This window comes from Achromobacter sp. UBA4530 (assembly GCF_002388205.1).
GTDB lineage: Bacteria > Pseudomonadota > Gammaproteobacteria > Burkholderiales > Burkholderiaceae_B > Achromobacter > Achromobacter animicus.
Genome location: NZ_DGMA01000007.1, coordinates 1 through 54,366 on the forward strand (window position 1 = coordinate 1; position 54,366 = coordinate 54,366).

A 54,366-nucleotide genomic window follows, 5' to 3' on the forward strand; every position below is an offset into this window, starting at 1 on the left:
CAGGTTGGGGCAGCGATCAGCCAGGCGGGCCAGGCTGTCGGCCGACAGACGCGACTGGGCGCGGTTGTAGACGATGACGCCGATGTTGACGGACTTGCAGACCTGCTCGACGTGGGCGGCGATGCCGTCCTGCGAGGCTTCGGTCAGGTAGTGGGGCAGCAGCAGGACGCCCTTGGCGCCTTGGCGCTCGGCTTCTTGGGCGTAGGCGATGGCGGTGCGGGTGGGACCGCCGGCGCCGGCCAGGATCGGCACCTTGCCCTTGCAGGTCTGCACGGCGGTGCGAATGACGTCGGAGTATTCATCGGGGGCCAGCGAGAAGAACTCACCGGTGCCGCCGGCGGCGAACAGGGCGGTGGCGCCGTAGGGAGCCAGCCATTCCAGACGAGCCGCATAGCTCTTGGCGTTGAAATCGCCGTTCTGGTCGAAGTCGGTCACGGGGAAGGAAAGCAAACCTTCCGAAACAATGGCCTTGAGTTCTTGCGGAGTCGTCATGTTGCGCTCATCCCTAAATGGCCGTCGCAGGCGAAAGGTAGGTGCTTGCGAACGGGATGCGGTGGTAAAAGGTGAGTCATCGTACAACATCAATTTGCCGGATTCAAGGCGTGTCCCCATGTGGCGCAGCATTTACAAGGGGAAACCCGAAATTCCTTTCTAGAGCCTTTCAGCGATATTCTCTTGGTTGTACGATAACGTACGGTGCCCGCAGCGGGGCATCCATCAGGCTAAAGGATTCATCATGCAGGTTGCAGTCGAGCAGGCGCCCGTTCTCATCAAGATTCATCCCGACGACAACGTCGCCATCGTGGCCAACGATGGCGGATTGCCGTCGGGAACCGTTCTGCCCGATGGGCTTCAATTGGTCGACGCCGTGCCGCAAGGGCATAAGGTTGCCCTGACCGATCTGGCCGAGGGCGACGAGGTCCGGCGCTACAACGTGGTGGTCGGCTACGCCGCCAAGGCGCTGCCGCGCGGCAGTTGGATCAACGAGCGCGTCACCACGATGCCGACGGCCCGCACGCTGGAAGACCTGCCGGTCTCCACGCGGATTGCGCCGCTGCCGCCGCTCGAGGGCTACACCTTCCAGGGCTATCGCAACGCGGACGGCACCGTCGGCACGCGCAATATTCTTGCCATCAGCACCACGGTGCAGTGCGTGCAGGGCGTCGTCGAGCACGCGGTTGCGCGTATCCGCCGCGAACTGCTGCCGCTGTATCCGAACGTGGACGACGTGGTGGGCATCGAGCACACCTACGGCTGCGGCGTGGCCATTGACGCGCCCGGCGCGGCGATTCCCATCCGCACGCTGCACAACATTGCCCGCAACCCGAACTTCGGCGGCACGTCCATGGTCGTCAGCCTGGGCTGTGAAAAGTTGCAGCCGGACCGCCTCCTGGCGCCCACCGCCATTCCGATCCGCGCCGGCTCGGGCATGGGCGGCGACGGCGTGGACACCATCGTCCTGCAGGACGAAGAGAACATCGGCTTCGATTCGATGATCCAGCTCATCATGCGCACCGCCGAGCGCCACCTGCAGAAACTCAACGCCCGCCAGCGCGAAACCTGCCCGGTGTCGGACCTGACCGTCGGCGTGCAGTGCGGCGGCAGCGATGCGTTTTCCGGCGTGACGGCCAACCCTGCCGTGGGTTTTGCCACCGACCTGCTGGTGCGCGCCGGCGGCACGGTGATGTTCTCCGAAAACACCGAGGTGCGCGACGGCATCGACCAGTTGACCGCGCGCGCCGAAACGCCCGAAGTCGCGGACGCATTGATCCGCGAAATGGCCTGGTACGACGCGTACCTGCAGCGCGGCATGGCCGACCGCAGCGCCAACACCAGCCCCGGTAATAAGAAGGGCGGCCTGTCCAACATTGTCGAAAAGGCCATGGGCTCGATCGTCAAGTCGGGGTCCTCGCCGATCCATGGCGTGCTGTCGCCCGGCGACCGCCTGACACGCAAGGGCCTGATCTTTGCGGCCACGCCCGCCAGCGACTTCATCTGCGGCACGCTGCAGCTGGCTGCCGGCATGAACCTGCACATCTTCACCACCGGCCGCGGCACGCCCTACGGGCTGGCGCAGGTGCCGGTCATCAAGGTCGCCACGCGCTCGGCGCTGGCGCGCCGCTGGCACGACCTGATGGACGTGGATGCCGGCGTCATCGCCACCGGCCAGGCCTCGATCGAGGAAGTGGGCTGGCAGCTCTTTCAGATGATGCTGGACGTGGCCAGCGGCAAGAAGCAGACCTGTGCCGAAAAACTCAAGCTGCACAACGCCCTGGCGCTGTTCAACCCGGGCCCCGTGACCTGATCGGGACCCAACCCGTCCGTAGCGCCATCGCAGAAGAAAACCACCGAGAGGAGACAGCCGATGGAAATTGACCCGCAAGTCCAGGCCGGCCGGCGCCGGCTGCTGGGCGCCGCGCTTGCACTGGCCCCCGCCAGTCTGGTGCACGCGCAGTCTTTCAGCTTCACCCCGCAGCAGCGCTACCCGGACCCCTCGGTCCGGATCCTGGACCCGGAATTCGCCAAGTACCGCATCTACAGCAGCAGCGTGGAGCAGCTTGCGACCGGCTTCCGCTGGCTGGAAGGTCCGGTGTGGTTTGGCGACGGGCGCTATCTGCTCGCCTCGGACATTCCCAATAACCGCATCATCCGCTGGGACGAAGCCACGGGCGAAACCAGCGTGTTCCGCCATCCGTCCAACTTCAGCAACGGGCTCGCCCGGGATCGTCAGGGCCGCCTGCTGGCCTGCGAACACCTGACGCGCCGCGTCACGCGCACGGAATACGACGGCAGCATCACGGTGCTGGCGGACCGCTTTGACGGCAAGCCGTTCAATTCCCCCAACGACATCGTGTGCCAGCGCAATGGCGCCATCTGGTTCACCGATCCGCCCTTCGGCATCGGCGGGCACTGGGAAGGCGACAAGGCCACGCCCGAGCTGCCGCATTCCGTCTATCGCATCGATCCCGGCAACGGCCGTGTGACGCTGGCGCTTGCCGATCTGGCCGGTCCCAACGGCCTGTGCTTTTCGCCCGACGAGAAAGTGCTGTACATCGTCGAATCGCGTCACCAGCCCAATCGCGTGATCTGGGCCTTTGACGTGGGCGCGGACGGCGCGTTGTCCAACAAGCGCCTGCACGTTGACGCGCAAGGGCCCGGCGCCATCGACGGCATCAAGTGCGACGAGGCCGGCAACCTGTGGTGCGGCTGGGGCAGCAACGGCTCGCCCGACGCCAAAGCCGAGGACCTGGACGGCGTGATGGTGTTCAACCCCGCGGGCAAGGCCATCGGCCACATCCGCCTGCCGGAACGCTGCGCCAATCTTTGCTTTGGCGGCGCCAAGCGCAACCGCCTCTTCATGGCGAGCAGCCATTCGCTCTATGCCCTGTACGTGGAGACCCGCGGCGCGGCATAGGCACATCCCCACCGCGGCCTCACCAGGCCGCGGGACACTTCAACACACATACCAAACAGTGTGGAGACAGCATGAACCCGAGCAAGAGACAGTTCCTGGGCAGCGCCGCGGCGCTTTGCCTGACGCCCCTGGTGCCGGCATGGGCCCAATCGGCGGAATGGCCGACGCGGCCCGTGCGCATCGTCGTGCCTTACCCGCCCGGCGGCTCGTCGGACATCATCGCGCGCATCCTGGCGCCCCGGCTGGCAGAAGTGCTCAAGCAGACCGTGGTCGTCGAGAACAAGCCCGGCGCCAACGGCAACCTGGGCGCCGGTCTGGTGGTGCAGTCGGCTAACGAAGGCCACACGGTCCTCTTGTGCGACGTCGGCGCGCTGGCGATCAGCCCGTCCGTCTACACGAAGCTGACCTTTGATCCGTCCAAGGACCTGCGCGCCGTCGGTATGCTGGCGTATTCGCCGCACGTGCTGGCCGTGCACCCGGACGTGAAGGCCAAGACCGTGCAGGATTTGGTCGAGCTGTCCAAGAAAGAACGCATCAACTTCGCCGTCACCGCGATCGGCAGCGCGCCTCACCTGGCGGCCGTCGCGGTTCAGCAGGCCACGGGTGCGCAGTGGGAATACGTGCCGTACAAGGGCGGTTCGCAGGCGGTCACCGACACCATCGGCGGCCAGACGCAGATCATCATGAACGGGCTGCTGGCCACGCTGCCGCACATCAAGTCCGGCAAGCTGCGCGCGATCGCGATTTCCAAGAGCGAACGCATGAAGCTGGTGCCGGACATCCCCACCATCTCCGAGCAGGGCGTGAAGGGCTTTGAGTCCGGCACGTGGCAAGGCGTGATGGCCCCGTCCACCATGACCGACCCGGTGGCGGCCCGCCTGCAGATGCTGATGGCGCAGATCGTCACCCAGCCGGACGTCACGGCGCAGTTGAACGAGCAGGGCGCCGAGATCGTCACCAAGAGCCCGGCCGAACTTGCGCAGTTCTTCAGCAGCGAGCGCGCGCGCTGGGCCAAGGTCGTGGCCAGCACGGACATCCGCCTGGATTGAACGGCGCCGATCCCGCCTTGCGAGGGGCGGGGTTCGGGAGCACACTGGAATTGCGTCCAGGCTTCGGCCTGGACCGATTCCGTGGAGCTCGGTCCATGAAACCCTTGTTTGCCGCGGTGCTGGGGGCGTTGGGTGCGTTGTCGGCGCTGGCCGCTGCGCCTGCGCTGGCGCGCGATCCGCTTCCGACGGTGCCATCCCCGCCAACGTCGGCCCGCACCTTGCCGGATACGTGCCTGGGCACCGATTGCCCGCGCATCGTTGACCCGGGCAAGATCAATCGGGATTGCCTGGGCACCTCGTGTCCGGGGTCCCGCTATCCGTCGCCGGCGGCAACGCCCACGCGGCCGCAGGATCAGCCCGGGCTGAAGGCGCCCACTCGGACCTGGCTGCCGCCGATGCCGCCCCGGCCGGGTCAGACGCCGATAGGGCCGCTGACGCCCGCGCCCGCGTTGCCGCGATAGGCGCAGGGCTCGCGCATTATTCGTCGCCAGGCGGCATCACGAAACGGCATGGTGGACGCACGGCGCTCCAGGCCGCAGGTATGATGGCCTGCTTGCGCCTGTCAATCTCCGCGCCGGCCCACACGCGCCGCGCTTTCCGAAGACACCACACCCCATGAACGACCGCCTGCAGCAGACTCTGCGCCGCTTCGACGACTACAACGCCGCCGACCCCAACACGTTTACTTGGGAAGGCGAATCCTGTCCGCAGGAGCTGTTTCTTGCGCAAAAGCTGCACGAATGGGTCATGAAGCTGGCGCCCGATGCTTCCCAACCGTTGATCCTGGCGTCCCGGTGCCAGCACATCGGCCGCTGGGAGATCGCACGCGCCAGCTATCCCGAAGGCCGCATCGGCTACCTGACGTGGCGCAAGGCACTGGCACGGCATCACGCCGGCATCGCGCAGGAGATCATGAAGGAAGCAGGCTATCCGCAGGCAGATTGCGAGCGCGTGGCGGCGATCCTGATGAAGCAGGGCATCAAGCAGGATCCGGACGTGCAGGTCATGGAAAACGCGCTGTGCCTGGTGTTCCTGCAATACCAGTACGAAGCCTTTTACCCGGCGCACGAAGACAAGATCGTCGAGATCCTGCGCAAGTCGTTGCTGAAGATGGACGGCGCGGGGCATCAGCAGGCCATGACGCTGACCTATTCCGAGAAGGGCATGGGCTACATCAAGCAGGCGCTGGCGGCGCTGGAGTCGGCAGGCTAGATACAGCCGCATCAATGCAGAAAGGCCTGCGCCAGGCCGGGAAACATTGTCCCGNNCTGAATTGCTTTTGGCGGGCTTATTCGGACGCTTGGGGCGTGACGTCTGCCTGGGTGGCGTCAGTGGGCGTGACGTCTGCGGACGTCGCACCGGCGGCCTTCGTGTCGGCGGCTTTCACCTCTGCGGCTTTCACATCCACGGCTTTCACATCAGCGGACGGCACGTCGGCTGGTTGCGTGTCAGGGGCGGCGTCAGCAGCCGGCGCCGGGGTCTGCTCAGCAGCCGTCTGCGCCTTTTTCTCGGCCCGTGCGCGGGCGGCGTTGCGCGACGCGTTGCGAGATGCCATGCGCTTGGCGTGACGCGCTTCGTTGGCGGTCACGGCGCCGGCGGGTTCGCCGTTCAGGTCCACGCGCGGCGCGTCCTCGACCATGCTGGCCCAGTAGCGGCGGCCATCGCACCAGGTCTTGACGGCTTCCTTGATCTGCGCCTCGTCGAGCTGCAGTTGCTCGGCGTGTTGCACCAGGTCCGCCAGCACACCCAGCTTGAGGGGCAGCTTGGGCGCGGGGTTCTTGGGGAAAGCCTTGGGAAAGTGACGTTGCAGGCGCGAAATGGCGACGACCACGGGATCGACCGGCGTCTCGCGCTTTTCGGGACGCGGCGCACGCTGGCCCTTGTCGCCGCCTTGCGCGCGCTTTGCCTTGTCGCCGCCTTGCGGACGCGGACCCTTGCCGGCGCCTTGCGGGCGGCGCGGCTTGTCCGTGCCTTGCGGTCGCGATTCGTTCTTCGAGCCTGCCTTGTCAGGCGACTGCTTGATAAGCAATTCCCGGATCGCGGCTAATTGTTCTAGTCCCATGTGCTACACAAAAAAAAGGTTGAGGCGGCGAGCGTATCCGCTGCGCCGCCAGTTGTCGGCCTTTCAGCAGCCCTGAAAACTTCTACCCGGAGATGACCACGAGCAGCGCCAGCGACAGCAGGATGCCGAACGCGGCCAGGGCAAACGGCAGTAGTAGAACATACACGCCGCGTTCTTGCCCCCGTCCATGCGCCAAACCGGCCGCAATCGACATCCGGACCGGCGAAAAAATCCCCATCGACGTGCCCGAGACGTGCAGCAGCGCGGCGGCCGCGGGCACGTTCAGACCGGCCTGAAGGGCTAATGATAGCTGGGAAGACATGAACAGGCTGTTCGGCGCATTGCCGCTGTTGGCCAGAATGCCGAACGCGCCGGCCAGAAGCGGCGTGATCAGGATAGTCCAGTCGCGCAGGCTCGAGAATAATCCATCGGCATACGCCCGGGAAATGCCCGCGCCCGCCAGCACCTCGGCCATCATTGCAAACAGAAAGACGGACATGACGGCATGACGTCCTGTCATCCACGCGGCGCGTGCCTGAGTCCGCAGCGCGCCCGGGTGGCGTTGCCAGGCGGCCATGGCTACCGCGCCCGCGATCAGCCAGCTTCCGGCGTGCAGAAAAGGCATCCAGGCCGGCAGGTCCGCATAAGGCTTGAAATCGGCCACGCCGGCAAGGCCGCGATTCAGGCCGGGGACGAGCCGCGTAGCCACCAGCCAGGCGATGAGGGCGATGTAGGGCAGGGCGCGGCGTGCGGCGTCCAGCGCTTGCCCGCGATCGGGCTTGCGGTCCGCCAGGAAGCGCAGCACGATCAGCGGACCATAGGCTGTCAGCAGCGCCGTTTCCGGTCCCAGCAGTGCGGTCGCTGCCGTCAGCAAGGCCAGGCTCGCGGCCATCCAGCCCGCTTCACGCCCCAGTTCGGCCGCAGGCGCGGACAGCGCCGCGCGTGCGGCAGTGCGCCAGTACAACGCCAGCCACACCCACATCAGCAGCGCCACGGGCACCATGCTGTAAAGAGCAAGCTGCGTGGCCGGCACCCGCGCGTAGGCCGAGGCCAGCAACGTGCCGCTTCCCATCGCGCCCCACGGGATGAGTGTCTGGCTGAGCAGCGCGAACACCATGGTCTCGCGCGGCTTCAGGCCCAGCGGGCGGATCAGCATCACCGTTCCCAGCATGCCCACGCCGAAGCCCGTGGCGGACTCGGCAAACGGGCCGACCAGGAAACAGGCGAAGAAGAGCAGCCGGCGCCGTGCGAGGGGTTCGAGACGCATGGCGTCCGGCGGATTGCCTGCCGCGCCCTTGCTCATGCCGCCCTGCGCCGCCATCTGCCAGAACAGCAGGCCGCCGAGGATGTAGGGGGTGATGATCCAGCCGATCCAGAGTCCGCGTTCCAGGGCAACGGCCAGTTGCGCCAGCGCGAACGGCGCGGGCGCGGCGAGCAGGGCGATGGGCAGCGCCGCCAGCAGGCCCAGCGCGGCGGCGATGGTCGTGTTGACGCGCCCGCTCGCGATCGCGGCGATCACGGTCAGCGCCGGCAGGGACCACAGCAGGTACATCATGAAAGAAACATCCGCATCGCCCGGGTGAAGTCGCGGCGCAAAGCGTATCAGTCTATGGCCGCAGCGGGTAGCTGTGGCGATGGGCGGCGCGAACGTGGGCGACGAAGGCGGCGGGCGGGGCGCAGACAGGAACGCGGGCGTACAGGCAGACCCCAGACGCAAGAACGCCGGCTGGCGTTTGCACGCGAGCCGGCGTTCGGGGGTGACGGGTCAGGTCGGGATTGCGTTGTCTACTGGTTCGCGCCGCGGATGTTGCCGGCGATACCGCCGGCTGCACCGCCAATGGCGGCCCCGGTCCAGGCACTGCCCCCCGCGATGGCGGCAATGCCGGCGCCCGCCGCGGCGCCCATCAAGCCACCCGTGACGGTGCCTTGCTGTTCCTTGGTCATGTTGGTGCATGCGGCCAGCGATGCCATCGCAATGGCCAGGCCTATCGTGCGGATAGTCTTCATGGCGGCTCCTAGGGGGTGCGTTTCGTCTTGGTGGCAGGCACGACGATCTCAAACCAGATCGTCTCCATGACGGGGCGATCCAATTGGCCCGGATTGGCGGCATACCAGCGGTCGATGGTCTCGCGCACCGAGTCCAGCGTCTGGTTCTGAAGGCCCGCGGAGAACTTGGGCACCAGCGTCTGGGTATCCGGCACGGCCCGGCGTTGCTGATAGGCGCGTTCAACCTCAAGCGCATTGGCCACGCCCAGCAGATAGGCCTTCTTGAGGTTGGCGTCGGAATCGGTCCAGTGCTTGCCGGTGATGATCGGGGCGGGGTCCGAGGGGGCGGCCGTGACAGCCGACCCGACAAGCATCGAGAGGGCTACGGTCGCTGGGCCAAGCAGGTGTTTTACTCGCATCGCATCGCTCCTGTTGGGGGAACAAAAGATAGAAAACAACCTTCGCGCGCGATTCGGGCGGGGGGATCGAGATGACCGATCGAAAAGCGGTACCGATCAATTTATGCCTGAATGCGTGGTCATGCAAGACCGGATTACAGGACGGATCGGCCGCTTCGGAATGCTCAATAGGCGGCGGACGGGGCGGGCGCCGCGGCGTTCGGGTCCGCGCAAGAGAAGCTTGCCGCCAGCCGGCGGGCGCTATTTGCGTAAAGCAGCACGTCAACGCCTACCGCCACGAAGGTGCAGCCCAGTTCCAGGTAACGGCGCGCCAGCGCGGGGTCCGATGTCAGGGTGCCGGCTGCTTTGCCGTGTTCGATGATGACTTGCATGGCGCGCTCGATGGCGCTTTGCACGTCCGGATGCCCGGGCCGCCCCCGATACCCCATGGACGCGGCCAGATCGGCCGGCCCGATGAACACGCCATCCACGCCGGGCAACTCGCAGATCGCCTCCAGGTTCGACAGCGCCTGCACCGTTTCCGCCTGCACCAGCAGGCAGATCTCGTCGTCGGCGATTTCCAGGTAGTCCTGACGGGCGCTCCAGCGAGATGCGCGCCCCACGGCGCTGCCCACGCCGCGTATGCCTTGCGGCGGATAGCGGGTCGCGGCCACCAGGGCGCGGGCTTGATCGGCGGTGTCGACCATCGGCACCAGCAGGTTCTTCGCGCCGATGTCCAGCATCTGCTTGATGAGTGCGGTGTCTCCGGCCACCACGCGCACCACGGGCTGGGCGCGGTAGGGCGCGACGCTCTGCAGGGCGGCCAGGGTGCCGCGCAGGTCGTTCGGTGCGTGCTCGCCGTCGATCAGCAGCCAATCGAAGCCTGCCGTGGCGGAAACCTCGGCCAGATAGGGGTCGGCCATCGAGAGCCACAGGCCGACCTGGGCCTGGCGCGCGGCAAGGGCCGTCTTGAAAGGATTGTGTGCGGGCATGCGAGAAGGTTCCTGAAATGACGGGTCAGCTGACGATGCCCAGATGCCAGGGCACGAATTCATGGTTGCCCAGGCCCAGTGCTTCGCTCTTGGTCGGCGCGCCGGAGGCCGCGCGCAGGATATGGTCGAAGATGCGTTGTCCCATCTGTGCGATGTCTACCTCGCCATCGAGCACCGCGCCGCAATTGATGTCGATGTCTTCCACCAGGCGCGCATACATGCTGCTGTTGCTGGCAAGTTTGAGCGTGGGCGCGGGCTTGGAGCCGAACATCGACCCGCGGCCTGTCGTGAAGCAGATCAGGTTGGCGCCGCTGGCGATCTGGCCGGTGACGGCGACGGGGTCGTAGCCGGGCGAATCCATGAAAACCAGGCCTGCGCGGTCGATGGGCTCGGCATATTCATACACGGCCTGCAGCGGCGTCGTGCCGCCTTTCATGGCGGACCCCAGCGATTTCTCGAAAATGTTGGCCAGGCCGCCTTGCTGGTTGCCGTGGCCGACGACGCCGTTGAACTGCGCGTTGTGTCCGGCCGTGTACCTTTCCCACCAGGCCAGCCGGTCCAGCAGTTTCTGGCCCACTTCCGGCGTGACGGCGCGGCGGGTCAGCAGGTATTCCACCCCGTGGATCTCCGGGGTTTCGGACAGGATCGCCGTGCCGCCGTGCCGCACCAGGATGTCCATGGCTGCACCCAGCGCAGGATTGGCCGTGATGGCGGAGTAGCCGTCCGATCCGCCGCATTCCAGACCGATCTTGAGGTGGCTTGCCGGCACGGGGCTGCGGCGCGCGGCATCGGCCAGCGGCAGCATCTCGTTGATGGCCCGGATGCCGGCCTCGATCGTGGCCCGGGTGCCGCCCGTGTCCTGCATCACGAGCGTACGCACCCGCGCGTCCCCGGCCAGATCCTGCGATTCGATCAGCGCCGACACCTGATTGCGTTCGCAGCCCAGCCCTACGATCAGCACGCCGGCCAGGTTCGGGTGCCGCGCGTAGCCGGCCAGCGTGCGTCGCAGGACGTCGAAATGCTCGCTGGGCGACGACATGCCGCAACCGCTCGTCTGCGCGAACGCCACTACGCCGTCCACGTTGGGAAACGCGGCAAGGCGTTCGGGCGTGAAGTGCTGCGCGATGTGGTGGATGACCGTCGCGGAACAGTTCACCGACGCGAGGATGCCGATGAAATTGCGCGTGCCCACCCGGCCATCCCCCCGAACGTAGCCCTGAAACGTCGCGCGTTCGGCCTCGGGCAGGATGTCGACCGGCCGCACATCGCGGCAGAAGCCCGGATCCCGCTCGAAGTCCGCGAGCGCAAGATTGTGTGCATGCACGTGCTCGCCGGCTTCGATATCGCGCGCGGCCACGCCGATGATCGCGTCGTACTTGCGCACGGGCGTGCCTGCCGGAATCCGGCAGGCCGCAATCTTGTGGCCGCCCGGCACCTGCGCGCGTACCCGCAGGCCCAGCGCCGGGATAGGCATGCCCAAGGCCAGGGCCTCCCGGGCGACCAGCACATTGTCGTTGGCGTGCAGCCGGATCAAGGGATTGGAAGTCACCGGGGATCAGCCTTTCTGCAGCATTTCTTTCAGTTTCAGGCGCGCGATCAGCGCGGTCTCCTGCGCATAGACCGACGCCACATAAGCCTGGTAATCCGGCCCGTCCAGGTACATCACCGGCGCATCGATGCGGTCGGCCACCTGCTTGAAGGCGTCGCTCCTGACCGCAGTGCGGAAGGCCTCGCGCAGCTTGCGCTCGACGGCGGGGTCCAGGCCCTTGGGCGCGCCGATGCCGTTGGGGGCCTCGACCACGACGTCGTAGCCCAGTTCTTTCAGGGTGGGCGCCTCCTTGAAACGCGAGGCGCGCGACTCGCCCCAGGTCGCCAGAAGCCGCAGCTTGCCTGCCTCGACATGCGGCGCCCACGAGCTTGAATCCGCCAGCAGATCGATCTGCCCGCCCAGCACATCCTGCAGGGCGGCCGCGCCGCCCTTGTAGGCAATCGCATTGAAACGCACGCCGGCCGTCATGGCGAACTCTTCCATGCCCACATGCGTCGCGCCGCCGATGCCGGCGTGGCCGTATGTCAGCTTGCCGGGATTGGCCTTTGCGTAAGCCACGACCTCCTGCAACGTCTTGAACGGCGAGCTGGCAAGCACTGCGATGCCGAAGGTCTGGCCCGACGTACGGGCCAAATAAGTCAGTTCGCTGCGCGGATCGAGCTGCAACAGTCCCAATTGCGAGAAACGCGCCACCGAAATGGGAATCTGGCCGATGGTGTAGCCGTCGGGCTGCGCCTGCGACAGCGACTTCGTGCCGATCATGCCCGAGGCGCCCGCGCGGTTCTCAACCACGATGGACTGGCCCAGCACGCCCGACGCCACCTGGCAGAGCGCGCGCATGGACTGGTCCGCGGTGCCGCCAACGGGCCAGGGGCAGATGAAGGTGATGGGGCGCTGCGGATAGTCCGCGGCGCGTGCCAGGCCGGGGGCCAGCAGGCCGGCCGCGCCGGCGCCAGCCATGGCGCCCAGACAGGCGGCGCCCGCCAGGAACCTGCGCCGGCCCCGGTCAGGGGTGGGGATGTGCCTCATGGTTTGTCTCCGATGTGATTATTTTTGTGAGCACCCTCAAGGCTACAAGGCCGCCCGGATCTATTCTCGTGAGCTTATATATAACTATCCAATAGAATTGCCGCATCGAAAGATAACAAGTCTGATATGTAAGGATGTTGGCATGGCGCACCTGGACCGCGTGTTCCGCTCAAACCTGAAGCTGCGTCACCTCCAATTGGTGGTGGCGCTGGACGAGTTCCGGCATTTGGGGCGCACGGCCGAGTTCATGGCGGTCAGCCAGCCGGCGGTGTCGCGCATGCTGTCGGAGGTGGAGTCCATGCTGGGTCTCGCGCTGTTTGCGCGGTCCGTGCGCGGCACGGAGCCCACCGACGCGGGCGCTGCAGTGGTGCGCTTTGCGCGCGGCGTGTTGGCGCAGTACGAGCGCACGCGTGATGAGATCGACGCCGCCGCAAGCGGCGCGGCCGGCAAGACGCGGGTGGGGGCGATGGCGGTCGCGCTGCCGGTGCTGCTGGCGCGGGCCGTGCATGCCTTGAAGCTGCGGTCGGCGCGCGCAACCGTCCTGATCGAAGAGGGCGACCTGACCCATCTGCTGCCCAAATTGCGGCTGGGCGAACTGGATCTGTTCGTGGGAAGGCTGGAGCCAGGCTACGCCGCGCCCGATCTGCATGCCGAAGCGTTGTTCGAAGAGCCGATGGTAGTGGTGGCGGCGCCCGGCAGCGACGTGGCAGGCCGCAGCGCACCGGGGTGGGCGGATCTGGCGGCGTTGCCTTGCGTGATGCCGCCGCCGTGGGCGTCATTGCGGGTAAAACTGGAGCAGCAGTTCCATCATCGCGGCCTGCAGCCGTCGTCCGATCTAATGGAAACGTCGTCCTACCTGTCCACGCTGACCTTCATTCGCGAGCGCAATGCGGTGGGATTTCTGGCGAGGTCAGCCGCCCGCAGTTTCGAGCGCCAGGGCCTGTGCCGGATCCTGGACGTGCCGCTGGACCTGGCATTGCCGCCGGTCGGCATCATCACCTTGCGTGAAGCCCGGCTGCCTGCGGCCAGCGCGCACCTGATCGAATGCCTGAAGAACGAGGCAACGGCGCTGATGGCTGATGCGGCAAACGGCGCCGGTTAGGCCGGCGCCGTTCCCGCGATGGACTTTACTTCGCGGCGGTGGTCTGTGCCGCGGCGGGCGCCAGCGCCTGCAGGAGCAGCTTGGCGTTGGCCTGCAGGTCGGCAACGGGATCGGCCCCGTCGGTGGCCAGCACGACGGCCTTGGCGCCGCCGGCTTCGATGGCCTGGCGCAGTTCCGGCGTGGGCTCGCGGTGCAGCAGCGCGGCGGCCGCGCCGTTGTCCTTGAGAGTGGCGGTCAGCGCCGCCAGCGTCTCAGGTGTCCAGTCCTTGTCGTCGCGCGCGTTCGTGTCGATCAAATCCAGATTGAACTCGGCAATCAGGTAGGGCAGGCGCTCGGATAGGCTGACGACGGCCACGTTCTCAGCCTGAGCCAATCCGGCCTGGCTGCTGGCGTTCAATTCGACCAGCGTGCGCTTGATCTGCGCCAGGTTCTCGGCGATGCGCTTGTCGTCGGACGGGGACAGGCGCCCCAGATCGGCGGCGACGATGTCGGCCATGCGTCCCAGGTTGACGATGCTGAGCCACGGGTAGGCGGCAAACTGTCCGCCGGGGCGCGTGTCGCTTTGCAGGGCAATGCCGTTCAGCGCACCATCGAGCGGGCGGGCGGCGTCGATTTCGACGATGCGGATGTTGGTGCGCCGCGCGTTGGCGTAGAGCGGATCGTCGGGCCAGATGGAGCGCAGGCCGACCGCGGCGTCCGCCGATGCGGCGGCCTTTTGCAGCGCAGCGCCGCCGCGCCCGCTGAAATACGACGTGAGGCGGGTGGCGGGCAGGTTGGCGGGCGCGGCGCGCTCCACACGGATGGTGCTGCCTTTGGCCAGGCTGTCGGTCAGCGCAAACACGACGGGATGCGCGGCCAGCACGGTGACGCTGCCCGTGGCGGCGGCCGTGGCTTCAGGCTGCGCGGCGCGCGCGGCGCGGCCGGATTTGGCCGCTTCCTGGGCTTGCGCCGTGACGGCGGCGCCCAGCGCGGATGCCAATGCCACGGCCAGGGCGGCGCGGCGCAGGGTGACTGACTTCAAACTCATGCTGCATTTCCTTTCAGGCCGGGGACCAGGCCGCGTGCCAGGGCCGAGATCGCAAACAAAACACCCGCGACCAGAATGATGGCCGCGCCGGATGGGATCGGCAGTTCCAGTTCGATGGGCAACATGATGCCGGCCAATGTGCTGAACAGCGCGAACAGCACCGACATCGTGAAAAAGCCCTTGAGCGACTGCGCCAGCATCCGCGCCGCAGCCGCCGGAATCACCAGCAGGGCGCCGACCAGAATGGCGCCGATCACCTTGACCGAGGCCACCGTGACCAGCGTCACCAGGATCACGAACAGGTAGTCCATGGCCTTGACAGGCACGCCGCGCACGGCGGCCAGCTGCGGATTGAAGCTCGCCAGCATCAGCCGGTTGTAGTTGGGCAGGGCCAGCGCCAGCGCCAGGATCGCCACGCACGTCAGAACCGACAGGTCGTTGCTGTTGACGGTAAGCACCGAGCCGAACAGCACGTTTTCCAGGATGTGGATGTTGATGCGGCCTGACAGCACGAGCAACAGGCTTGCGCCCAGCGCCAGCGACACCGACAGGAACACGCCAATCAGCGTGTCGGGCGTGAGGCGCGTGCGATTGCTGAGGAAATTGAGCAGGATGCCGAAGATGAGGCAATAGCTGAACAGGCTGCCATACGGCCCGGTGTAGGGCTCGCCCAGCAGGATGCCGATTGCGACGCCGGTCAGCGCGGCATGGCCAACGGCTTCCGAGAAGAACGCAAAGCGCTTGACCACGACCAGCGTGCCCAGGCCGCCCAACACCGGTCCGATGATCAGGCCCGCAAGCAGGGCGTTGATGACGAAGCCGAAGGCCAGCGATTCCGGCAACACGCCGGATTCCGCCGCGCTCTGAATGAGCTGGCGCAGGTTGTCGAAAAAGGCGTTCATGCGGCGCGCTCCTGCGGCTGATTGCCAACGCGCGGCCGGGTTGAAAAGAGCGCAAGCAGGCGGTCGGGCGTCAGCACCTGCGCGGGCGGGCCGTCGCAAAGCACCTGGCGGTTCAGGCCGGTGACGCGATCGGCCAGGCGGCCAACGGCCTCGAGGTCGTGTTCGATCCACAGCACGGTCACGCGCTGCGCGCGCCAACTGTCCAGCAGTTCTTCAAACACGCGCACGCCGGCTTCGTCCAGCGCCGACATGGGTTCGTCCAGCACCACCATCGACGGGCTGGGCACCAGGCCCTGGGCCAGCAGCACGCGCTGGCGCTCGCCGCCCGACAGCGCGCCCATGCGGCGGTTGCGCTTGTCCTGCATGCCAACGCGTTCCAGCGCGTCGCCGATTTCTTTCGATTTCGCGCGCGACAGGCCAAGGAACGCAGGTTTGCGCTGGCACATCGCGGCCATGAAATCGTTGACGGTCATGGGCAGGCCACGATCGAACTCAAGGGCCTGGGGGATGTAGCCGATGACGCCCGCCCGGTCGCCCGGCCACGCCACGCTGAGCTTGCCGCGATGCGGCATCTGGCCCAGCAGCGTCTTGACCAGCGAACTCTTGCCGCCGCCGTTGGGGCCGACCAGCGCATGCACGCTGCCTGCCGCAACGGTAAAGGCGACGTCGCTGAGGATGTCGGTACGGCCGAGCGTCAGGGAGATGTGGTCGAAGGTCAGCGTGGGACCCATTGCGCCGCCCGGGTGAGCTGTCACGGGGCCGGTCACGCGCCGGCCTCTTCGATGGCGCGCACCACGGTGGCCAGGTTCTGCTTCATTTCTTTTTCGAACTGCTCGGGGCTGTATTCGCCATACGAGATGTGCGACAGCGCATACAGCTTCACGCCGGTCTCGCGCTGGATCGTCTCGACATACGCGGACGGGAAGTTCAGCTCGGAGAAGATCACCTTGACGTCCGCCGCGCGCAATTGCTCGATGGTGCCCTTGAGCTGCGCGGGGCTGGGCTCGATGCCGTGCGCCGGTTCCACGACCGCAGTGACTTCCAGGCCGAACTCTCGCAAGAGGTAGTCGTAGGCGCCATGGATCGTGGCCACGCGCAGGTCCGCGTTGGGCGCTTTTGCAAGCTGGCCAAGGGCGTCGGCGCGCAGCTTGCGCAGACGCTGGCCATAGGCGCGTGCATTGGCGGTGTAGGTCTGCGCGTTGGCCGGGTCGATACGGCCCAGTTCGCGTGCAATGGTGTTGATCTGGGCGATCGAGGCGGTGATCGACAGGAACGTGTGCGGATTCACGACCTTGCCGGAATCGCCGCCGCCGCGTGCGGCCATGCCCACGGCCGCCAGCAGCGGCACCTGCGCGTTCGCTTCGATCACGGGGATCTTCGGCGTTTCGCTGGCGGCGATCATGCGGTCCGCAAAGTCGTCATGGCCGATGCCGTTGAGCACCACGACATCCAGGGTGCCGATGCGCTTGATGTCTTCGGCACGCGGCTCGTAGGCGTGCGGATTGAAGCCCACCGGAATCAGCGGCACGACCTCGGCCTTGTCGCCCACGATGTTGGCGACGTAGCTGTAATAGGGATGCAGCGTCACGCCGATCTTCAGGCGCTTGGCCTCTTCGGCGTGGACGGGCGCGGCGAAGGCGCCGGCCAGCAGCGCCAGCGCGGCGATCGGCGCGGCGCAGCGGCGCAGGAGCTGTGAGAAAGACGAAAAGGCAGACATAAATCCGTAGGCTCGTGTCGGAAGACGAAGGGGGAGGGGCCCGTTCAGGGCTTGTTCTGGCGGGTCACGCCGGCGTCGAACTGAGCGACGACCTGGCGCCAGCCCGCGGCGGCCAGCGCGGCGTCGTCGGTGGCAGCGGGCACGCGGGCCGCGGCATCGCGGGCCAGCCAGACATCGGCTTGGGCGTCCGCGCCATGGTCATGACCATGGCCGTCCTTGGCGTGGCCGTCTTCGGTGCGCAGCAGGAATGATCCGGCCAGCGCAACGTCGGCCGTCTGGCCCACGTATAGCGCCTTACCGCTCTGGCGTTGGAGCCGCCAGGCGTGTCCACCGCGCACGGCGGTGCTGTTGTCCGCCACAAACGGCGGCAGCCCCTGCGCGGCCAGTTCTTCAACCGAAGGCAGCGGCTCGCCGGCCTGCAGCGCGAAGCCGATTTCCTCGTAGGCGACGCGCAGGTCGGCGTAAATGCCTTGTTCGGCGGGCGTCAGGTCGCGCCGCGCATCGATCTGGGTGGCGGCGAGCGGCGCGCTTTCGGGCGGCGCTTCACGCAGACCGATATAACCTGCGGCGGCCGCGACGATGACCAGGCAGGCGCCCAGCACCGCCAGCGTTTCGTGTCCGGCGCCCGCGGGTCGGATGACTTGTGTATGCATGCTGCGAAGGCCGGGGCTTACTGGATGTCGACGTGGTCGATTTCAACGACGTGGCCGGGGCCCGCGTCGAACAGCACGTAGAACTCGCCGTTGGGCCGCTTGAACGACATCTTGGAATCGGCATCCAGCTTGCCCGGCACGATGATCTGTTCGTCGTACGAGATCACGTCCATGGTGACGCCGGCGGCGCCGCTGCCGTCGGAGAATCCGCCGGTGCACTGGATCTGTTCCTTGCCATCGGCCTTGCATTCGGCCATGGGGTTGTGCGCCAGGGCGGTGGCGCTGGCGCTCAGCAGCGCGCCCAGCAGGGCAGCGCGAAGGCCGTTAGCGAAAATTGCATTCATCGGGATGCTCCTTGTTTCTTCAGCCACTCGACGGTGGCGGGGGAGGCCATGGCAAGCGGCCAGGCCGCCTGGTGCACCGAACCGTCCCAGCCTTCCGCGGTGACCCAGAGCTCGGCGTCCGGGGCGGTGCGCGGCGGGATCGGCACGGTGGCAAAGGCCCGGTGCGGGCTGCCAAAGAAAATCGAACCTGCGGCACGCAGGCTGCGCGGTTTGCCCACGCGCACGTAGACCGCGCGGATCTGATCCTTGCAGCCTTCGCACTGGGCCATGGTGAAGGTCTTGACCATGCCGGCGGGGTCGGACTGGGGCGGCTCGACCTTCCACTCGGCAAACTTCAACTTCCAGGGACCCACGTCCAGCTCGCCCGCGGGGCGCTGGCCCAGCCCCATCAGCCCGCGCGACAGCGCCAGGTTGTCGAAATACTTCGGGACGTAAATGATGGGCAGGATGAGCAGCAGGGCGCTCAGGTGAAAACGCCAGCGGCGCCAGAAACTGGGTTTGGCCGCGGCGGCGTCCAGGGTGGCGGTCTTGCTCATTCGGTCACCTCGCGAGCGGCGGTACGGTCTGCGCGGGCAGGGCGCAGGGCTTTGGCAGTGGCTTGCGCGGTGCGCTTGGTCCAGATCAGGAGGCCGCTGAGCGACATCATGGTCAGCAGGAGGCCAAACAGGAACCACACCAGCTTCAGCCAGAAGCCGCCGAAGTCGCCGGTATGCAGCGGCCGCATGGATTCGGTGAAGAACTCCAGGCCGTTGCGGTCGGACAGGCGGCGCACTTCCTCGACCGCGCCGTTGTACGGATTGATCTTGGCGTACTGGAACATCAGCGGGTACGCGCCGCGGCCCGAGATGGTGATCGGGTCATACGCGTTGCCGGGGAAGAAGACGTGCTGCGTTTCCAGGCCGGGCAGTTCGCGCTCGGCAATGGCAACGATCTCGTCGAGCGGCAGGCGTTTGACGGTTTCGCCGGCGGCGACGGTGGGCACCTGATCGCGGGCCACGACAGCCGGCACGCCCTGGGTCGAAATGGTGGTCGCCGTGTCGGACAGGATCGCCTGCGCCAGGAACCAGATCGCGCTGACCGAAATCAGCAGGATGAACCAAACCGACCACAGACCCGACAGGCGGTGGAAGTCGCCCCAGAAAATGCGAGCGCCCTGGCCGACGCGCAGGCGCGGTTTCTGGAAATAGGCGCGCCAGAACCGCTTGTAGACCACCAGTCCGGTGATCAGCGACAGCAGCATCGGAATCGACAACAGCGAGACCAAGTACCAGCCCCAGCTATAGCCATTGTTGAACGGGATCAGCAGCCAGCCGTGCAGCGCGCGCATGAATTGGCGCAGGTCGAAGTTCAAGGCCGGACCTTGCACGTGGCCGGTGTACGGGTTGACGTAGATCGAGGTGAAGCGTGCGCCCGGATAACCCACGGCGGCCGTCAGGGCGAACTGCGATTCCTCAGGCCAGGACAGGCGCTGCACCGACGCTTCGGGTTCCTGTTTGGCGATGGAGTCCATCAGGGCCTGGTAGCCCATGCGGGGCGTATCGGCATCGGGCGCCTGGGCGCGAACGGCGGGGTTGATGAGCCAGACGATTTCCTGGCTGATGACGGCGATGGTCCCGGTCGCACAGATGAAGAAAAGGAAAATCCAGATTGGCAAGGCCAGCCAACTGTGGACGAGAAACCATAATTTGGAGCGCGATGGCTTGGCCATTCAAAAGCTATCCGGTAGACAGAAGAGGGTTGCCTGGTCCCCATTTAAGGGAGGCGTCAGGCGGAATTCTAGCAATAATAGTTCTCAATTGTCTTAGTCGCCCCTTTGATCCGGCGCGCCGCGCCGGCGCAAAGCATCCGGAATTGACGGCCCGATGTTTAAAATGCCGGCTTGGCGACGGAATCGGCCGTCGCCCGGAAATCCCGCATGCCCGCCCGATCGTCCTGTCCGTCCTCCCGTCCAGTCTGCGCCGCCACCCTCGTGCGGCTGTTGCTGCTGCTTCTGCTGGTGGTGCGGGCCTTCGTGCCGGTCCGATACATGCCGGACGCGCAGGCGCTGAAGCAGGGGCGCCTGGAACTGGGCTTCTGTGCCGCGGGCGGCGGGGTGTTTCCCGGCATGTCGGGCGGGGCCGATGCGCACACCGCCCACACCGATTCCTCTCATGACCACCATGAGCACCACGATTCTTCCCAGCACGTGGGCGCCGGCCAGGAATGTCCGTTCGGGCTGAGCGCACACCCGGCGCTGCTCGTGCCGCCCACTGTCGCGCTGGTTCCTGCCTTGCTCGGCTGGTGGGTGCAGGCGCCCCGACTGACCGACAGTCCGCGGCCGCCCATGCCGGCCGCCGGGCCGCCGCTGGGACAGCGCGCTCCGCCTCGAATCACCGGATGACATCTGTCGCCGTGCGCGCCAAGCGCACGATTGCCGCCTGCTGCAGGCGGCGTCCGTTGTTTTCGAGATCATCATGTCCACTGAGACCCTGGTTAGTCCGGCCGCCTCCACGCGGCCGAGGGCGGCAAGCGGCAGCGCGTTGCTCGCGCTGATCACCCGGCTGCATTTCTATATAGGCCTGTTCGTCGGCCCCTTCATCCTGGTCGCGGCCGTGACCGGCACGCTGTTCGTGCTGACCCCGCAACTGGAAAACCTCATCTACGCCGAGCAGTTGCGCACCACTTCCACGGGCGCGGCGCAACCCCTCGCGGCGCAGGTCCAGGCAGCGCAAAGCCAAGTCGGACCGGGTCCGCGCCTGTTCGCCGTCCGGCCCGCGCCCGGCCCCGGCGAAACCACGCGCGTGATGTTTACGCAGCCCGGCATGGGCGATTCCGAAGCCCGCGCGCTATTTGTGGACCCCGTCACGCTGAAGATCCAGGGCGACATGGTCGTCTACGGCACCAGCGGCACGCTGCCTTTCCGGACCAAGCTGGACTACCTGCACCGCAACCTGATGTTGGGCGACCTGGGCCGCAACTACAGCGAACTGGCGGCGTCGTGGCTCTGGATTGCGACGCTGGGCGGTCTGGTGCTGTGGTTTGCCCGGCGCGGGCGCGACAAGACGTTGGAAGCCCGCAGCCCGCGCCTGCGCGCCCGGCACTGGCATGGACTGCTGGGGTTGTGGATCGGCATCGGCCTGGTGTTCTTCTCGGCCACCGGGCTGACCTGGTCCAACTGGGCCGGTGCGCGCGTGGACCAATTGCGCGCGCAGTTGGGGTGGATCACGCCGGCGGTGTCGTTGAAATTGCCCGACGCCGGGATGCCCGCCATGGCAGCCATGCCCGAGGGCGGCGAGCATGCCCATCATCATGGCGGCCAGCATGGCCACGCCGCCATGTCGCCGGCGCCGGACACCGTGCCGGCGGGCTTTGACCGGGTGTTGCAGGCCGCGCGCCAGGGCGGCATCGACAGCAGCCAGCTCGAAATCCGGCCGCCGCGCGGCGCTGGCCAGGCGTGGTTGGTGCGCGAGGTGGACCGCTCCTGGCCCACCCAGGTCGACACCATCGCCGTGGATCCGACCACCTATGCCATCACCAGCCGTGCCGACTTCGACACCTTTCCGCTCATCGCCAAGCTGATCCGCTGGGGCGTGGACATGCACATGGGCATCCTGTTCGGCTGGCCCAATCAACTCCTGATGGCCGCCATTGGCATCGCCCTGACGACGATGATCGTGCTGGGCTACCGGATGTGGTGGCTGCACCGTCCGGCTGCCGGCGCGGCAGGGCGGACGCTGACTCACGCCTGGCGCGAGCTGTCATGGCCCGGACGGATCGGCGTGGCGGCGATCGCGCTGGCGCTGGGATGGAGCCTGCCGGTGATGGGTGTGAGCCTGGCCGTATTCCTGGTCATTGATGTGTTGCGCTGGGTAGCCGCCAGACGCGCTTGATATGCGTCAACGGGCGGTGCAGATGGGCGCGGGCAGACCGGATTCGGGGCCGGAACCGCGCTACCATCTGCGGCGTCAAGGGGATTTGATGTACACAAGCGCCACTGCTGCCAGACGATGGGTTTCGCTGTTCGCGGCGGCCCTGTTCGTCTTTCAGGCGCTGATTGCCTCTGCGGCGCTCGCCGCACCAAGTCCCGCCGGTATCTCGGGCGCCGCCGGCGCCACCACCATCATCTGCACGGCCAGCGGGCCGCGCGTCGTCACCATCGGCATCGAAGGCGCCACGCAAGGCGTCGAGCAGCACAGCGGCGCCATGCCGCATTGCTGCGTTGCCGGCTGCGCCATGTTGGGCGGCGCCACGCTGCCCGGACTGTGGCTGCTTGCCTGGCTGCTGCCTACGCTGGCGCAGCCTGCTACGGCGCCGGCCGCCGACGTTCCTTACTTCTCCAGTGCGCATGCCCGGCTGCAGCAGCAGCCGCGCGCGCCGCCACCCGTCGCCTGACGGCATTTCTCTCAGCATCACCGGTTTGCATCGCGGCGCCCACGGTTGACGGGCGCGCCGCCGGTTAGCGCCTGCTCATATCGCCGCTTTTGGCACGGATCCGTTTGAGGGTCCGGGCGCCGAGGCGCGCCCATGCATGGCCTGTCCGCGCGGGGGTCAACGCCCCGATTGCAGATTCCGACTCAGATTCCAAGTTGATCCAGATTCCCTATGCGCAAGCAACCGCAATTCGTCCGTATGACCTGCCTGGCCGCCGCCGTGGCCGCCACATTCTCCGCCGCCGCGCAGCCCATCCAGGACGGCGTAACCACGCTCGAACCCGTCGTCATCATGGGCGTGGCGCCCAGCGCGCCGCTGACCTTCACGACCGATCCGAAGCTGCCGCGCCAGCCGCTACCAGCCAGCGACGGCACCGACTACCTGAAGACCATTCCCGGCTTTTCGGCCATCCGGAACGGCGGCACCAACGGCGACCCGGTGCTGCGCGGCATGTTCGGTTCCCGCCTGAACATTTTGATCAACGGCACCTCCATGCCCGGCGCCTGCCCGTCGCGGATGGACGCGCCCAGTTCCTATATTTCGCCCGAGAATTTCGACCAGCTCACCGTCATCAAGGGACCGCAGACAGTGCTGTGGGGGCCGGGCGCGTCCGCCGGCACCGTCCGCTTCGACCGCGACACACCCCAGTTCACCGAGCCGGGCGTGCGTTTTGACGGCAGCCTGACCGGCGGCTCGTTCGGGCGCAACGACCAGACGGCGGACCTGACCATCGGCAACGAAAAGGTCTATACCCGAATCACCGCAAACCACTCGCATTCGCAGGACTACAAGGACGGCGACGGCAACACCGTGCCGTCGCGCTGGGACAAATGGAACGCGGATGTCACGCTGGGCTTCACGCCCGATGCGGACACGCTATATGAACTGACCGCCGGCACGGGCGACGGCGAGGCGCGATATGCCGGGCGCGGCATGGACGGCTCGCAATTCAAGCGGGAAAGTTTTGGACTGCGCTTTGAAAAACGTAACCTCGGGCCCGTCCTGAGTCAGGTCGAGGCACAGCTCTATTACAACTACGCGGACCACGTCATGGACAACTACACGCTGCGCGCGCCGGACCCGTCCAGCGCCATGGCGATGGCGATGGCCTCGGACGTGGACCGCGCAACCTGGGGCGGACGTGTCGCCAGCACCTGGAATCTGTCGCAAGACACCAGCCTGGAGGCAGGGATGGACTTCCAGCAAAGCCGCCACCGCGCCCGCAGCGGCTCGGACACCATGTCCTATCGCAGCCAGCCGTGGGTCAAGGACGCCGATTTTTCCAATACGGGTGTCTTTGGCGAATTGACCTGGCGCGCCGCACCGGACAGCCGCGTGATTGGCGGCGCCCGCGTCGACTGGGCGTCCGTCAAGGATTTCCGGCAGACCACCGGCGGCATGATGATGGTCATGCCCAACCCCACGGCGGGCGAACGGCGCAACGACACGCTCCCCAGCGGCTTCCTGCGCTATGAAAAGGATCTGGAATCGCTGCCCGCCACGCTCTATATCGGGCTGGGTCATGTGGAGCGGTTCCCGGACTACTGGGAACTGTTCTCGCCCAAGCGCGGTCCGGCCGGCTCGGTCAACGCCTTCCAAGGCGTCAAGCCGGAAAAGACGACCCAGCTTGATTTTGGCGCCCAGTACAAGACGGAAACGCTGGATGCGTGGTTCTCGGGGTATGCGGGGTACGTGGACGATTTCATTCTGTTCAATTACACGTCCGGCGGGATGATGGGGGCCACCTCGCAGGCGACGAACGTGGATGCCCGGATTTTTGGCGGGGAGTTTGGCGCGTCCTATGCCGTGACGCCGAGCTGGAAGGTGGGCGCCACATTGGCCTACGCCTGGGGCCAGAACCGAAGCGACGGCCGCGCGCTGCCGCAGATTCCGCCGCTGGAGGCCAAGCTCACCGCCGCCTATGACGACGGCACCTGGTCGGCGGGCGCCTTGTGGCGCATCGTCGCCCCGCAAAAACGCTACGCGCTAAACGAAGGCAACGTCGTGGGCAAGGATTTCGGTCCCAGCGCCGGATTTGGCGTGTTTTCCCTTAATGCGGGTTACGTCGTGAACAAGCAGGTTCGGTTGTCGCTGGGCGTGGACAACGTGTTCGACAAGACCTACAGCGAACACCTGAACCTGGCGGGGAATGCCGGATTTGGCTATCCGGCGGGCACGGCGGTGAACGAACCCGGCCGCAGCGTCTGGGCTCGGGTCAGCGTCCGATACTGACCGAAACGGGGTTGGGCACGCTACTTGCTGAAAGGGGGGTGAGGGTCATTCCTTGTCTTATGGAGAAGCATCATGGAAGAGTTCAAGTACACGCCCACCTTGTCCACCCCCCAGCCGATGACCAATGGCGAACGTTGCGCGTTGCGAACGCTTGCTGCGGCGCAGCAACTTTTGCACCCGGATCGTCCGCCGGCCGTCCTGATGTCGACGGTCGAAGCCGAATTGGCCAAATATGTAAAAGATACCTACCGGCCGCGCACGGCTTGGTAAGGCGCCAGGGCGGGGCGCCGCGCACTGACGGCGCCCGTCACGCGATCGGCGCCCGCATCACCAGCGCCGAGATGGTGTGATTTTTCCAGAACATCTGGTGGATACGGGGCAGCAGGGCTTGCAGCTCCGGCTCCGTCACGCCGTCGAACGTGACCAGTACGGCGGGACGATTTCCTTCGCTGGGGACGCGCTTCATGCCGTCCGGCGAAGGAAAGCCGTATTTGACTAGGAACGCCCGGACATCTTCGTCGCTGGTGGTGTCTTCCACCTGATTGATGAGCAGCGCTGCCATGGCGCAACCTCCAGAGGTCAGAATTTTTCGGGCACATACCGGAACGGATGTTCCGGCTGCGTGTAGCCCTTGGGCTTCTGTCGTTTGGGCAGGGTGATTTTTTCCCTGGCGCTGACGGTGTAGGGAATGTGTTCCAGCAGGTGGGTAATGATGTTCAGCCGGATTCGCTTCTTGTCGTCGGATCGTCCGACGTACCAGGGCGAGATCGACGTATCCGACGCCCGGAACATCTCGTCCCGGGCACGCGAGTAGTCGTACCAGCGGCTGTACGAATCCAGGTCCATCTTCGTCAGCTTCCAGGTCTTGCGCGCATCGTTGATGCGCGACTGAAGGCGGCGTGTCTGTTCCGCCTCGGTGACTTCCAGCCAGTATTTGAAGAGCAGGATGCCGGAGTCGATCATCACGCGTTCCACCAGCGGCACGGCTTTCAGAAAGGCGTCGACCTGCGCCTGGCTGCAAAACCCCATCACGCGCTCAACGCCAGCCCGGTTGTACCAGCTGCGGTCGAAGATCACGACTTCGCCCGCCGCGGGCAGGTGTGGCAGGTAGCGCTGCATGTACATCTGGGATTTTTCGCGCTCGGTGGGGGCGGGCAAGGCCACGACGCGAAAGACGCGGGGGCTGACACGCTCGGTCAGCGCCTTGATCGTGCCGCCTTTGCCGGCGCCGTCGCGCCCTTCGAACACGATGCAGACCTTGGCGCCCGTATCGACGACCCATTGCTGCAGCTTGACCAGCTCGACGTGAAGTTGGGCCAGTTCCCTTTCGTACTGCTTATTGGAAAGCTTGCCCGCCTCGGCGGTCTCGGGATTGTCCTTCTGCTTTTTCTTGTCGCCCATCGTCGCGCTCCGGAAGTCTTCCTGCCACGAATGAACGGCGCACGCGGGCGCCACATTTGATCTGAATATATTGCCGATTCATGGCGGTTTGGGAGCGCGTTACCAATGGAATTATGGTGCCGCAGTCCGCCGGGCCATTGGGTGGTGGTCACCCGACGAATGTTTCGGGAACGTTATTTGCTGTCGGGGTCCACGGCCACGTTTCCGCTGGCCGCAGCGAATCTGAGGTGACGAAAATGGAAGCAGATCATTCCGTTGGGCAGACATCTTCCCAGGACAACGCCGTAGAGGCGACCTCAACGCCCGACGATCTGCCGGTGCGGCCTGGCGCAGGCTCGCCGAGTACGGGCAGCGCGCCGCCGGTCAAGCCGTCGGATGCCAGTGAGAACACGCAGGGCAACGAAGTCAGCAACGAGGACATGGAGCCATCGGACGCCTCCGAATCCAATCCCGATCCCGCCGACTCGCAACGCACATCCTGAACACCAAGAGACCCCGAGGAGATCCGATCATGATCGTAAAGACTGCAATGCTGGGCGTGGTTGCCATGCTAGGCGCCGCTGGCGTCGTGTCCACCGGCTGGGCGCAGGGCGCGCCGCAGTCCGTGACCGAAGTGCGAGTCGATGTCGCCAAGGTCGAGGCCGGCTACCGCGCCTCGAAGATCATCGGAGCGACCGTCTACAACGGCAAGAAGGAAAAGATCGGCACCGTGGATGATCTGATCCTCGGCCCGCCCGATTGGGCGCCGTATGCGGTGTTGTCGGTGGGCGGGCTGCTTGGCGTCGGCAATCATCTTGTGACGGTTCCGCTGTCGAAGATGCAGGTCGCCGGCGACCAGTTCCAGCTGCCGGACGCTACGAAGGACACGCTCAAGGCGCTGCCCGAATTCAAGTACGCCAAGTAAACCGGCGCGGGGCAGCACGCTCCGCACCCCATGCCTGATCCACGCCCGCAGGAGGCCACATGCAGATCGAACCCGTCGACGAACCCCGCCGTTACGAATCGCCCTCGCGTTCTTCATTGGTTGCGCAGATCAAGGACATCGACGCCCGCAGGCCGGATTTTCCAGGCGAACACATCATCGTGTTTGGCGTGGGCGTGCTGCTGATGTTGTCCGGCATGCGCAGCCGCACGCTGTTGCGGCGCACCCTGGTCACCGCCGCCGGGACCGCCTTGATCGGCCGGGCGGCAAGCGGGACGGGCGGCATTGCCCGCGTCGCCCGCATCGTCAAGCGCCTGGGCTGATCACGCGCAGGAGACCGTCATGGCAGCAAGAACGATATGGAAAGGAGCGATTTCCTTCGGGCTGGTCCACATTCCCGTGGGCCTGCACACGGCCACGACGGAGTCCGGCGTGGACTTCGACTGGCTGGACAAGCGCTCGATGGACCCGGTTGGTTACAAGCGCATCAACAAGCGCACCGGCAAGGAAATCGACAAGGACAACATCGTGAAGGGCGTGGCGTACGAGGACGGCAAATACGTCATCGTGTCGCCCGAGGAGATAGCCGAGGCCTATCCTCGCACCACGCAGACCATCGAGATCCAGCAGTTCGTGGACGCCGGGGGCGTGTCGTTTGTTTATCTGGAGCGACCCTACTACGTCGCGCCCATCAACAAGGGCCACAAGGTGTACGCCTTGCTCCGGGACACGCTGGTCAAGACAGGAAAGATCGGCATCGCCAAGGTCGTGATCCAGACCAAGCAGCACCTGGCGGCGCTGATTCCGTCAGGCGACGCGTTGGTGCTGAACCTGATGCGCTGGGGCGACGAGGTGAAGTCGGTGGAAGGGCTGGATCTGCCCAAGGCCGGCGCCAAGAACATGACGCCCAGCGCCAGCGAGATGAAGATGGCGAAGATGCTGGTCGACGACATGTCCGGCGAATGGGATCCCGAACAGTACAAGGACGAGTTCAAGGCCGCCGTGATGGAGCTGGTGGAGCAGAAGGCGCGCGCGGGCGAGACCGAAACCGTCATCGAGCCGCAGGAAGCGTCGCCCGCGTATGCGGACAACGTCATTGACCTGACCGAGTTGCTTCAACGCAGCCTGAAGGGGGGCAAGGGCGGGTCCAAGGCGGCCAAGTCCGACGAAGGCGATGACAAGAAGGCAGCCAAGGCGCCGGCCAAGAAGACGGCGACCAAGTCGGCCAAGAGCGCAAGCAAGACGGCCAGCAAGTCGGCGAGCAAGGCGACGGGTAAAGCCGCCAGCAAGTCGAGTGACAAGAACACCGGCAAGACAACGAGCAAAACGCGTAAGGCGGCCTGACCATGGCTGACACGCTGAAGAAGTACCGCGAAAAGCGCAACTTCGAGATCACCTCGGAGCCCGCCGAGGGTGGCGAGGCCAACGAGGATGCCCGCGCCTTCGTCATCCAGAAGCACTGGGCAAGCCGGCTGCACTACGACTTCCGTCTGGAACTGGACGGGGCCATGAAGAGCTGGGCGGTGCCCAAGGGGCCGTGCTACGACCCGGCGGTCAAGCGCATGGCGGTCCAGGTCGAGGATCACCCCATTGCCTACAACCAGTTCGAGGGGCAGATTCCCGAAGGGCAGTACGGCGCCGGCAAGGTCATCATCTGGGACGAAGGCAAGTGGATGCCGGTGGGCGATCCGCGCAAGGGCTATCGCGACGGCCACTTGAAGTTCGACTTGCAGGGCATAAAGATGCAGGGCCGCTGGGCGCTGATCCGGCTGAAGGGCAAAGAGTCGGAGAAGCAGCCGCCCTGGCTGCTTATCAAGGACCGAGACGATTTCGCGCGGCCCGAGCGGGAATTCAGTGTGGTGGACGAAATGCCGGATAGCGTGGTGCCACTGCGCAAATCTGCGAAGGCCAAGCCGGCAGGCAAGGGCGGCGAGGCGACAGCCAAGCCGAATTCCGCAGCCAAGACGTCGCCTCCCGGAGCGAAATCCCGCGCCAACTCCAAAGCTTCCGCGGAGGCGGCGGCTGACGACCAATCCCAGGATCAGGACGACAACACCGCCGACGATCAGTCCGCGTTGCCCGGTGTAGCCGCCGACTTGCCCGCGCAACTGAAACCCCAGCTCGCCACGCTGGTGGACGGCGTGCCTCAGCATGCGCCGGACTGGCTGTACGAGATGAAATTCGACGGCTACCGGCTGGTCGTCCGGATCGAAGGCGACGATGTGCGGCTGTTTACGCGCAACGGCCACGACTGGAGCGCCAAAATGCCGCATCTGGTCGAGGCCATGCGCGCTTTGCCCGCCAAATGGGCGTGGATCGACGGCGAAATCGTGATGCTGGACCGCGAAGGCATTCCAAACTTCCAGTCGCTGCAAAACGCCTTCGACAACGATCGGACTCAGGACATCGTGTTCTACGCCTTCGATCTGCCGTTCATCGGGATGCGGGACCTGCGCCAGGAGCCGCTGGGCGTGCGGCGGGCGCTGTTGCAGCAACTGATGGACGCCGCCGAAGACGACCAGCTGCGATTCAGCGAGGCCCTTGAGGCCGCGCCGTCAGATCTGGTGGCAACCGCGTGCAGGATGGGTCTTGAGGGCATCATGGCCAAGCGCCTGTCGTCCCCGTACGTGTCCCGGCGCAGCGACACCTGGGTCAAGGTCAAGTGCGCTCGGCGTCAGGAGTTTGCGATCGTCGGCTATACGGCGCCCAAGGGCAGCCGGGCCGGGCTGGGCGCGCTGTTGCTGGCGGTCACCGAGCAGGACGGCAGCCTGCGCTATGCCGGCAAGGTTGGCACGGGGTTCGACGACGCAAGTCTGGTGTCCCTGCAAAAGCGCTTGGCGGCCATCGAGACGGACAAGAAGCCGGTCACGAATGCGCCCGCAGCGGGCGGCGTTCGCTGGGTCAAACCCGAACTGATCGCCGAAGTGTCGTTCGGCGAATGGACGAGCGGCGGCCACATCCGTCATTCCGTATTCCGGGGCCTGCGGCAGGACAAGCCGGTGAAGGCGATTTCCCGGGAGAAGGCGGTGCCGGTCGAGGACGTAGACGGCGACAAGGGCAACAGGAAATCCGCTTCGAAGGCGGCGCCTGCGGCCAGATCCGCAGCCAGATCGGCCACGGCATCTGCCGGCACGTCTTCCAAGGCATCTTCAAAGGCGCCCACACCCGACTCCGATGCCAAAGCCGCGCCCGGCGGCAAAACCAGCCGCGCCAAGGGCGGCAAGCTCACCAATCCGGACCGGGTCATCGACCCGTCCACCAAGCTCACCAAGCTGGATCTCGCGCGCTATTACGGCCTGATCGCGCCGCTGATGCTGGAGCATCTGAAGGGCCGGCCCGTGTCATTTCTGCGCGCGCCCGCCGGCATCCAGGGTGAATTCTTCTTCCAGAAGCATCTGGAAGCCGCGATGCCCGGCGTCAAACCGTTGCCCGCCAAGCTCGATCCGGATCATCCGCCGCTGCTCGAAGTCCCGACCGCAGAGGCCATCATGTCCGCCGTGCAGATGAACGTCGTCGAATTCCACACCTGGAACGCCGTCAAGACGTCCATCGACAAACCGGACCGCATGATGTTCGACCTGGACCCGGGCGAGGGCGTGCCATGGCCGACCATGCAACAGGCCGCCAATCTGGTGCGCGTGCTGCTGCAGGAGATCGGCCTTCAGGCCTGGCTGAAGACCAGCGGCGGCAAAGGGCTGCACGTGGTTGTGCCGCTACGCAAGCAATACGACTGGGACACGGTGAAGCGGTTTTCCCAGGCGATCGTGCAGCACCTGGCCCGGACGCTGCCGCAACTCTTCGTCGCCAAGAGCGGCCCGAAGAACCGCGTCGGCAAGATCTTTGCGGATTACCTGCGCAACGGGTTTGGGGCGACGACGGTATGCGCGTGGTCCGCGCGGGCGCGGCCCGGTCTGGGCATTTCGGTGCCGGTGACGTGGGACGAGCTGGACAAGCTCACCAGCGGCGCGCACTGGACCATTCAGGACATGCATTCCCGGCTGGATGCGGGCAACACGCCTTGGGACGACTACGCGCCGCAGTCGCTGACGGCCGCCATGTCGGCGATGGAGTTCGAACCATGATCAGAACGCGTCCACAGCCGTCCTGCCGGCCAGCCGCCATTGCAATTGGTTGCATTCCGCGCCGGGCGCGTTGGCACAATGCCCGGAGCAGGTTTTCCCTTGCGCAGCATGGATCTCCGAAGGAGCCTCCCTATGCCACCCCGCGTCGCCGCCTCAAGCGTGATGGACCACCCGGACGGGTATGGAATCGTCAGCCGCGTCCTGCATTGGCTCATGGCCGTGCTGCTGGCGTGGCAGTTCACCAGCGCGGCGTCGCGGCAGTTTCTGCCGGACACCCCGATCGAGGATTTCTTCTGGGCCTCGCATACCTCGCTTGGCTTGTTGCTGCTGATCCTGGTGCTTGTACGCGGCGCCTGGGCCATCGCCAACTTGGGCAAGCGGCCGGACAGCGGCCTGCTGGCGGGCTTCGGGCATCTTGTCCTGTACCTGATGATGATCGCCATCCCCACGCTGGCGCTGTTGCGCGCCTACGGGCGGGGCAGGGGATATTCTGCCTTCGGCATCCAGATCTTCAGCCCCCGCGACCAGGAGATCGAAGCCCTGGTCGAACTTGGCAACGCCTGGCATGGGCTGTTGGGCTGGACGTTGCTGGCGCTGGCCGTGGGCCACATCACGATGGCCTTCGTGCACCGCAGGGCGGATGGACGGCGGGTCTTGACTCACATGACCAAGGGATGACGGCCGGCGCGGCGGCGGTCACAGGAGGGAATCATGCAGCGCGATGAGCTCTTGGCACTGATGATCTCAGTTTCCGCACCCGCACCCCGTCTGGACGAGTGGGACCGGGTGCTATCCATCTACGCGGGATACCTGGAAGGCGTCGCGCCCAAGCTGTCTGAAAAGGAATTGGGCAACTTCATCGGCGCCGGCGCCATGTTCTACCGCACGCTGTGCCAGGCGGATTCCTATCGGCAGGAATCCGTTTGGGGGCGCCGCAAGAAGGAGAGTTAGTCCCGAAGGAGGGTTAGTCCTCGGATGCAAATATTTACATGGGCATGGGGCTTGCTGTCCTGCCGGCACGAAACTATTGATTCGTGCCAGGAAATGGCCAGCGAGAAGGACAGAACATGCTACGCAGACGGGTAAGACAGCCAATCCGCCGACATTCCATCACCCCAGCAGCGGCCTTTGCCGACGATTCGCCTTTGGCGGACGACGCAACCGAAGCACCACGGCCCGCCATCTGGGCGATCGGCGACGTGCATGGCTGTTGTCAGTCGCTGGACGCACTGCTGGCCAGTCCGGAGATCGCGGGCGACCCCAACTGCAGGTTCTGGTTCGTCGGCGACCTTGTCAATCGGGGGCCCTCAAACGCGGAGACGCTGCGCCGGGTCATGTCCCTGGGCGACCGCGCCACGGTGGTGCTGGGCAATCACGACCTGCGCGCCCTGGGCGTTGCAGCGGGATGTTTGCGGCCGGACGCCCGCGACACCCTCAGCGATCTGTTCGACGCGCCGGATGCAGATGTCCTGCTCGACTGGCTGCGCGCGCAGCCCCTGATCCATGTGCAGGACCGTCACGTCCTGGCGCACGCGGGGCTGTATCCCGGTTGGGACGTGCTGCAGGCGATGGCGCACGCCGGCGAGGTCGAGGCCATGCTGCGGGACAATGACTGGCGCCGTCACATGCGAACCCTCTTGGGAGCAGCGCCGCTCGCCTGGAACGCCAAGCTGGAAACGCAACTGCGTCTGCGCTTCATCGTCAGCGCGTTCACCCGCATGCGCCTATGCACTCGCAACGGGGCGTTGGCGCCCGGCGCCAAGTCCGCGCCGGGGCGCTGGCCCCGCGAGACCCTGCCTTGGTACAACCTGCCGCGACGCGCGGGCGCCGACAAGACCATCGTGTTCGGCCACTGGGCGACGCTGGGCCTGCTGGTGCGGTCGGACGCCGTGTGCCTGGACACGGGCTGTGTGACGGGCGGCCCGCTGACGGCCTATCGTCTTTCCGACCGAAAACTGGTACAGGTGGCGCGCGAGGCGCTCGCCCAGGTTGCCTGACCGCAGCCGGTCACGCGAACAGACGGTAAGCCACGCCCAAGCTGAAGAGCAGCGCCGTGCCGATGGCGTAGAACGCCAGCGACAGCCAGGCGCTCAGCGGCACGCGCGCCGGCGCGTCAGCGTCTGCGGGCAGGGCCGATTGCGGCGACGGCAGGACTTCTTCATTGGCGGCTTTGGGGCTGAAGCCCGGGCGGGCCACGGCGTCCGCGGTGCGGGCAACGGGCGCAATGCCCAGGGAGACAAGGCGGGTGCCGGCGGGAGTCGGCGTCAGAACGGGTTCCGGTGAGCTCATGGGAAGCCTCCGCAATGGGGTTGGGTAACGAAAGGCGAAACCCCTACAGCAAGCAGCGTGCCCAACCCTTGCCCGTCAGCCGGACGGTCCGATCACGGCCCACTTCCCGTCTCCTGCCCAAAACACTTACGATACGGCAGGCGCCGGGCGTTTTTCGCCGCGCTTGCCCGAATCGACTGACACGTGACGGCCGCATTTCAACCACGGAGCATTCATGAACGGTTACCCAGATACTCTTCTCCTGATCGACAACGAATGGCGCGAGGCCCGCGGCGGCGCGCGCATCGACGTCGTCAATCCCGCCACCGGCCAGAAGATCGGCCAGGTGGCCAGCGCCTCCCGCGAGGACCTGGACGCTGCGCTGGCGGCAGCGCAACGCGGCTTCGAGACGTGGCGCGATACCTCCGCCCACGAGCGTTGCGCGGTCATGCGCAAGGCCGCCGTCCTGCTGCGCGAGCGCGCGGACGACGTGGCACGCCTGCTGACGCAGGAACAGGGCAAGCCGCTCGCCGAAGCGCGTGGCGAAGTGCTGGCCGGCGCGGACATCATCGACTGGTTCGCCAACGAAGCGCTGCGCGTCTACGGCCGCATCGTGCCGTCGCGCAATCCCGCCGCCCAGCAATTGGTCATCAAGGAACCGGTCGGCCCTGTCGCCGCGTTCACGCCGTGGAACTTCCCGGTCAACCAGATCGTTCGCAAGCTGGGCGCCGCGCTTGCCACGGGCTGCTCCTTCCTGGTGAAGGCGCCTGAGGAAACCCCGGCCTCGCCGGCCGCGCTGCTCAACTGCTTTGTCGACGCCGGCATCCCGAAGGGCGTTCTGGGTCTGGTGTTTGGCTCGCCGGCCGAGATTTCCAGCTACCTGATCCCGCACCCGATCATCCGCAAGGTCACCTTCACGGGTTCCACGCCGGTCGGCAAGGAACTGGCCGCATTGGCCGGCCGCCACATGAAGCGCGTCACGATGGAGCTGGGCGGTCACGCCCCGGTGATCGTGGCGGAAGACGCCGATGTCGAACTGGCGGTCAAGGCGTCGGGCGGCGCCAAGTTCCGCAATGCCGGTCAGGTCTGCATCTCGCCGACCCGCTTCCTGGTGCACAAGAACGTCAAGGCCGCCTTCGAGCAGGCCTTCGTGGCCCATGCCGAAAAGCTCAAGCTGGGCGACGGCCTGACCGAAGGCACGACGCTCGGTCCGCTGGCCAACGACCGCCGTCTGGCCGCCATGGACAAGATCGTCAAGAACGCGGCCGAGAAGGGCGCGCGCGTGGCCACCGGTGGTCAGCGCGTGGGCAGCGCAGGCAATTTCTTTGCGCCGACCATCCTGACCGACGTGCCGCTCGAGGCCGATATTTTCAACGAAGAGCCGTTTGGTCCCATCGCGGCCATCCGCAGCTTCGAAAATCTGGACGAAGCCATCCGCGAAGCCAACCGCCTGCCGTTCGGCCTGGCCGCCTATGGTTTCACCCGCTCGATCAAGACGGTGCACGAGCTGTCGCGCCGCCTTGAAGTGGGCATGCTCTGGGTCAACCAGCCCGCGACGCCTTCGGCTGAGCTGCCGTTCGGCGGCGTGAAGGATTCCGGCTACGGTTCCGAGGGTGGTCCCGAGGCGCTCGAGGCGTACCTGGTCACCAAGGCCGTCTCGGTCGTGGGCGTCTAAGCCTGCTTCAGACCCCGCCTGACTAGAAACAGGCCGTATCCGGAACACAACCGGTTACGGCCTTTTCATTTGTGCCGTTGATTCGGGTTTTGAGCCGGATTTCTTGTCGGCGGCCATCCTTTGGATGTCTCTCGTCTGGGCGATTGGCGCGGTCGCCCGCATGCCGCAGAATCGGCGCTGCACCATCCGGCGCCTCGCGCGTTGCGATCTTTCGATCCTTTCGCCGTTCTTCATTTGACAGGGTCGCTTACGCACCGTTGCCGGTCGCGCCCGCCGCCCGCAAGTAAGGTCTCCCTGACCATGTCGCCCCGGAGATAGACGTTTCGATGTTTTCCATGCCGCCCCTCAAGACCCTTGCCCGGCACAAGTCCCACGCTGGCCCGGCCATGAACTGGCTGAAGGAACGCAAGCAGTTCGTCAAGGCGCTGCTGTCCAACCCGGCGGCGGTCGGGGCAGTGGCCCCTTCGAGCGCGGCGCTGGCCGCCGCCATCACGGAATCGATTCAGCCCCGAGCCGGTAAGGTCCTCGAACTGGGCTGCGGAACCGGCGTCTTCACCCGGGAGATGCTGCGCAAGGGGATTGCGCCGTCCAGCCTGGTCCTGGTGGAGCAGGACTCCGAAATGAGTTCCAGCCTGCGCAACCAGTTCCCGGAGGCAGCCGTCCTGCAGGTGCCGGCGCAGGAGCTGTCCCGGGACAGCCATCCGGAGCTTCACGGCATCAGCGCGGCCATCTGCGGTCTGCCGCTACGGAACATGAGCGGCGCGCATCACCATAAGCTGCTGACCGCCGTCTTCGAGGCGATGCCGCCGGGCGGGTCCATGCACTTTTTCACCTATGGGGTGAAGTGTCCGATCTCGGCACGGGTGCTTGAGGATTGCGGCCTGTACGCACGGCGGGTGCGCTTTGTTCCGATGAACCTGCCGCCAGCCTCGGTATACAGCCTGAGCCGGTTGCCCTGAGGGCAGGGCGGGCGCGCCGCGATCGAGGATCGGTTTGCGCGCCCGACGTGCCGTTTTCGGGCGGGGTCCGCTATGCCAGGAAGGTCAGCATGCCGTTGCTCAGGTCGTACATCGACCCGACGATCTTGATCTTTCCTTCCTTTTCCAGCCCGGCAAGAATCGGGCTGTTCTTGCGGATGGCCTCGACGGTGTGCAGCACATTCGTCCGCGCCACGGCGTCCACGAACTGGCCATTTTTGCCGTTCCGGTCTCCGGTGTACTTCGTCGCCTCGACCGCCGGTTTGATGACGTCCAGCAGGGCGGTCAGATGGCCTAGCTGAACGTTGTCGATTGCCCCGGCCACTGCGCCGCAGGCCGTGTGCCCCATCACCAGGATCACCTTGGCGCCCGCCGCCGCGCAGGCGAACTCCATGCTGCCCAGCAGATCGTTGTTGGAGATGTTGCCGGCGATGCGCCCGTTGAAGGTTTCGCCGATTCCCGTGTCCAGGATGATCTCGGCGGGGGCGCGCGAGTCGATGCAGCTCAGGATCACCGCCGCGGGAAACTGGCCAAGGGCGCTGGAACGCTTCTGCGCAAGATAGTCGTGCTTCTGAGGCTTGCCCGCCCGAAAGCGCGCGTTGCCCCGTTTCATCATGTCAATCACCTGGTCCGGCGTCATCGCGTCGCGCTGCGCCTGCGTCAGTGATGCGGCTGGCGCGTCGCCGGGCGCGAACGCCAGGCCAGCCATCGCCGCCGCGCCAACGCTGGCCTTCAACCAGCCGCGCCGTCCCAGGTCCAGAGGGTGCCCAGCCATGCAACAATCCTTGATCGCTTCCATGAGGTGTCCCCTATAAGCAGCCCACAACGATAGACCGCGGGACGCGGCTATTCGATGATGGGCCGGCCACACATGCCGTTTTTGCGGCGAGAGACATTCTGTTCCTGTTTGCGGCGGTGAACAATGGCGCCTGCACGCGGCCCTGTTTTTCTTGTTTTCGCGCCGGATGAGTGGCATAGTTTTCCGCACGACGGGCCCCAGGGTGGCTTCGGGGCGGTTCGACAACGAATACGAAAGGTGCCTCATGCGTTACCTGTACATCGTATTGATCGTGTTGCTCACGGCAATGGTTTTGTCGTTCAAGATCCAGAACTTCGAATCCGTCACGCTGACGCTCTGGACCTCCACCTTCACTCTGCCGGCGTCGGTTCTCGTCATCGGCGTCTACATCCTGGGCATGCTCACAGGCGGCTTTCTGCTCAGCCTGCTGCGTTCCGCCTTCCGAGGGGCAACCGGCCGTCCCGCCGGGCCCACACCCTGACGATTCCCCAAGCGCCACCCGGCTTGCCGCCGTGCGCGCGCAGTCAGGGCGCGAACGCGTACTTAGGAGCAATCCCGATGAAAAGGCTATTCCTTGTCCTGACCACGTGCGTGCTGGCCGGCTGCGCCGGCACGGTCGCAACGAAGAACGACCTGGCAAAGTACGGCACGCCGCCCAGCGATGACGACCTGTACCAGTACATGTCGTCGCTGCGCGACACCATGCCGCCGACCCGGTATGTCAGTTATCGCGACAAGGGGTACGCGGAATCCGTGAAAAAGACCACGGTCATAGCGGAGGGCGGCAAACCGGTGTCCGCCTGGCAGTACGACTTCGAAGTCGCCGGCTACGATCAGCCAGGCCCCGAGCAGCCGCAGTGGACCGCGCGGCGCGTCGTGTTCTTCAATGGCCGCGCGATAGGCGGTTTCGATGCGAATGGGAAGTTCATGCGCACGAGCGCCCAGCCGCCAGCAGCGGCCGCGCCCGCACCCACGCCGGCGCAGCCGCGCTAGGCCTCGGCATTCCCCATTGCGCCGTTCCGGAGAACCCATCATGCAAAAGCCTCAGCAGGCCGCCCCGCGTCGCCCCCTGACCCTTATCGCCGCAAGCGGCATTCTTGGTCTGGCAACCGTCCTTGCCGGTTGCGCCAACCCGTCCGCGTCCTCCCGCGTCTACACCTTCGACCAGGCGCAACGCGCCCAGACCGTCACCCTGGGCTACGTCATCGGCGTGCGGCCCGTCACCATCCAGGCCGCCCAGACCTCGGGCCTGGGCGTCATCGCCGGCGGCGCGCTGGGCGCCGTGACGGGCAGCGCCGTGGGCGGCGGTTCGGGGCGCCGTATCACCACCGTCGGCGGCGCGGTTGGCGGCGCCATGGCAGGCAACGCCATCGAAAACGCCAGCGCCCGCCGGGCAGGGCTGGAAATCACCGTGCGCCTGGATTCGGGCGACGTGCGCGTCATCACGCAGGAAGCAGACGTGCCGATTTCGACCGGCCAACGCGTTCAGATCGTGACGCAGGGCGGCGTGAGCCGCGTGGGCGGGATTTGACGACGATGTAGTGCGTTTCATACCGTGATTGCCGCTGGATGCGGAGATTAGGTGGCTTATTCTCCGCAAATTTTGCGGAGAATAAGCCGCTCGAAGCTGACCGCCACCAAATGGGCCGCCATCGCCAAATGTTCGCCCGATACGGCACTGCGGGACATCACCGATCTCCTGAATCGGAACATGCTCCGCAAAGCGGCCGCGGGCGGACGCAGCACGAGCTACGAACTACCGGATTGACGTCCCGCCGCCAGGCTTAAGATTCGCTTCATCCTGTCGCGTATAGTCAGCGCATGCGTATCCTACTGGCCGAAGACGATGTATCCCTGGGCGAGTCGATCGAATCGTGGCTGGAGCTGGACGGCTACGTCGTCGACCGCGTCACGCGCGGCGATCTTGCCGAGACCGCGCTTGCCACGCACGACTATCACTGCGTGCTGATCGACCGCGGGCTGCCCGGCATGACGGGTGACGACCTGCTTCGGCGGTTGCGCGCGCGGCGCGACAACGTGCCGGCCATCATGATCACCGCGCGCGACGCGGTCCCCGACCGCATCGAAGGCCTGGATCTGGGTGCGGACGACTATCTGGTCAAACCGTTCGATCTGGAGGAGCTGTCCGCCCGCATCCGCGCCGCCTTGCGCCGCCGCGACGGCAACGCCACGCCGGCGCTGGAACACGGCGGTGTCTCGCTCGACGTGGCCGCCAAGCAGGTCCGTTACCACGGCGCGCAAGTGGAGCTGACGGCGCGGGAGTTCGCCATCCTGCACGCGCTCATCCGCCATCCAGGCCACATCGTGTCCCGCGCGCAACTCGAAGAAGCCCTGTACGGCTGGGGCGACGAAGTCGAAAGCAACACGATCGAAGTGCACATCTACAACCTGCGGCGCAAGCTGGCGGCCGACCTTATCAAGACGGTGCGGCGCCAGGGTTATCGCCTGGCCGACTGACATGCGCTGGCGCAAGAAGACATCCAGGACTCCATCCAACGCCGCGTCGAAGGCCCCGCGCGGCTATTCGCTGCGGCGGCGCCTGATCGGCACGACACTCGGCTCCAGCATCCTGGTCGGACTGGTCAGCACCCTCATCGTGCTGGCCATCGCTCGCAAGGAGGTCAACGACGCCTACGACGACTGGCTGGAAGAGGGCGCGCGGCTGGTGCTGGCGCTGGGCGAAGGCAGCATCGGCCGCGTGGCTGGCGAGCGCTCCCCAGCGGACACGCAACCCGCGCTGCGGCTGGACTACCAGCTGGTGTCGCGCACGGGAGAAGTGCTGCTGCGCGGCGAAGACGCGCCCACGCGGCCGTTCGTGGACCCCGAGCGCCGCGGCGACCGCTATTACGACGTGCGCGCCGACGGCGAGGACTGGCGCGTGTATGTCCGCCATCACGACACGCTGGGGTTTTCGGCACAGGTCGGTCAAGAGATGGACGAACGCACCGATCTGATCTGGGACATGCTCGAATCGCTGGCGTGGCCGCTGGTGGGCCTGTGGGTCCTGTTGGGGCTGATCAACTGGTTTCTGATCTGGCGGCTGCTCAAGCCGCTTGCGCGCATGACGCGCGGCATCGAGGGCAAATCGCCAAAGGACCTGTCGCCCGTGGCCGAGGAGAGCAGGGCGTATGAAGTCCAGTCGATCACGGCGGCGCTGAACCGTCTGCTGGGCCGGCTGGATCATGCGCTGGAAGCCGAGCGGCGCTTCACCGCGGATGCCGCCCACGAACTGCGCACGCCGCTCGCGGCGCTGGCGTCGCGGATCCAGGTGCTGCAACGCAGCCATCCCGCTGAACAGGCGCCGGCGCTTGCCGCCCAGTTGCAACGCCTGCGCGCCGACATGATGCGCACGACCAGCCTGGTCGAAAACCTGCTGCAGCTGGCGCGCCTGGACCCGCAATCGGCCGATGCCATGCCCCGCGAGCGCGTTGATGTGCCCAGCCTGCTGCAGGACGCCGCCGACGCTTGCGCGCCCACGGCGGCGGCGCTGGGCACTACGATAACGATCGATGCGCGCGAGACGGCACTGGCCGGCAACCGCGATGCGCTCTTTACCGCTTTGCGCAACCTGATCCATAACGCGGTGTCGTACGGCCGCCAAGGCGGCCAGGTGCGCGTCGCCGCCGAACGCGCGGGTCAATACGTGGCGCTCAGTGTGAAGGACGACGGCCCGGGCGTGGCCCCGGCCGATCTCGAGCGCTTGACGCAGCGCTTCTATCGCGTGCTGGGCACCAATGTGCCGGGAAATGGCCTTGGCCTGTCCATCGTCGCGCGCGTGGCAGACATGCACCGCGGACAATTGCAGTTCGGGCCGGGGCTGGACGGCCGGGGGCTGGGTGTGACGCTACTTGTGCCCATCGATACGAAGGCGTGACAACATCACGGTCGCATTCGTGCCCAAAGCTAAGGTCTGCTTCATCTTCGGGGCGTCAAATGGCGCCATGTTCAACAACGAAGCGCAATCCGCGCAAGGAGCTGCACTATGACCCAGACTACCCGTCGTTCCACGTTCATCCGCACCTTCCTGGCCAGCACTGTGCTGGCCGGCGCCGCCGTGGCAGGCGTGGCGCACGCGCAGGGCTACACGGGCCCCAGCACCGGCAAGCCGGCGGCGCAGGGCTATAGCGGCCCCAGCACGGTGGCCGTCACCACGGTCAAGGAATTGCTGGCCAACGGCCGCGATGACCAGAACGCCATCCTGCGTGGCCGGATCGTCTCGCACGACGGCGACGATCACTACACCTTTGACGACGGCACGGGTCAGATCCGCGTCGAAATCGACAACGACGACTTCCCCGCCGGCCAGAAGATCGACGACAAGACCCGGGTCGAACTGCGCGGCGAACTGGACCGCGATCGCAACAACGTCGAATTCGATGTGGACAGCGTCCGCGTGATGTAAAGAGCGTGCGGCGGGCGCATACGGTATTCTGTCGGCCTCAAGTCGATACCCGTACCTGTTTGTCGTGAACCCCGTAACGCCCCCCGCCGCGGTCCAGCTGCCCGAAGCCACCATCCGCGCCACCGTCCGGTTGCCCATCCGTCTTGCCGACGGCTCCGAGGCACAGGCGTTGGCGTACAGCTTTCACGGCCTGGCCGACGCTCGCGACCATCTCGCCCTCAAATTCGGGCAACCCGGCCCGCAGCCGCTTGTCCGCCTGCATTCCGAGTGCATGACCGGCGACGTCTTCGGATCGTTGCGCTGCGACTGCGGCCCGCAACTGCAGGAAGCGTTGCGCCTCATGAGCCAGGAGGGCGGCTACCTGCTGTACCTGCGCCAGGAAGGGCGGGGCATCGGCCTGTATTCCAAGATCGACGCGTACCGGCTGCAGGAATTGGGCTACGACACCTACACCGCCAATCTGGAACTGGGCCACGGCCTGGACGACCGCGACTACACGCCGGCGGCGCAGATGCTGCGGGCGATGGGCGTCGATGATCTGGAACTGCTGACCAACAATCCCGACAAGCGCACGCAGTTGGAACGCATGGGCATCCGGGTCAGCGGTTGCCGCCTGACAGGGGTTTATCCGAACGAACACAACAAGGGCTATCTGCTGGCCAAGGCGCTGCGCACGCAGCACCGGATCGAGCTCGGCCAGACCGAGGAGTGATGGCCCGCAAGTCCGCTAGCCGCCCCCCGGGGCGGCTTTGCTTTTCCCGAATGTAAGGACAAACCCTTATACTCTGGACCGGTCGATGGGCCGCATTGCCGGCTGCATGGCCGTATCGTGTTTTGGAATTCCCTATGAATCAACAACATAAAGACCTGTCCGCGCTCGCAAAAGCGTGGCTGTTTGTGCTGGGCGCGTGCATTCTGGCCGCCGGGCTCTTTTTCGGTTATCACGGCGCTCGCCTGGTGGCCCTGAATGGAAGCTGGTATTTCGTGGTGTGCGGCGTCGTGCTTGCCGTCTCCGGCATTCAGATCGCCCGCCGCCGCCCCAATGGCGGCCTGCTTTTCGCGCTGGCGCTGGTCGGCACCGCGATCTGGGCGGTCATCGACGTGGGCCTGCAATTCTGGCCGCTCGTCTCCCGCGTGCTGGTGTTCGTGGGCTTCGGCATCCTGGTCGCGCTGTCGCAGCCGCTGCTGCGCCGCGCGCAGAAGCTGCCCGCCAACCCGGCGCCGTCCCGCATGGCGGCCGCCGTGCTGGCGCTGGCCTTTATCGCGACCGTGGCCGGCATGTTCGTGCCGCACGCGCCCGTGTCGCAGGGCGAGACCCTGGCGCTCAAGCCCGTCGCACCCGGCCAGGAACAGAAGGACTGGGCGCACTACGGCAACACCGCCGGCGGCACCCGCTTTGCGGCGCTGGACCAGATCACGCGCGACAACGTGAAGGACCTTGAGGTTGCCTGGACCTACCGCACGGGCGACACCCCCGTCAGCCCCGGTGGCGGCGGCGCCGAAGACCAGCAGACCCCGCTGCAGATCGGCAACCGCGTGTTCCTGTGCACCCCGCACAACAACGTGATTGCGCTGGACGCCACCACGGGTAAGGAACTCTGGAAGGTCGAGATCAACGCCAAGCAGAAGAAGTGGATGCGTTGCCGCGGCCTGGCCTATTTCGATATCGATGCGCCGCTTGAGCAGCCGACCGTCGAAGGCGCGACGCCGGTCAAGGCCGTGAGCCTCACCGCCGGCGCCGCCTGCCGCCGCCGCATCCTGATGAACAGCGTGACGCCCGAGCTGATCGCACTGGACGCCGACACCGGCGCCTTCTGCGCCGACTTCGGCAACCAAGGCCGCGTGGACCTGCGCGCCGGCATGGGCAAGGGCGCCGACAAGGGCGAGTATTACCCGACCTCGGCCCCGACGCTGGCCGGCACGACCATCGTCATCGGCGGCCGCGTGGCGGACAACGTCAGCACCGACATGCCTGGCGGCGTGGTACGCGGTTTCGACGTGGTGACCGGCGAGCTGCGTTGGGCCTTCGATCCGGGCAACCCGGAAGACCAGGCCGCGCCCGCCGACGGCCAGACCTACGTACGCTCGACCCCGAACGTGTGGGCGCCGATGTCGTATGACGCCCAATCGAACACCGTCTTCATGCCGGTTGGCAGCGCCGCGGTGGACCTGTGGGGCGTGAAGCACACCGCGCTTGACCGCAAGTACGGCGCTTCCGTGCTGGCCGTCGATGCCAGCACCGGCCGCGAGAAGTGGGTCTACCAGACCGTGCATGACGACCTGTGGGACTTCGACGTCCCGATGCAGCCGTCCTTTGCCGACTTCCCCGTCGACGGCAAGACCGTGCCCGCGCTGGTGTTCGGCACCAAGGCCGGCCAGATCTTCGTGCTGGATCGTCAGACCGGCAAGCCGCTCACCCGCGTCGAAGAACGCAAGGTGCCGGCCGGCAACATCCCCGGCGAAACCTACTCGCCGACCCAGCCGTTCTCCGTCGGCATGCCTTCGATCGGCGCGAACGACATGAAGGAATCGGACATGTGGGGCGCCACGCCGTTCGATCAGCTGCTGTGCCGCATCCACTTCAAGTCCAAGCGCTACACGGGCCTGTTCACGCCGCCTGGCACGGATCCGTCGTTGAACCTGCCCGGCTCGCTCGGCGGCATGAACTGGGGCGGCATCTCGATCGACCCGGTGAACGGCTACCTGTTCATCAATGACATGCGCGTCGGCCTGGAAGTGCAATTGGTCGAAGCCGGCGCCAACGCCAAGAAGAGCGACGGCAATGAAGCCGCCGCCATCCAGGGCCCCGTGGCGCTGTCGGGCACGCCCTACGCGATCAACGCCAAGGTGCGCTTCATGTCGCCGCTGGAGATCCCGTGCCAGGCGCCGCCGTTCGGTACGCTGACCGCCGTGGACCTGAAGACGCAGAAGATGGTCTGGCAGGTGCCGGTCGGCACCGTGCAGGACACCGGTCCCTTCGGCGTCAAGCTGGGTCTGCCGATTCCGATCGGCATGCCCACCATCGGCGGCACGCTCGCCACGCAGGGCGGCTTGGTATTCATCGCCGCCACGCAGGACTACTACCTGCGCGCGTATGACGCCGGCACGGGCAAGGAAGTGTGGAAGGTCCGCCTGCCGGTCGGCAGCCAGGGCACTCCCATCAGCTACAAGTCGACCGCCGATGGCAAGCAGTACATCGTCATCTCGGCCGGCGGCGCCCGCAACTCGCCTGACCGTGGCGATTATGTGATCGCGTACGCGTTGCCGGGCAAGGTCTGAGCCGGGCGGTAGCGTAAAGGGCAGGGCAGCGTGAGCCACGCCCCAGCCCACCACACCTGAAAGCATGAAGCCGCCCTCCGGGGCGGCTTCGTTGCGTTTGGGTCCGGTTGTTAACGAGGCGCGTGCTGATTATGGCCAAGGCAGGCCGGGCAGATGACGGCGACGCCGTAATACTGCTTAGCCGCTGTGCCGATGCTTGCCGGTCTTGATGAACAGGTCCGAGAAACTCTCCCAGTCCTGCAGGTACACGAACATCTCGCCGTCATCGCCTTCACACAGCGCGGATCCCCGGCTGCTTTCCTCCCAGAAGGAGAAGAATGGAAGGCGGCGAATATCGTCCAGGCGCACCAGACGGTCTTTCACGATGGGCAGCCCAAAGTAGGTTGTGGTCATATGCCGAGCCTCGATGTTGCGACAGGGAGGAAAAATCTTACCGGCGAAAGTGAACAGCCAAGAAGAGCTAAAGAAGGTAGTGCGCCAGGACTGCTGCGGGTCAACACAATGGCGTGAGCAGCGGCTCGTCGGCGTATAGACGTTCCGTGTTATCCAGGAACATCTGCACCATTGCCTGCATGGCCTCGGGCGACCACCCGGCAACGTGCGGCGTCAACACCACGTTGTGCAGATCAGCAAGGCCCACAGGCAATTGCGGTTCGCCTTCATAAACATCCAGCGCAGCACCCGCAATCGTCTGCTCGCGCAGCGCGCATTCCAGAGCGGCGGTGTCCACCACGCTGCCGCGCGCGATGTTGATCAGATATCCATTCGCTCCCAGATGCGAAAGGACGCCAGCATCGATCAGGTGGAAGGTCGCGTCGCCCCCGGGGATGGCGACCAGCAGCACGTCAGACCATTGCGCCAATTCTTCCAGCGTTGAAAAGTAGCGATGCGCCGAACCCGTGCGTGGACGGCGGTTGTGGTATCCGATCTGCATTTCGAATGCCTGCGCCCGCAATGCCACTTTTTCGCCGATTCCCCCAAGGCCGACAATGCCCAGCTTCTTGCCAGACACGTTGGGAGGCAGCGGCAGCTGGGTGCGCCACACGCCTTGCCGCGTAAGCTGGTCCAGACGCGGAATGCCACGGATAACCGCGATCATCAGGCCCATGGCGTGGTCGGCGACACAACTGTCGTTGGTGCCGGCCCCGTTGGCGACCTTGATGCCGCGCTGCCTGGCGTGATTCAGGTCGATTTTTTCGTAACCGGCGCCCATCGAATACACCAACTTCAAATTGGGCAAGGCGTCCATCTGCTCCGCCGTCAAGCCAATGGCGCCGATGGTCATCACCACCTCAACGCGCGAGGCGTGGTCGGCAATGGCCTGCGCGTACTGCTCTGGCGTCGGCGTGAAGATGACTTCGAAGTGGCGGGCGATCTGGTCGCGGTCGGACTGCGTGACCGGATTCATGATGATGAGTAGAGGCTTTGGGGAAGACATGCGGGAAGTGGAATCCATATCAAATTTCGGTGTGCCGTGCGACCAGGCCGACGCGCACATTGCTCAAGTGGGCTTGCATCGCAGCCCGCGCGGCTTCCGGATTGCGGTTCACAATAGCCTGCAGGACGGCAATGTGCTCGTCGCAGCCAGGGATCAGCCGCTCCGGCGCGCCATTCTGGTCAAAACATCGCGCCTTGATGCGCAGGTCGTGGATGGCCTGCGCCATCAGCCGGTTGCCGCTAGCCCGGGCGATGCTGTCGTGCAGCAGGTTGTCGACACGATGATTCTCTTCGTGAGTGGCGTGTTGCCGGCGCCGGATCTCTTCGACCTGCTGGAGCAGGGCAGCAGCCTCAGCCGGGGGCATGCGGGTCGCGGCCGCGGCGGCCGCATCGCCTTCCAGCAACACGCGCATCTGGAAGATTTCCAGGTACTGGCGTAGCGACGGTTCCGGTACGATCAGTTGGCCGCGGGCGGTGCGAACCGCAAAGCCCGCGCCGATCAGCCGGCTCATCGCTTCGCGCAGCGGCGTGCGCGATACGCCTAGCGCGCTGGCGAGCGTGCGCTCCTGCAGCGGCCGGTTGATGGGCAATTTGCCGAGCTGGATCATGTCCAGCATGGTCGAATAGGCCTCTTCGACCAGGTCTCGCGCGTCGGCGGGGGAGGCCGCGGCCGCCTGCCGAAGCTGGAGCGAGGAGGGTTCCATGGCGTGCGTGATCGACATGTGGTTCAGGGAAAGAGTAGGGGGAAGATGGGAAAGTTCGGATCGGCCCGAAGCGCAGCTTCGCGGTCGCGGATCCAATCCGAATAGTCCCGCCAGCGTTGCACGGCCTGCGCCGGTTCCAGCGGCTCGAAGCGCACCCGCTGGCCCGGCCGCATTTGTGCGAGCCGGGGGAGGTCGGCGGAGATCACGGTTGCGATCTTCGGATACCCGCCGGTGGTCTGGCGGTCGTTCATGGCAATGAGGGGCTGCCCGGCGCCCGGGATCTGGATGCTGCCCGCCGCGATGGGGTCAGTGATGATGTCGGCGCCCTTCGCATGCGCGATGGCCGGGCCTTCCAGGCGCAAACCCATGCGGTCAGACTGAGGCGCCAGGCAATAAGTGGCCCCAAGAAAGCGTTCGATTTCACCCGGTGCAAAGTGGTCCTGCTGCGGGCCGAGCACGATGCCGACGGGCGCGTCCCGGTAAAACCAGCTGGCGTCGCCGGTTGCCAGCCAGCGGCGGGGGGAGCGGCGGCGGCTATCGCCAGTGTCGAGCACGTCGCCGCGAGCCAGCGCACGCCCATCGAGGCCGCCAAGCCGGGCGCGCGTGAGCGTGGACGCGCTGCCCAGGACGGGCGTGACGGCAATGCCGCCACTGACAGCAAGATACCCGCGAACGCCGCGTTCCAAGCGCCCGATCGTCAACGTGGCCCCCGCTGGCAGACGATGGGACTGCCAAGGAGCCAGGGCGCGCGCAGGCAATGCGCCGGTTGCGGCGAGATGCAGCGCGGCAGCACCGGCGAAAGCGATTGCGCAGTCCGCGTCCAGCACCTTCAGCCGGCCGCCCAGCAGGGTGAATTCCAGCGCTGCCGAGTTGGGCGCGTTGCCGACAAGCGCGTTGGCCATGCGCAGCGCACCCGGATCCATGGCGCCCGAGGGCGGCACGCCCATGTGTTCATAACCCACGCGGCCCAGGTCCTGCACCGTGGTCAGCATCCCGGGCGCTTCGACGCGTAACCGGGCGTTCATGGCCGGACTTCCCTTTGTGGCTGCGGACGGCTGGCGGGATCGTCCTGCTGGGCGGCCAGGTGTTCGAACGCGTCGGCGTCGATTGGCGTGAACACGACCTCGTCGCCAGCTTCGAACAAGAAGGGCTGGGCATGGCGCAGATCAAAACTGCGCCAGGGCGTGCGGCCGATCAGGTGCCATCCGCTCGGCCCGGGCACCGAGGCGATGGCGGTCTGCTGCCCGCCGATGTTGACGCTGCCCGCGGGCGTGTGCGCGCGGGGCATGGCGCGGCGGGGCGTGTGCAGCAGGGGATCGAGGCCCCCTAAATACGCGAATCCGGGCAGGAAACCTACCATGTAGACCCGGTAGATGGGCGCCGTGTGGCGCGCGATGAGCTGCGCGGGGTCCAACTGGTGTAGGTCCGCGAGCGCCTGCAGGTCCATCCCGTGGTCGCCGCCATAGCAGACGGGAACCTCCCAGCGGCGTGTAACGGGCATGGGCTCGCCAGCACAGGCGTCAAGGCTGCGTGCGATCAGGTCGCGCACTGCGCCGTGCCCAATCAGGAGCGGATCGAATTCCACCGCCAGCGAGCGGTACGCGGGGACCACACTCGACAAGCCTCGAGTCTTGCGCAAGGCGCTTCGCAGCTTGTGCGCCAGCGCCAGCACCTGTGCGTTCGTGTCGGCGTCGATACGGTCGGCGAACTCGATCAGCAGCGTGCGGTCACCTGCGGGAACGATGCGGGGCACCGGGGATGGCGTGGAGATTGGCGCGGCGGTCATCATGCTGCGTTGGCGAATTCCATGGCGTCAGCCGGATGAAACCCCCATGTCACGGCCTGGCCCGGCGTGCGCTGAGCCGCGTCCTCGTTCAACGGCGCATAGGCCAGGATGATCTTGTCATAGGCTGCGATGAAGACCTTCCAGTGCACGCCGCAGAAGGTCGACGCCACCACTTTTCCGGGATGCCGCTGATCGCCGCCGGCCAGTCGGTTGCCCAGGCGCAGATGTTCAGGTCGCACGCCCAGCACGCCGTCGTTGGCAGGCAGGAAATTGCACTCGCCCAGGAAGCCCGCGACGAAGGCGCTGGCCGGCGTGCGGTACAGGCTCTCCGGTGATCCGGCCTCGACAATGCGGCCCTGTTCCAGGATGACGATGCGATCCGACAGATTCATGGCCTCTTCCTGGTCATGCGTGACAAAGACGACGGTCAGCCCCAATTCCTGGTGCAGCCGGCGCAATTGAAGCTGGATGGACTGGCGCAGGTTCTTGTCCAGCGCGCCCAGCGGCTCATCCATCAGCAGGATGTCCGGGTTGAACACCAGTGCGCGGGCCAGCGCGACGCGCTGCTGCTGACCGCCCGACAGCGCACCCGGCTTGCGGTCCTGAAGGGGAGCGAGGCTCACCAGATCCAGGGCTTCCAGCACGCGGCGGCGGATGTCTCCATCGTTCAAGCGCCGCATGCGCAGCGCAAACGCCACGTTCTCAAACACGCTCATGTGAGGGAAGAGGGCGTAGTTCTGGAACACCATGCCGATGTTGCGATCCGCGATTGGGGTGTGCGTGACGTCGCGTCCCCCGATCGTCACCACGCCCGCATCCGGATGTTCGAATCCGGCAATGATCTTGAGCAGCGTGGTCTTGCCAGAGCCGGACGCGCCCAGCAGCGTGCAGAACTCGCCTCGGGCCACGGCCAGGTCGACCTCGGGCAGGGCGACTGAATCGCCATAGCGCTTGTGGATGCCCGCGAGAGTCAGCGGCTTTCCTTGGCTTTCCGGCGGGCGTTGCGGGAGGATGTCGTTAGCGTTATGCATGTCAGTGTTCCTTCTTTTTGCTGATCAGCAGGTTGGCGAGCAGAATGAGTGCCGTTGCGCCGACCAGTAGGCAGGAGGCGGAGATAACGGTGGGATCGAAGTCGTTGGCCATGCCTTCAAACATCAGTTTTGGGAGGGTGCGGTTGCGTATCGTCGTCAGGAATAGCGCCATGACCACGTCGTCGAAAGAACTGACGAAGGCGAAGACGGCGCCGCCGATCAGGCTGGGGATCAGCGCCGGCAGCATGACCAACCTGAACATCGCGGGCCAGGTGGCGCCCATGCCCAGCGCAGCAAGCTCGAGGCTCGGATCCAGGCTGCGCAGCGCCGCGCGCATGGTGATGTAGACGTACGGCGCGGCCAGCACCGTATGACCAAGGATCACGGCCATGGAGTTCGCGACCCAGCCGACGGGCGCGAACAGGTAGTACAGCGCGACCGCCGTGACGATGGCCGGGACAGACATGGGGACGATGAAGAATGCGTCCAGCCAGCCCTGATGGCGCTTAGCCAATCTGCTGACCCCCAAGGCTGCTGCAGTGCCCAGCGCCGTCGCAAGCAGGGTAACGACGATGGCTATCCGAGTGCTGGACGCCAAGGCGGCCAGCCACTTGCCATCGGTAAAGAAGTTCTCGTACCACCGCAGCCCATAGCTGGGTGGCGGAAAGATGGGGAAGTCCGTCGTGCCGAAACTCATCGGGATGACGACGACGATGGGCAGCAGCAGGAATACGGCGCATATCACGCCCAGCACTGCGGATACCCGGCCGCCCGGCGTGCGTCGATAGCCCGTGTGGTTGCTGCCCTTGCCGGAACTGGCGCTGATCAGATTGTTCAGGCCGAACAGCCGGTTGAACAGCCACAGCGATAGCAGCACGGTGGCTAGCAGCACGCCAGCCAGGGCCGACGCCAGCCCCCAGTTCAGCTCTTCCGTGATGTTGTGCGAAATCAGTTCGGCAGCCATGCGCTGGGCAGGCCCGCCCATCAGCGACGGCGTGATGTAGTAGCCGACTGCGTTCATGAAGACGATGATGCCGCCCGCAACGGCGCCGGGACTGGTCAGCGGCAGGATGACTCTGCTGAAGATGCCTGCGGATCCTGCGCCCAGGCCTTGCGCGGCCTGCACCAGACTGCCGTCCAGGGACCGGAACGAGGCATAGAGCGGTAGCACGACAAAGGGCATGAGCACGTGCGTCATGCCCACCATCACACCGGTGAAGTTATAGAGAAATGCCATCGGCTGGTCCAGAATGCCCACTGTCGTCAGCAGCGTGTTCAACGGCCCGTTCTTGCCCAGCAAGGCGATCCACGCCGATGTGCGCACCAGCGCGCTGGACCAGAAGGGGAGCAGCACCGCGAAGAACAGCACGCGCGCCACCGTGGGCGACACGGTCGCCATCAGGTAGGCCAGCGGATAGCTCAACAGCACGCAGGCCAGCGTGACCGCCGCGGCGATCGTGAACGTGTTGACGAGCACGATGCGGTAGATCGGCGTGTCCAGCAGGTGGCGATAGTGGTCCAGCGTCAGTCCGCCGTCCTCTCCCTTGAAACCGTTGCCGAGCAGACCTGCAATCGGGCCGGCAAAGAACAACAGCAGGAAAAGCAGCAGCGGCAGCGCGGCTAGGGCCGCAACGCGGCCGCGCCGGGAGGCGGCGGCCCGGCGCGGTGTGGCGACGGGCAGGGAAAGGGCGTCGGTGCTCGTAGTCATGGCATCTTGGCGCCGGCGCGCACACCGGCGTCTGAGTGAAGAGGCAGAAAGATCAGCGGGCGCGGACCTGGTTGTAGCGTTCGGTGATGGCCGGGCCGTTCGTGTCCCAGAACTCCGAATTCAGGAAGATGCTGTTCTTCAGGCGCTCGGTGGTCGACGGCAGACGCTCCAGGCGTTTGGCGTCGATCAGCGGCAGCGCTTGCTCGGTGGTCGGGCCGTACGCGATGTACTTGCTGAATTCGGCCTGGTGCTTGGGCTGGATCATGTAGTTCAGCAGCTTGATGGCCGCGTCTCGATTGGGCGCGCCCTTGACGATGGCGAAGTAGCCGACCTGGGCGATGCTGTCGCCCCAACCCATGGCGATGGGCAGCCCTGAATCGATGCCTGCCTGGAAGCGGCCGTTCCAGCCCAGCGCCATCACCACTTCGCCGCTGCCCAGCGCGTTGACCGGTTCCGCGCCGCTCTTCCACCAGCGGGCGACGTGCGGCTTGATCTCGTCGATCTTCTTGAAAGCACGATCCAGGCCTTCAGGAGTGGCCAGCACCTTGTACACGTCGGCAGGCGCTACGCCGTCGGCGATCAGCGCCGCTTCGATCACCGTCGCGGGATCGTCCTGGAGGGTGCGCTTGCCAGGAAACTTCTTCACGTCCCAGAAATCGGCGAACGTGCTGGGCTGAGGCTTGCCGGCAGGGAACGCCTGCGTCGAAAAGCCGATGTTGGTGGAGAAGATTTCGGACGGCACGCCGTAATCGTTGCGGGCATTTGCGATGACGTGGTCCTGGTTGACCATGTCCGGCGTGATCTTCTCGAAGACGCCAAGCTTGATGCCGCGTGTGAGGCGGGCGCTGTTCTCAGTCACAACATCCCACGTGATCGACTTGGTGTCGATCATGGCGCGAATCTTCGCGACCTGCGGATCGGTGTCCTCGTGAACCGTAATGCCGGCTTCCTTGGAAAAGGGCTTGAGCCACGCGTCCCGGATGGCGCCTTGGTAGTTGCCTCCCCAGCTTGCGAAATTGAGCTCGGCCGCTTGTGCGGCGCCCGTGGCCATCGCCAGCGCGGCGGCGACAGTGCACGTGACGTTCTTCCATGTGAAATTCATTGCTTGGACTCCGTTCCATAAGAAAAGCGCGGTGGGCAGACTCGCCCCGATCCAGGGCATTTCGCCTCGGCAAGTCCTTGGCATGCAATTTGCATGCCAACGGTATGCCAAACATTCAAACTCGCCTTTTCTCGGAGTCCTTCAGATGCACGATGTAGACCTCAATTCCGACCTGGGAGAGAGCTTCGGCCACTATAAGATCGGTGCCGACGAGGCCATGCTGGATCTCATCACGTCGGCCAACGTTGCCTGCGGTTTTCACGGTGGTGATGCATCCGTGATGCACCAAACCGCAGCATCCGCCCTAAAGCGGGGCATCGACGTGGGCGCCCATCCGGGCTTCAACGACCTCTGGGGATTTGGACGGCGCAAGATCGTCGGCGACAGCCCGCAGGCTATCGGCGACATGCTCGCGTACCAGATCGCCGCAATGCAGGGCATGGCGCGCGCGGCCGGGCATCGCGTGACGCACGTGAAAGTGCACGGCGCATTGGCCACGCTGGCGTTCGAGGACCGCGCGCTTTCCGAGGCGCTGACCTGGGCGATGCGCACGCTCGATCCGGAACTGGTGCTCGTCTGCACGCCGCACAACGAAACCGAGCGCGCGGCGCGCCGGGCGGGCATCCGCGTGGCCTGCGAGGTCTTCGCCGATCGTCTCTATGGCGACAACGGGCTTACACTGCCGCGCAGCGAGCCGGGCGCCGTCATCCACGATCCGGCCGCGGCGGCTGCGCAGGCGCTGCGCATGGTGCGAGAACAGGCAATCCGCACAGTGGGGGGCAGGGTGGTCGAGATGCCGGTGCACACGATCTGCGTGCACGGTGACAACCCGCAAGGCGTGGAGATTGCGCGCGCGGTGCGCGATGCGTTGCTGGAAGAGGGCGTGCGCCTGCGGCCGATTTCGCAGCTGGACTTTCAGTAGGGCGCGTCTTTTTGCGCTTGCCGGATCAGCGTCTTCAGCACGGTCGCGAAACGCTTCGCCGTGTTGGAGAGCGGGCTGCTGGCCGAATGCAGCAGATGAATGGCATGGCTGAGCGCGGGTTCGGTCGCCAGCAGGATGAAGTCTTTGCGGAAGCTGGGGTGATAGCCGAACGACTCGATCAGCGCCACGCCCACCCCCTGGCGGACCAGCGACAGCGCTTCGGGCGTGGAACGTATTTCGATCTGCGGGTGCACTGACGCCGCTCCCGAATGGAGGAACCGGCTGGCCAGACGTCCGAACGGCGTGTCTGCGCCATAGCCAATAAGCAGATGGCCTTGCAGGTCTTCGGACCGCAACCGGCTGCGCACCGCCAGCGGATGACCGCGCGGCACTGCGCACCCTAGCCACCCTTGGCCGATCTCCTCGCTGACGATATTGGCGTTCACCGGCGGGGGCATCGAGGCGATACCGAAATCGGCCTGTCCCAGCAACAGGTGCGGCAACAGCGCGTCGAAGGCCAGCGGGCGGTAGCGGATGGGCGTATCGGGATGCCGTTCGCGAAACTTCTGGATCGCGTGCGGGATGAGCCATTCGCTGAAGCTGGGGCTGGAAACGAGGCTTACGGCGCCAGCCGAACCCGCGCCCAGCGCGCCCGCCAGATCGTTGAAGCGATTAACGCGGCCGAAGATCTCTTCGGCCTCGACAAACAGGCGGCGCGCTTCGGGAGTGGGATGCAGACGCCCCTTGACGCGCTCGAACAGCCGGTAGCGCAAACGGTTTTCGGCCGAGGCGAGCAGACGGCTCACGGCGGGTTGCGTCACGGACAGCATGCGACCCGCTTCGCTGAGCGAACCGGTCAGCATCACGGCGTGAAAGACCTCGATCTGACGAAGCGTCAGCGCTCCGGGCGCAGAGGGAAGGGGGCCGGACATAAGGAAGCACTCGTGGTCGGGAACGCGTTGCCGGCCATTTTATGTCGGGGA

General features: G+C 65.9%; 59 protein-coding genes and 1 pseudogene. 31 read left to right on the forward strand and 29 right to left on the reverse strand.

From position 1 onward, the window contains the following. Window positions 1-492: dihydrodipicolinate synthase family protein (locus B2W22_RS04355; protein ID WP_286936323.1), on the reverse strand; the 492-nt coding region annotated here is incomplete at its 3' end. A gap of 244 nt (window positions 493-736) precedes the next feature. Between B2W22_RS04355 and garD the strand changes: the two genes are divergently transcribed. The 5 genes from garD (at window position 737) to B2W22_RS04380 (ending at window position 5,676) form a co-directional block, all read left to right on the forward strand. After that, window positions 737-2,305 (forward strand): galactarate dehydratase, encoded by a 1,569-nt coding sequence (gene garD, locus B2W22_RS04360; RefSeq protein ID WP_175136458.1) that lies wholly within the window; start codon window positions 737-739, stop codon window positions 2,303-2,305. 60 nt (window positions 2,306-2,365) lie between these two features. Next, complete coding sequence (locus B2W22_RS04365) at window positions 2,366-3,415, forward strand: SMP-30/gluconolactonase/LRE family protein (protein ID WP_286936326.1); 1,050 nt, start codon at window positions 2,366-2,368, stop codon at window positions 3,413-3,415. A 71-nt stretch (window positions 3,416-3,486) separates the two neighbouring features. After that, a complete protein-coding gene (locus tag B2W22_RS04370) occupies window positions 3,487-4,464 on the forward strand; it encodes a Bug family tripartite tricarboxylate transporter substrate binding protein (protein ID WP_286936328.1) in 978 nt (325 codons plus the stop codon). A 95-nt stretch (window positions 4,465-4,559) separates the two neighbouring features. Then, on the forward strand, window positions 4,560-4,925 hold the full coding sequence (locus B2W22_RS04375) for a hypothetical protein (RefSeq protein WP_255595763.1): 366 nt from the start codon (window positions 4,560-4,562) through the stop codon (window positions 4,923-4,925). 154 nt (window positions 4,926-5,079) lie between these two features. Then, window positions 5,080-5,676: a DUF4202 domain-containing protein gene (locus B2W22_RS04380; protein WP_286936331.1), complete on the forward strand. Its 597-nt coding sequence runs from the start codon at window positions 5,080-5,082 to the stop codon at window positions 5,674-5,676. A 76-nt stretch (window positions 5,677-5,752) separates the two neighbouring features. Here B2W22_RS04380 and B2W22_RS04385 read toward each other — a convergent pair whose 3' ends face one another. The 7 genes from B2W22_RS04385 to B2W22_RS04415 all read right to left on the reverse strand — a co-directional run bounded on the left by B2W22_RS04385 (window position 5,753) and on the right by B2W22_RS04415 (window position 12,480). Then, window positions 5,753-6,526 (reverse strand): ProQ/FinO family protein, encoded by a 774-nt coding sequence (locus B2W22_RS04385; RefSeq protein WP_286936333.1) that lies wholly within the window; start codon window positions 6,524-6,526, stop codon window positions 5,753-5,755. Between the two features lie 82 nt (window positions 6,527-6,608). Next, a complete protein-coding gene (locus B2W22_RS04390) occupies window positions 6,609-8,081 on the reverse strand; it encodes a hypothetical protein (protein WP_286936335.1) in 1,473 nt (490 codons plus the stop codon). 230 nt (window positions 8,082-8,311) lie between these two features. Then, on the reverse strand, window positions 8,312-8,533 hold the full coding sequence (locus tag B2W22_RS04395; protein WP_056318016.1) for a hypothetical protein: 222 nt from the start codon (window positions 8,531-8,533) through the stop codon (window positions 8,312-8,314). A gap of 8 nt (window positions 8,534-8,541) precedes the next feature. After that, window positions 8,542-8,931, reverse strand: coding sequence for a hypothetical protein (locus B2W22_RS04400; protein WP_175121468.1), 390 nt, complete (start codon window positions 8,929-8,931; stop codon window positions 8,542-8,544). A gap of 164 nt (window positions 8,932-9,095) precedes the next feature. Next, window positions 9,096-9,902: a 4-hydroxy-2-oxoheptanedioate aldolase gene (hpaI, locus tag B2W22_RS04405; protein WP_175121469.1), complete on the reverse strand. Its 807-nt coding sequence runs from the start codon at window positions 9,900-9,902 to the stop codon at window positions 9,096-9,098. Between the two features lie 25 nt (window positions 9,903-9,927). Then, on the reverse strand, window positions 9,928-11,451 hold the full coding sequence (locus B2W22_RS04410; RefSeq protein ID WP_286936338.1) for a UxaA family hydrolase: 1,524 nt from the start codon (window positions 11,449-11,451) through the stop codon (window positions 9,928-9,930). Between the two features lie 6 nt (window positions 11,452-11,457). Then, entirely contained in the window at window positions 11,458-12,480 is a 1,023-nt protein-coding gene (locus B2W22_RS04415) for a tripartite tricarboxylate transporter substrate binding protein (protein WP_414631936.1), read from the reverse strand. A 142-nt stretch (window positions 12,481-12,622) separates the two neighbouring features. On the opposite strand from B2W22_RS04415, the gene B2W22_RS04420 reads away from it, so the two are divergent. Then, complete coding sequence (locus B2W22_RS04420; protein WP_286936340.1) at window positions 12,623-13,582, forward strand: LysR substrate-binding domain-containing protein; 960 nt, start codon at window positions 12,623-12,625, stop codon at window positions 13,580-13,582. A 25-nt stretch (window positions 13,583-13,607) separates the two neighbouring features. Here the strand turns inward: B2W22_RS04420 and B2W22_RS04425 are convergent, their stop codons facing one another. The 8 genes from B2W22_RS04425 to B2W22_RS04460 are packed head-to-tail and all read right to left on the reverse strand — an operon-like array spanning window position 13,608 to window position 19,933. Next, window positions 13,608-14,609: a metal ABC transporter solute-binding protein, Zn/Mn family gene (locus B2W22_RS04425; RefSeq protein ID WP_175121473.1), complete on the reverse strand. Its 1,002-nt coding sequence runs from the start codon at window positions 14,607-14,609 to the stop codon at window positions 13,608-13,610. Further along, on the reverse strand, window positions 14,606-15,511 hold the full coding sequence (locus B2W22_RS04430) for a metal ABC transporter permease (RefSeq protein WP_175121474.1): 906 nt from the start codon (window positions 15,509-15,511) through the stop codon (window positions 14,606-14,608). The genes B2W22_RS04425 and B2W22_RS04430 overlap by 4 nt, the downstream gene beginning before the upstream one ends. Further along, window positions 15,508-16,278, reverse strand: coding sequence for a metal ABC transporter ATP-binding protein (locus B2W22_RS04435; RefSeq protein ID WP_239213696.1), 771 nt, complete (start codon window positions 16,276-16,278; stop codon window positions 15,508-15,510). The genes B2W22_RS04430 and B2W22_RS04435 overlap by 4 nt, the downstream gene beginning before the upstream one ends. Then, complete coding sequence (locus tag B2W22_RS04440) at window positions 16,275-17,228, reverse strand: metal ABC transporter substrate-binding protein (protein WP_218343945.1); 954 nt, start codon at window positions 17,226-17,228, stop codon at window positions 16,275-16,277. Before B2W22_RS04440 ends, B2W22_RS04435 begins: the two co-directional genes overlap by 4 nt. A gap of 44 nt (window positions 17,229-17,272) precedes the next feature. Then, the gene (locus B2W22_RS04445) at window positions 17,273-17,881 is read right to left on the reverse strand and encodes a DUF6162 family protein (RefSeq protein ID WP_175121476.1); all 609 of its coding nucleotides are present in this window, start codon (window positions 17,879-17,881) and stop codon (window positions 17,273-17,275) included. Window positions 17,882-17,898: 17 nt separating this feature from the next. After that, the gene (locus tag B2W22_RS04450) at window positions 17,899-18,225 is read right to left on the reverse strand and encodes a hypothetical protein (RefSeq protein WP_175121477.1); all 327 of its coding nucleotides are present in this window, start codon (window positions 18,223-18,225) and stop codon (window positions 17,899-17,901) included. Then, window positions 18,222-18,761, reverse strand: a complete 540-nt coding sequence (locus B2W22_RS04455; RefSeq protein ID WP_175121478.1) for a thiamine pyrophosphate-binding protein — start codon at window positions 18,759-18,761, stop codon at window positions 18,222-18,224. The genes B2W22_RS04450 and B2W22_RS04455 overlap by 4 nt, the downstream gene beginning before the upstream one ends. Continuing rightward, window positions 18,758-19,933: a PepSY-associated TM helix domain-containing protein gene (locus tag B2W22_RS04460; protein WP_175121479.1), complete on the reverse strand. Its 1,176-nt coding sequence runs from the start codon at window positions 19,931-19,933 to the stop codon at window positions 18,758-18,760. Before B2W22_RS04460 ends, B2W22_RS04455 begins: the two co-directional genes overlap by 4 nt. 207 nt (window positions 19,934-20,140) lie before the next feature. On the opposite strand from B2W22_RS04460, the gene B2W22_RS04465 reads away from it, so the two are divergent. From B2W22_RS04465 to B2W22_RS04485, 5 genes are all read left to right on the forward strand, one after another. Beyond that, window positions 20,141-20,605 carry a DUF2946 family protein gene (locus B2W22_RS04465; protein WP_286936344.1) on the forward strand — a complete coding sequence of 155 codons (465 nt, stop codon included), beginning with the start codon at window positions 20,141-20,143 and terminating at the stop codon, window positions 20,603-20,605. Window positions 20,606-20,678: 73 nt separating this feature from the next. Next, window positions 20,679-22,094 carry a PepSY-associated TM helix domain-containing protein gene (locus B2W22_RS04470; protein ID WP_286936346.1) on the forward strand — a complete coding sequence of 472 codons (1,416 nt, stop codon included), beginning with the start codon at window positions 20,679-20,681 and terminating at the stop codon, window positions 22,092-22,094. 88 nt (window positions 22,095-22,182) lie between these two features. Beyond that, window positions 22,183-22,596 (forward strand): DUF2946 family protein, encoded by a 414-nt coding sequence (locus B2W22_RS04475; RefSeq protein WP_286936348.1) that lies wholly within the window; start codon window positions 22,183-22,185, stop codon window positions 22,594-22,596. A 210-nt stretch (window positions 22,597-22,806) separates the two neighbouring features. Then, window positions 22,807-24,867 carry a TonB-dependent copper receptor gene (locus B2W22_RS04480; RefSeq protein WP_286936349.1) on the forward strand — a complete coding sequence of 687 codons (2,061 nt, stop codon included), beginning with the start codon at window positions 22,807-22,809 and terminating at the stop codon, window positions 24,865-24,867. Window positions 24,868-24,939: 72 nt separating this feature from the next. Then, window positions 24,940-25,137, forward strand: a complete 198-nt coding sequence (locus tag B2W22_RS04485; protein WP_175121484.1) for a hypothetical protein — start codon at window positions 24,940-24,942, stop codon at window positions 25,135-25,137. A 37-nt stretch (window positions 25,138-25,174) separates the two neighbouring features. Here B2W22_RS04485 and B2W22_RS04490 read toward each other — a convergent pair whose 3' ends face one another. Both B2W22_RS04490 and ppk2 read right to left on the reverse strand, forming a co-directional pair. Continuing rightward, on the reverse strand, window positions 25,175-25,429 hold the full coding sequence (locus B2W22_RS04490; RefSeq protein ID WP_175121485.1) for an RNA-binding protein: 255 nt from the start codon (window positions 25,427-25,429) through the stop codon (window positions 25,175-25,177). 17 nt (window positions 25,430-25,446) lie between these two features. Then, complete coding sequence (gene ppk2, locus B2W22_RS04495) at window positions 25,447-26,268, reverse strand: polyphosphate kinase 2 (protein ID WP_175121486.1); 822 nt, start codon at window positions 26,266-26,268, stop codon at window positions 25,447-25,449. A gap of 236 nt (window positions 26,269-26,504) precedes the next feature. Between ppk2 and B2W22_RS04500 the strand changes: the two genes are divergently transcribed. From B2W22_RS04500 to B2W22_RS04535, 8 genes are all read left to right on the forward strand, one after another. Continuing rightward, complete coding sequence (locus B2W22_RS04500) at window positions 26,505-26,750, forward strand: hypothetical protein (RefSeq protein ID WP_286936353.1); 246 nt, start codon at window positions 26,505-26,507, stop codon at window positions 26,748-26,750. A gap of 29 nt (window positions 26,751-26,779) precedes the next feature. Further along, complete coding sequence (locus tag B2W22_RS04505; RefSeq protein ID WP_286936355.1) at window positions 26,780-27,172, forward strand: PRC-barrel domain-containing protein; 393 nt, start codon at window positions 26,780-26,782, stop codon at window positions 27,170-27,172. Window positions 27,173-27,231: 59 nt separating this feature from the next. Then, window positions 27,232-27,513, forward strand: a complete 282-nt coding sequence (locus tag B2W22_RS04510; RefSeq protein WP_239213693.1) for a hypothetical protein — start codon at window positions 27,232-27,234, stop codon at window positions 27,511-27,513. A gap of 19 nt (window positions 27,514-27,532) precedes the next feature. After that, complete coding sequence (locus B2W22_RS04515; RefSeq protein WP_175185245.1) at window positions 27,533-28,534, forward strand: Ku protein; 1,002 nt, start codon at window positions 27,533-27,535, stop codon at window positions 28,532-28,534. A gap of 2 nt (window positions 28,535-28,536) precedes the next feature. Continuing rightward, complete coding sequence (gene ligD, locus B2W22_RS04520) at window positions 28,537-31,272, forward strand: DNA ligase D (RefSeq protein WP_286936357.1); 2,736 nt, start codon at window positions 28,537-28,539, stop codon at window positions 31,270-31,272. Window positions 31,273-31,404: 132 nt separating this feature from the next. After that, a complete protein-coding gene (locus B2W22_RS04525; protein ID WP_286936359.1) occupies window positions 31,405-31,950 on the forward strand; it encodes a cytochrome b in 546 nt (181 codons plus the stop codon). 33 nt (window positions 31,951-31,983) lie between these two features. Then, window positions 31,984-32,223 (forward strand): DNA-3-methyladenine glycosylase, encoded by a 240-nt coding sequence (locus B2W22_RS04530; protein ID WP_286936361.1) that lies wholly within the window; start codon window positions 31,984-31,986, stop codon window positions 32,221-32,223. 194 nt (window positions 32,224-32,417) lie between these two features. Continuing rightward, entirely contained in the window at window positions 32,418-33,269 is an 852-nt protein-coding gene (locus tag B2W22_RS04535; protein WP_286936363.1) for a symmetrical bis(5'-nucleosyl)-tetraphosphatase, read from the forward strand. A gap of 10 nt (window positions 33,270-33,279) precedes the next feature. On the opposite strand, the gene B2W22_RS04540 is transcribed toward B2W22_RS04535, so the two are convergent. Continuing rightward, window positions 33,280-33,561, reverse strand: coding sequence for a hypothetical protein (locus tag B2W22_RS04540; RefSeq protein ID WP_175136475.1), 282 nt, complete (start codon window positions 33,559-33,561; stop codon window positions 33,280-33,282). Window positions 33,562-33,775: 214 nt separating this feature from the next. Between B2W22_RS04540 and B2W22_RS04545 the strand changes: the two genes are divergently transcribed. After that, window positions 33,776-35,215, forward strand: coding sequence for an NAD-dependent succinate-semialdehyde dehydrogenase (locus tag B2W22_RS04545; RefSeq protein ID WP_175121493.1), 1,440 nt, complete (start codon window positions 33,776-33,778; stop codon window positions 35,213-35,215). Window positions 35,216-35,601: 386 nt separating this feature from the next. After that, window positions 35,602-36,174, forward strand: a complete 573-nt coding sequence (locus B2W22_RS04550) for a class I SAM-dependent methyltransferase (RefSeq protein WP_286936365.1) — start codon at window positions 35,602-35,604, stop codon at window positions 36,172-36,174. A 70-nt stretch (window positions 36,175-36,244) separates the two neighbouring features. Here B2W22_RS04550 and B2W22_RS04555 read toward each other — a convergent pair whose 3' ends face one another. Next, window positions 36,245-36,967: a carbonic anhydrase family protein gene (locus tag B2W22_RS04555; protein WP_175121495.1), complete on the reverse strand. Its 723-nt coding sequence runs from the start codon at window positions 36,965-36,967 to the stop codon at window positions 36,245-36,247. A gap of 268 nt (window positions 36,968-37,235) precedes the next feature. Between B2W22_RS04555 and B2W22_RS04560 the strand changes: the two genes are divergently transcribed. The 9 genes and pseudogenes from B2W22_RS04560 (at window position 37,236) to B2W22_RS04600 (ending at window position 44,693) form a co-directional block, all read left to right on the forward strand. Beyond that, window positions 37,236-37,472: a lipopolysaccharide assembly protein LapA domain-containing protein gene (locus B2W22_RS04560; protein ID WP_175121496.1), complete on the forward strand. Its 237-nt coding sequence runs from the start codon at window positions 37,236-37,238 to the stop codon at window positions 37,470-37,472. A gap of 77 nt (window positions 37,473-37,549) precedes the next feature. Continuing rightward, on the forward strand, window positions 37,550-37,984 hold the full coding sequence (locus tag B2W22_RS04565) for a hypothetical protein (RefSeq protein WP_286936368.1): 435 nt from the start codon (window positions 37,550-37,552) through the stop codon (window positions 37,982-37,984). Between the two features lie 40 nt (window positions 37,985-38,024). After that, the gene (locus B2W22_RS04570; protein WP_175121498.1) at window positions 38,025-38,522 is read left to right on the forward strand and encodes a glycine zipper 2TM domain-containing protein; all 498 of its coding nucleotides are present in this window, start codon (window positions 38,025-38,027) and stop codon (window positions 38,520-38,522) included. Window positions 38,523-38,615: 93 nt separating this feature from the next. After that, window positions 38,616-38,759: pseudogene (locus tag B2W22_RS04575) on the forward strand (DUF4172 domain-containing protein); the annotation flags it as partial. 53 nt (window positions 38,760-38,812) lie between these two features. Continuing rightward, window positions 38,813-39,469, forward strand: coding sequence for a response regulator transcription factor (locus B2W22_RS04580; protein WP_191577181.1), 657 nt, complete (start codon window positions 38,813-38,815; stop codon window positions 39,467-39,469). Window position 39,470: 1 nt separating this feature from the next. Beyond that, entirely contained in the window at window positions 39,471-40,886 is a 1,416-nt protein-coding gene (locus B2W22_RS04585) for an ATP-binding protein (RefSeq protein WP_286936371.1), read from the forward strand. Between the two features lie 108 nt (window positions 40,887-40,994). Continuing rightward, the gene (locus B2W22_RS04590) at window positions 40,995-41,414 is read left to right on the forward strand and encodes a YgiW/YdeI family stress tolerance OB fold protein (protein WP_175121501.1); all 420 of its coding nucleotides are present in this window, start codon (window positions 40,995-40,997) and stop codon (window positions 41,412-41,414) included. 130 nt (window positions 41,415-41,544) lie between these two features. Further along, window positions 41,545-42,126 (forward strand): GTP cyclohydrolase II RibA, encoded by a 582-nt coding sequence (gene ribA / locus B2W22_RS04595; protein ID WP_255595902.1) that lies wholly within the window; start codon window positions 41,545-41,547, stop codon window positions 42,124-42,126. 134 nt (window positions 42,127-42,260) lie between these two features. Further along, on the forward strand, window positions 42,261-44,693 hold the full coding sequence (locus B2W22_RS04600) for a membrane-bound PQQ-dependent dehydrogenase, glucose/quinate/shikimate family (protein ID WP_286936373.1): 2,433 nt from the start codon (window positions 42,261-42,263) through the stop codon (window positions 44,691-44,693). Window positions 44,694-44,870: 177 nt separating this feature from the next. On the opposite strand, the gene B2W22_RS04605 is transcribed toward B2W22_RS04600, so the two are convergent. The 8 genes from B2W22_RS04605 to B2W22_RS04640 form a co-directional block, all read right to left on the reverse strand. Beyond that, window positions 44,871-45,086: a hypothetical protein gene (locus tag B2W22_RS04605; protein WP_175121503.1), complete on the reverse strand. Its 216-nt coding sequence runs from the start codon at window positions 45,084-45,086 to the stop codon at window positions 44,871-44,873. A 100-nt stretch (window positions 45,087-45,186) separates the two neighbouring features. Beyond that, complete coding sequence (locus B2W22_RS04610) at window positions 45,187-46,149, reverse strand: 2-hydroxyacid dehydrogenase (protein ID WP_254594866.1); 963 nt, start codon at window positions 46,147-46,149, stop codon at window positions 45,187-45,189. Window position 46,150: 1 nt separating this feature from the next. Continuing rightward, window positions 46,151-46,852 (reverse strand): GntR family transcriptional regulator, encoded by a 702-nt coding sequence (locus tag B2W22_RS04615; RefSeq protein WP_175121504.1) that lies wholly within the window; start codon window positions 46,850-46,852, stop codon window positions 46,151-46,153. A gap of 5 nt (window positions 46,853-46,857) precedes the next feature. Further along, window positions 46,858-47,859 carry a biotin-dependent carboxyltransferase family protein gene (locus B2W22_RS04620; protein WP_286936377.1) on the reverse strand — a complete coding sequence of 334 codons (1,002 nt, stop codon included), beginning with the start codon at window positions 47,857-47,859 and terminating at the stop codon, window positions 46,858-46,860. After that, window positions 47,856-48,620: a 5-oxoprolinase subunit PxpB gene (gene pxpB / locus B2W22_RS04625; protein ID WP_286936379.1), complete on the reverse strand. Its 765-nt coding sequence runs from the start codon at window positions 48,618-48,620 to the stop codon at window positions 47,856-47,858. Before pxpB ends, B2W22_RS04620 begins: the two co-directional genes overlap by 4 nt. Then, window positions 48,620-49,651 (reverse strand): ABC transporter ATP-binding protein, encoded by a 1,032-nt coding sequence (locus B2W22_RS04630; protein ID WP_286936381.1) that lies wholly within the window; start codon window positions 49,649-49,651, stop codon window positions 48,620-48,622. The genes pxpB and B2W22_RS04630 overlap by 1 nt, the downstream gene beginning before the upstream one ends. 1 nt (window position 49,652) lies before the next feature. Beyond that, on the reverse strand, window positions 49,653-51,359 hold the full coding sequence (locus B2W22_RS04635) for an ABC transporter permease subunit (protein WP_286936382.1): 1,707 nt from the start codon (window positions 51,357-51,359) through the stop codon (window positions 49,653-49,655). 52 nt (window positions 51,360-51,411) lie between these two features. Continuing rightward, entirely contained in the window at window positions 51,412-52,461 is a 1,050-nt protein-coding gene (locus B2W22_RS04640) for an ABC transporter substrate-binding protein (protein ID WP_286936383.1), read from the reverse strand. Window positions 52,462-52,543: 82 nt separating this feature from the next. Here B2W22_RS04640 and B2W22_RS04645 point away from each other — a divergent pair, with 82 nt between their 5' ends. Further along, window positions 52,544-53,383 (forward strand): LamB/YcsF family protein, encoded by an 840-nt coding sequence (locus B2W22_RS04645; RefSeq protein WP_286936385.1) that lies wholly within the window; start codon window positions 52,544-52,546, stop codon window positions 53,381-53,383. Here the strand turns inward: B2W22_RS04645 and B2W22_RS04650 are convergent. Beyond that, entirely contained in the window at window positions 53,377-54,315 is a 939-nt protein-coding gene (locus B2W22_RS04650) for a LysR family transcriptional regulator (RefSeq protein WP_286936389.1), read from the reverse strand. The genes B2W22_RS04645 and B2W22_RS04650 overlap by 7 nt on opposite strands. Window positions 54,316-54,366: the final 51 nt, after the last annotated feature.

Coding starts and splice junctions, on each gene's coding strand:
- garD (WP_175136458.1), top strand. CDS start 737: ATGCAGGTTGCAGTCGAGCAGGCGCCCGTTCTCATCAAGATTCATCCC.
- B2W22_RS04365 (WP_286936326.1), top strand. CDS start 2,366: ATGGAAATTGACCCGCAAGTCCAGGCCGGCCGGCGCCGGCTGCTGGGC.
- B2W22_RS04370 (WP_286936328.1), top strand. CDS start 3,487: ATGAACCCGAGCAAGAGACAGTTCCTGGGCAGCGCCGCGGCGCTTTGC.
- B2W22_RS04375 (WP_255595763.1), top strand. CDS start 4,560: ATGAAACCCTTGTTTGCCGCGGTGCTGGGGGCGTTGGGTGCGTTGTCG.
- B2W22_RS04380 (WP_286936331.1), top strand. CDS start 5,080: ATGAACGACCGCCTGCAGCAGACTCTGCGCCGCTTCGACGACTACAAC.
- B2W22_RS04385 (WP_286936333.1), bottom strand. CDS start 6,526: ATGGGACTAGAACAATTAGCCGCGATCCGGGAATTGCTTATCAAGCAG.
- B2W22_RS04390 (WP_286936335.1), bottom strand. CDS start 8,081: ATGATGTACCTGCTGTGGTCCCTGCCGGCGCTGACCGTGATCGCCGCG.
- B2W22_RS04395 (WP_056318016.1), bottom strand. CDS start 8,533: ATGAAGACTATCCGCACGATAGGCCTGGCCATTGCGATGGCATCGCTG.
- B2W22_RS04400 (WP_175121468.1), bottom strand. CDS start 8,931: ATGCGAGTAAAACACCTGCTTGGCCCAGCGACCGTAGCCCTCTCGATG.
- hpaI (WP_175121469.1), bottom strand. CDS start 9,902: ATGCCCGCACACAATCCTTTCAAGACGGCCCTTGCCGCGCGCCAGGCC.
- B2W22_RS04415 (WP_414631936.1), bottom strand. CDS start 12,480: ATGAGGCACATCCCCACCCCTGACCGGGGCCGGCGCAGGTTCCTGGCG.
- B2W22_RS04420 (WP_286936340.1), top strand. CDS start 12,623: ATGGCGCACCTGGACCGCGTGTTCCGCTCAAACCTGAAGCTGCGTCAC.
- B2W22_RS04425 (WP_175121473.1), bottom strand. CDS start 14,609: ATGAGTTTGAAGTCAGTCACCCTGCGCCGCGCCGCCCTGGCCGTGGCA.
- B2W22_RS04430 (WP_175121474.1), bottom strand. CDS start 15,511: ATGAACGCCTTTTTCGACAACCTGCGCCAGCTCATTCAGAGCGCGGCG.
- B2W22_RS04440 (WP_218343945.1), bottom strand. CDS start 17,228: ATGTCTGCCTTTTCGTCTTTCTCACAGCTCCTGCGCCGCTGCGCCGCG.
- B2W22_RS04445 (WP_175121476.1), bottom strand. CDS start 17,881: ATGCATACACAAGTCATCCGACCCGCGGGCGCCGGACACGAAACGCTG.
- B2W22_RS04450 (WP_175121477.1), bottom strand. CDS start 18,225: ATGAATGCAATTTTCGCTAACGGCCTTCGCGCTGCCCTGCTGGGCGCG.
- B2W22_RS04455 (WP_175121478.1), bottom strand. CDS start 18,761: ATGAGCAAGACCGCCACCCTGGACGCCGCCGCGGCCAAACCCAGTTTC.
- B2W22_RS04460 (WP_175121479.1), bottom strand. CDS start 19,933: ATGGCCAAGCCATCGCGCTCCAAATTATGGTTTCTCGTCCACAGTTGG.
- B2W22_RS04465 (WP_286936344.1), top strand. CDS start 20,141: ATGCCCGCCCGATCGTCCTGTCCGTCCTCCCGTCCAGTCTGCGCCGCC.
- B2W22_RS04470 (WP_286936346.1), top strand. CDS start 20,679: ATGTCCACTGAGACCCTGGTTAGTCCGGCCGCCTCCACGCGGCCGAGG.
- B2W22_RS04475 (WP_286936348.1), top strand. CDS start 22,183: ATGTACACAAGCGCCACTGCTGCCAGACGATGGGTTTCGCTGTTCGCG.
- B2W22_RS04480 (WP_286936349.1), top strand. CDS start 22,807: ATGCGCAAGCAACCGCAATTCGTCCGTATGACCTGCCTGGCCGCCGCC.
- B2W22_RS04485 (WP_175121484.1), top strand. CDS start 24,940: ATGGAAGAGTTCAAGTACACGCCCACCTTGTCCACCCCCCAGCCGATG.
- B2W22_RS04490 (WP_175121485.1), bottom strand. CDS start 25,429: ATGGCAGCGCTGCTCATCAATCAGGTGGAAGACACCACCAGCGACGAA.
- ppk2 (WP_175121486.1), bottom strand. CDS start 26,268: ATGGGCGACAAGAAAAAGCAGAAGGACAATCCCGAGACCGCCGAGGCG.
- B2W22_RS04500 (WP_286936353.1), top strand. CDS start 26,505: ATGGAAGCAGATCATTCCGTTGGGCAGACATCTTCCCAGGACAACGCC.
- B2W22_RS04505 (WP_286936355.1), top strand. CDS start 26,780: ATGATCGTAAAGACTGCAATGCTGGGCGTGGTTGCCATGCTAGGCGCC.
- B2W22_RS04510 (WP_239213693.1), top strand. CDS start 27,232: ATGCAGATCGAACCCGTCGACGAACCCCGCCGTTACGAATCGCCCTCG.
- B2W22_RS04515 (WP_175185245.1), top strand. CDS start 27,533: ATGGCAGCAAGAACGATATGGAAAGGAGCGATTTCCTTCGGGCTGGTC.
- ligD (WP_286936357.1), top strand. CDS start 28,537: ATGGCTGACACGCTGAAGAAGTACCGCGAAAAGCGCAACTTCGAGATC.
- B2W22_RS04525 (WP_286936359.1), top strand. CDS start 31,405: ATGCCACCCCGCGTCGCCGCCTCAAGCGTGATGGACCACCCGGACGGG.
- B2W22_RS04530 (WP_286936361.1), top strand. CDS start 31,984: ATGCAGCGCGATGAGCTCTTGGCACTGATGATCTCAGTTTCCGCACCC.
- B2W22_RS04540 (WP_175136475.1), bottom strand. CDS start 33,561: ATGAGCTCACCGGAACCCGTTCTGACGCCGACTCCCGCCGGCACCCGC.
- B2W22_RS04545 (WP_175121493.1), top strand. CDS start 33,776: ATGAACGGTTACCCAGATACTCTTCTCCTGATCGACAACGAATGGCGC.
- B2W22_RS04550 (WP_286936365.1), top strand. CDS start 35,602: ATGAACTGGCTGAAGGAACGCAAGCAGTTCGTCAAGGCGCTGCTGTCC.
- B2W22_RS04555 (WP_175121495.1), bottom strand. CDS start 36,967: ATGGCTGGGCACCCTCTGGACCTGGGACGGCGCGGCTGGTTGAAGGCC.
- B2W22_RS04560 (WP_175121496.1), top strand. CDS start 37,236: ATGCGTTACCTGTACATCGTATTGATCGTGTTGCTCACGGCAATGGTT.
- B2W22_RS04565 (WP_286936368.1), top strand. CDS start 37,550: ATGAAAAGGCTATTCCTTGTCCTGACCACGTGCGTGCTGGCCGGCTGC.
- B2W22_RS04570 (WP_175121498.1), top strand. CDS start 38,025: ATGCAAAAGCCTCAGCAGGCCGCCCCGCGTCGCCCCCTGACCCTTATC.
- B2W22_RS04580 (WP_191577181.1), top strand. CDS start 38,813: ATGCGTATCCTACTGGCCGAAGACGATGTATCCCTGGGCGAGTCGATC.
- B2W22_RS04585 (WP_286936371.1), top strand. CDS start 39,471: ATGCGCTGGCGCAAGAAGACATCCAGGACTCCATCCAACGCCGCGTCG.
- B2W22_RS04590 (WP_175121501.1), top strand. CDS start 40,995: ATGACCCAGACTACCCGTCGTTCCACGTTCATCCGCACCTTCCTGGCC.
- B2W22_RS04600 (WP_286936373.1), top strand. CDS start 42,261: ATGAATCAACAACATAAAGACCTGTCCGCGCTCGCAAAAGCGTGGCTG.
- B2W22_RS04605 (WP_175121503.1), bottom strand. CDS start 45,086: ATGACCACAACCTACTTTGGGCTGCCCATCGTGAAAGACCGTCTGGTG.
- B2W22_RS04610 (WP_254594866.1), bottom strand. CDS start 46,149: ATGGATTCCACTTCCCGCATGTCTTCCCCAAAGCCTCTACTCATCATC.
- B2W22_RS04615 (WP_175121504.1), bottom strand. CDS start 46,852: ATGTCGATCACGCACGCCATGGAACCCTCCTCGCTCCAGCTTCGGCAG.
- B2W22_RS04620 (WP_286936377.1), bottom strand. CDS start 47,859: ATGAACGCCCGGTTACGCGTCGAAGCGCCCGGGATGCTGACCACGGTG.
- pxpB (WP_286936379.1), bottom strand. CDS start 48,620: ATGACCGCCGCGCCAATCTCCACGCCATCCCCGGTGCCCCGCATCGTT.
- B2W22_RS04630 (WP_286936381.1), bottom strand. CDS start 49,651: ATGCATAACGCTAACGACATCCTCCCGCAACGCCCGCCGGAAAGCCAA.
- B2W22_RS04635 (WP_286936382.1), bottom strand. CDS start 51,359: ATGACTACGAGCACCGACGCCCTTTCCCTGCCCGTCGCCACACCGCGC.
- B2W22_RS04640 (WP_286936383.1), bottom strand. CDS start 52,461: ATGAATTTCACATGGAAGAACGTCACGTGCACTGTCGCCGCCGCGCTG.
- B2W22_RS04645 (WP_286936385.1), top strand. CDS start 52,544: ATGCAATTTGCATGCCAACGGTATGCCAAACATTCAAACTCGCCTTTT.
- B2W22_RS04650 (WP_286936389.1), bottom strand. CDS start 54,315: ATGTCCGGCCCCCTTCCCTCTGCGCCCGGAGCGCTGACGCTTCGTCAG.